General features: G+C 64.9%; 47 protein-coding genes, 1 tRNA gene and 1 pseudogene (1 of these 49 running past the window's edge). 18 read left to right on the top strand and 31 right to left on the bottom strand.

What is annotated here, in order from left to right; translation table 11 throughout:
* From HV773_RS28615 to HV773_RS28590, 6 genes are all read right to left on the bottom strand, one after another.
* Positions 1-898, bottom strand: the start of a protein-coding gene (locus HV773_RS28615) for a hypothetical protein (protein WP_175197526.1). It extends 1,385 nt beyond the left edge of the window; 898 of the gene's 2,283 nt are visible here — the first part of the coding sequence; the start codon lies at positions 896-898; the stop codon falls past the left edge of the window.
* A gap of 21 nt (positions 899-919) precedes the next feature.
* Complete coding sequence (locus HV773_RS28610) at positions 920-1,792, bottom strand: hypothetical protein (protein WP_175197525.1); 873 nt, start codon at positions 1,790-1,792, stop codon at positions 920-922.
* 86 nt (positions 1,793-1,878) lie between these two features.
* Entirely contained in the window at positions 1,879-2,784 is a 906-nt protein-coding gene (locus HV773_RS28605; RefSeq protein WP_175197524.1) for a DUF4123 domain-containing protein, read from the bottom strand.
* A 9-nt stretch (positions 2,785-2,793) separates the two neighbouring features.
* A complete protein-coding gene (locus tag HV773_RS28600; RefSeq protein ID WP_175197523.1) occupies positions 2,794-5,358 on the bottom strand; it encodes a type VI secretion system Vgr family protein in 2,565 nt (854 codons plus the stop codon).
* Positions 5,359-5,620: 262 nt separating this feature from the next.
* Positions 5,621-7,174: an amino acid permease gene (locus HV773_RS28595; protein ID WP_175197522.1), complete on the bottom strand. Its 1,554-nt coding sequence runs from the start codon at positions 7,172-7,174 to the stop codon at positions 5,621-5,623.
* 192 nt (positions 7,175-7,366) lie between these two features.
* Entirely contained in the window at positions 7,367-9,082 is a 1,716-nt protein-coding gene (locus tag HV773_RS28590) for a dihydroxyacetone kinase family protein (protein ID WP_175197521.1), read from the bottom strand.
* A 174-nt stretch (positions 9,083-9,256) separates the two neighbouring features.
* On the opposite strand from HV773_RS28590, the gene HV773_RS28585 reads away from it, so the two are divergent.
* A tRNA-Val gene (locus HV773_RS28585) sits at positions 9,257-9,333 on the top strand.
* Between the two features lie 106 nt (positions 9,334-9,439).
* On the opposite strand, the gene HV773_RS28580 is transcribed toward HV773_RS28585, so the two are convergent.
* The 7 genes and pseudogenes from HV773_RS28580 to HV773_RS28550 all read right to left on the bottom strand — a co-directional run bounded on the left by HV773_RS28580 (position 9,440) and on the right by HV773_RS28550 (position 17,317).
* The gene (locus HV773_RS28580; RefSeq protein WP_377730660.1) at positions 9,440-10,321 is read right to left on the bottom strand and encodes a glutamate/aspartate ABC transporter substrate-binding protein; all 882 of its coding nucleotides are present in this window, start codon (positions 10,319-10,321) and stop codon (positions 9,440-9,442) included.
* 114 nt (positions 10,322-10,435) lie between these two features.
* Positions 10,436-11,701: pseudogene (locus HV773_RS28575) on the bottom strand (D-amino acid dehydrogenase); the annotation flags it as partial.
* 107 nt (positions 11,702-11,808) lie between these two features.
* A complete protein-coding gene (locus tag HV773_RS28570; RefSeq protein WP_175197518.1) occupies positions 11,809-12,390 on the bottom strand; it encodes a BPSL1445 family SYLF domain-containing lipoprotein in 582 nt (193 codons plus the stop codon).
* A 126-nt stretch (positions 12,391-12,516) separates the two neighbouring features.
* On the bottom strand, positions 12,517-13,488 hold the full coding sequence (locus HV773_RS28565; RefSeq protein ID WP_175197517.1) for a DUF2950 domain-containing protein: 972 nt from the start codon (positions 13,486-13,488) through the stop codon (positions 12,517-12,519).
* 20 nt (positions 13,489-13,508) lie between these two features.
* A complete protein-coding gene (locus HV773_RS28560) occupies positions 13,509-14,945 on the bottom strand; it encodes a DUF3300 domain-containing protein (protein ID WP_175197551.1) in 1,437 nt (478 codons plus the stop codon).
* Positions 14,946-15,258: 313 nt separating this feature from the next.
* Positions 15,259-16,617, bottom strand: a complete 1,359-nt coding sequence (locus HV773_RS28555) for a TAXI family TRAP transporter solute-binding subunit (protein WP_175197516.1) — start codon at positions 16,615-16,617, stop codon at positions 15,259-15,261.
* 163 nt (positions 16,618-16,780) lie between these two features.
* Positions 16,781-17,317, bottom strand: coding sequence for a carboxymuconolactone decarboxylase family protein (locus HV773_RS28550; RefSeq protein WP_175197515.1), 537 nt, complete (start codon positions 17,315-17,317; stop codon positions 16,781-16,783).
* 113 nt (positions 17,318-17,430) lie between these two features.
* Here HV773_RS28550 and HV773_RS28545 point away from each other — a divergent pair, with 113 nt between their 5' ends.
* Positions 17,431-18,384, top strand: coding sequence for an AraC family transcriptional regulator (locus HV773_RS28545; RefSeq protein WP_343052396.1), 954 nt, complete (start codon positions 17,431-17,433; stop codon positions 18,382-18,384).
* Positions 18,385-18,450: 66 nt separating this feature from the next.
* Here HV773_RS28545 and HV773_RS28540 read toward each other — a convergent pair whose 3' ends face one another.
* From HV773_RS28540 to HV773_RS28530, 3 genes are all read right to left on the bottom strand, one after another.
* Positions 18,451-19,362: a LysR family transcriptional regulator gene (locus HV773_RS28540; protein WP_175197514.1), complete on the bottom strand. Its 912-nt coding sequence runs from the start codon at positions 19,360-19,362 to the stop codon at positions 18,451-18,453.
* A 64-nt stretch (positions 19,363-19,426) separates the two neighbouring features.
* On the bottom strand, positions 19,427-19,723 hold the full coding sequence (locus tag HV773_RS28535; RefSeq protein ID WP_175197513.1) for a helix-turn-helix domain-containing protein: 297 nt from the start codon (positions 19,721-19,723) through the stop codon (positions 19,427-19,429).
* 9 nt (positions 19,724-19,732) lie between these two features.
* Positions 19,733-21,250, bottom strand: coding sequence for an aminotransferase-like domain-containing protein (locus tag HV773_RS28530; protein WP_175197512.1), 1,518 nt, complete (start codon positions 21,248-21,250; stop codon positions 19,733-19,735).
* 181 nt (positions 21,251-21,431) lie between these two features.
* On the opposite strand from HV773_RS28530, the gene HV773_RS28525 reads away from it, so the two are divergent.
* Positions 21,432-23,747, top strand: a complete 2,316-nt coding sequence (locus tag HV773_RS28525; protein ID WP_175197511.1) for an FdhF/YdeP family oxidoreductase — start codon at positions 21,432-21,434, stop codon at positions 23,745-23,747.
* Between the two features lie 15 nt (positions 23,748-23,762).
* Here HV773_RS28525 and HV773_RS28520 read toward each other — a convergent pair whose 3' ends face one another.
* The 5 genes from HV773_RS28520 to HV773_RS28500 all read right to left on the bottom strand — a co-directional run bounded on the left by HV773_RS28520 (position 23,763) and on the right by HV773_RS28500 (position 28,482).
* A complete protein-coding gene (locus HV773_RS28520) occupies positions 23,763-24,128 on the bottom strand; it encodes a response regulator (RefSeq protein ID WP_175197549.1) in 366 nt (121 codons plus the stop codon).
* Positions 24,129-24,176: 48 nt separating this feature from the next.
* Positions 24,177-24,707 (bottom strand): hypothetical protein, encoded by a 531-nt coding sequence (locus HV773_RS28515; RefSeq protein WP_175197510.1) that lies wholly within the window; start codon positions 24,705-24,707, stop codon positions 24,177-24,179.
* Positions 24,704-25,450 carry a methyl-accepting chemotaxis protein gene (locus HV773_RS28510; RefSeq protein WP_246282456.1) on the bottom strand — a complete coding sequence of 249 codons (747 nt, stop codon included), beginning with the start codon at positions 25,448-25,450 and terminating at the stop codon, positions 24,704-24,706. The genes HV773_RS28515 and HV773_RS28510 overlap by 4 nt, the downstream gene beginning before the upstream one ends.
* 11 nt (positions 25,451-25,461) lie before the next feature.
* Complete coding sequence (locus HV773_RS28505) at positions 25,462-27,810, bottom strand: HAMP domain-containing protein (protein ID WP_175197508.1); 2,349 nt, start codon at positions 27,808-27,810, stop codon at positions 25,462-25,464.
* Between the two features lie 156 nt (positions 27,811-27,966).
* The gene (locus HV773_RS28500) at positions 27,967-28,482 is read right to left on the bottom strand and encodes a GNAT family N-acetyltransferase (RefSeq protein ID WP_175197507.1); all 516 of its coding nucleotides are present in this window, start codon (positions 28,480-28,482) and stop codon (positions 27,967-27,969) included.
* A gap of 141 nt (positions 28,483-28,623) precedes the next feature.
* On the opposite strand from HV773_RS28500, the gene HV773_RS28495 reads away from it, so the two are divergent.
* A complete protein-coding gene (locus tag HV773_RS28495; protein ID WP_175197506.1) occupies positions 28,624-29,451 on the top strand; it encodes a helix-turn-helix transcriptional regulator in 828 nt (275 codons plus the stop codon).
* 12 nt (positions 29,452-29,463) lie between these two features.
* Here the strand turns inward: HV773_RS28495 and HV773_RS28490 are convergent, their stop codons facing one another.
* Positions 29,464-30,051 carry a LysE family translocator gene (locus tag HV773_RS28490; protein WP_175197505.1) on the bottom strand — a complete coding sequence of 196 codons (588 nt, stop codon included), beginning with the start codon at positions 30,049-30,051 and terminating at the stop codon, positions 29,464-29,466.
* A gap of 275 nt (positions 30,052-30,326) precedes the next feature.
* Here HV773_RS28490 and fae point away from each other — a divergent pair, with 275 nt between their 5' ends.
* From fae to HV773_RS28470, 4 genes are all read left to right on the top strand, one after another.
* A complete protein-coding gene (gene fae / locus HV773_RS28485) occupies positions 30,327-30,839 on the top strand; it encodes a formaldehyde-activating enzyme (RefSeq protein WP_175197504.1) in 513 nt (170 codons plus the stop codon).
* 29 nt (positions 30,840-30,868) lie between these two features.
* Positions 30,869-31,900 (top strand): aldo/keto reductase, encoded by a 1,032-nt coding sequence (locus tag HV773_RS28480; protein ID WP_175197503.1) that lies wholly within the window; start codon positions 30,869-30,871, stop codon positions 31,898-31,900.
* Positions 31,897-33,336 (top strand): NAD-dependent succinate-semialdehyde dehydrogenase, encoded by a 1,440-nt coding sequence (locus HV773_RS28475; protein WP_175197502.1) that lies wholly within the window; start codon positions 31,897-31,899, stop codon positions 33,334-33,336. Before HV773_RS28480 ends, HV773_RS28475 begins: the two co-directional genes overlap by 4 nt.
* An 85-nt stretch (positions 33,337-33,421) precedes the next feature.
* Positions 33,422-34,822 (top strand): MFS transporter, encoded by a 1,401-nt coding sequence (locus tag HV773_RS28470; RefSeq protein ID WP_175197501.1) that lies wholly within the window; start codon positions 33,422-33,424, stop codon positions 34,820-34,822.
* Between the two features lie 4 nt (positions 34,823-34,826).
* Here HV773_RS28470 and HV773_RS28465 read toward each other — a convergent pair whose 3' ends face one another.
* Complete coding sequence (locus HV773_RS28465; protein ID WP_175197500.1) at positions 34,827-35,702, bottom strand: LysR family transcriptional regulator; 876 nt, start codon at positions 35,700-35,702, stop codon at positions 34,827-34,829.
* A gap of 301 nt (positions 35,703-36,003) precedes the next feature.
* Here HV773_RS28465 and HV773_RS28460 point away from each other — a divergent pair, with 301 nt between their 5' ends.
* Positions 36,004-37,569, top strand: coding sequence for a methyl-accepting chemotaxis protein (locus HV773_RS28460; protein WP_175197499.1), 1,566 nt, complete (start codon positions 36,004-36,006; stop codon positions 37,567-37,569).
* Positions 37,570-37,584: 15 nt separating this feature from the next.
* Here the strand turns inward: HV773_RS28460 and HV773_RS28455 are convergent, their stop codons facing one another.
* A complete protein-coding gene (locus tag HV773_RS28455; RefSeq protein ID WP_377730657.1) occupies positions 37,585-39,090 on the bottom strand; it encodes an MltF family protein in 1,506 nt (501 codons plus the stop codon).
* A gap of 658 nt (positions 39,091-39,748) precedes the next feature.
* On the opposite strand from HV773_RS28455, the gene HV773_RS28450 reads away from it, so the two are divergent.
* The 4 genes from HV773_RS28450 to HV773_RS28435 all read left to right on the top strand — a co-directional run bounded on the left by HV773_RS28450 (position 39,749) and on the right by HV773_RS28435 (position 44,387).
* Positions 39,749-39,994: a hypothetical protein gene (locus tag HV773_RS28450; protein WP_175197497.1), complete on the top strand. Its 246-nt coding sequence runs from the start codon at positions 39,749-39,751 to the stop codon at positions 39,992-39,994.
* Between the two features lie 318 nt (positions 39,995-40,312).
* The gene (locus HV773_RS28445; RefSeq protein ID WP_175197496.1) at positions 40,313-41,302 is read left to right on the top strand and encodes a DedA family protein/thiosulfate sulfurtransferase GlpE; all 990 of its coding nucleotides are present in this window, start codon (positions 40,313-40,315) and stop codon (positions 41,300-41,302) included.
* Positions 41,303-41,371: 69 nt separating this feature from the next.
* On the top strand, positions 41,372-43,111 hold the full coding sequence (locus HV773_RS28440; protein ID WP_175197495.1) for an FAD-dependent oxidoreductase: 1,740 nt from the start codon (positions 41,372-41,374) through the stop codon (positions 43,109-43,111).
* The gene (locus HV773_RS28435; protein WP_175197494.1) at positions 43,104-44,387 is read left to right on the top strand and encodes a winged helix-turn-helix domain-containing protein; all 1,284 of its coding nucleotides are present in this window, start codon (positions 43,104-43,106) and stop codon (positions 44,385-44,387) included. Before HV773_RS28440 ends, HV773_RS28435 begins: the two co-directional genes overlap by 8 nt.
* Before the next feature lie 102 nt (positions 44,388-44,489).
* Here the strand turns inward: HV773_RS28435 and HV773_RS28430 are convergent, their stop codons facing one another.
* Complete coding sequence (locus HV773_RS28430) at positions 44,490-44,765, bottom strand: hypothetical protein (protein WP_246282455.1); 276 nt, start codon at positions 44,763-44,765, stop codon at positions 44,490-44,492.
* Between the two features lie 53 nt (positions 44,766-44,818).
* The gene (locus HV773_RS28425) at positions 44,819-44,962 is read right to left on the bottom strand and encodes a hypothetical protein (protein ID WP_175197493.1); all 144 of its coding nucleotides are present in this window, start codon (positions 44,960-44,962) and stop codon (positions 44,819-44,821) included.
* 423 nt (positions 44,963-45,385) lie between these two features.
* Here HV773_RS28425 and HV773_RS28420 point away from each other — a divergent pair, with 423 nt between their 5' ends.
* Together HV773_RS28420 and HV773_RS28415 are read left to right on the top strand one after the other, a co-directional pair.
* Positions 45,386-46,186, top strand: a complete 801-nt coding sequence (locus tag HV773_RS28420) for a class I SAM-dependent methyltransferase (protein ID WP_175197492.1) — start codon at positions 45,386-45,388, stop codon at positions 46,184-46,186.
* Positions 46,187-46,281: 95 nt separating this feature from the next.
* A complete protein-coding gene (locus HV773_RS28415) occupies positions 46,282-46,593 on the top strand; it encodes a thioredoxin family protein (RefSeq protein WP_377730637.1) in 312 nt (103 codons plus the stop codon).
* Between the two features lie 53 nt (positions 46,594-46,646).
* Here HV773_RS28415 and hpaR read toward each other — a convergent pair whose 3' ends face one another.
* Positions 46,647-47,042 carry a homoprotocatechuate degradation operon regulator HpaR gene (gene hpaR / locus HV773_RS28410; protein ID WP_175197547.1) on the bottom strand — a complete coding sequence of 132 codons (396 nt, stop codon included), beginning with the start codon at positions 47,040-47,042 and terminating at the stop codon, positions 46,647-46,649.
* Between the two features lie 350 nt (positions 47,043-47,392).
* Here hpaR and HV773_RS28405 point away from each other — a divergent pair, with 350 nt between their 5' ends.
* Complete coding sequence (locus tag HV773_RS28405; RefSeq protein WP_175197490.1) at positions 47,393-48,166, top strand: class II aldolase/adducin family protein; 774 nt, start codon at positions 47,393-47,395, stop codon at positions 48,164-48,166.
* Positions 48,167-48,169: 3 nt separating this feature from the next.
* Positions 48,170-49,186, top strand: a complete 1,017-nt coding sequence (locus HV773_RS28400) for a ketopantoate reductase family protein (RefSeq protein WP_175197489.1) — start codon at positions 48,170-48,172, stop codon at positions 49,184-49,186.
* A gap of 8 nt (positions 49,187-49,194) precedes the next feature.
* On the opposite strand, the gene HV773_RS28395 is transcribed toward HV773_RS28400, so the two are convergent.
* Complete coding sequence (locus HV773_RS28395) at positions 49,195-50,484, bottom strand: MFS transporter (RefSeq protein ID WP_246282453.1); 1,290 nt, start codon at positions 50,482-50,484, stop codon at positions 49,195-49,197.
* 304 nt (positions 50,485-50,788) lie between these two features.
* On the opposite strand from HV773_RS28395, the gene HV773_RS28390 reads away from it, so the two are divergent.
* Positions 50,789-53,512: a mechanosensitive ion channel family protein gene (locus tag HV773_RS28390; RefSeq protein ID WP_246282451.1), complete on the top strand. Its 2,724-nt coding sequence runs from the start codon at positions 50,789-50,791 to the stop codon at positions 53,510-53,512.
* 667 nt (positions 53,513-54,179) lie between these two features.
* Here the strand turns inward: HV773_RS28390 and HV773_RS28385 are convergent.
* The 3 genes from HV773_RS28385 to HV773_RS28375 form a co-directional block, all read right to left on the bottom strand.
* Positions 54,180-54,407: a hypothetical protein gene (locus HV773_RS28385; RefSeq protein ID WP_175197488.1), complete on the bottom strand. Its 228-nt coding sequence runs from the start codon at positions 54,405-54,407 to the stop codon at positions 54,180-54,182.
* Positions 54,408-55,379: 972 nt separating this feature from the next.
* The gene (locus HV773_RS28380) at positions 55,380-56,714 is read right to left on the bottom strand and encodes an ABC transporter ATP-binding protein (protein WP_175197487.1); all 1,335 of its coding nucleotides are present in this window, start codon (positions 56,712-56,714) and stop codon (positions 55,380-55,382) included.
* Between the two features lie 13 nt (positions 56,715-56,727).
* A partial coding sequence (locus HV773_RS28375) for an ABC transporter permease subunit (protein WP_175197486.1) occupies positions 56,728-57,671 on the bottom strand: 944 nt, incomplete at its 5' end.

The following is a 57,671-nucleotide window of genomic DNA, read 5'->3' as shown; positions in this document are numbered from 1 at the left end:
GCGCACCGCCTCGGCCGCCGCCGAACACGGAAACGAAAACTTCCGCGACGGGCCGATTGGCGTCCTGGCGCTTGACCGCATCCTCCACGACGAATTTTAGTTCCTCTTTGGCGGTCTCGAGCCGGATGTCTGGACCGAGATTCAAGAGTTGCGAGAGGTACCCGTTGTCGCGCGTAGCGGGAATGAGGTCGACGCTCACCCCGGCCGCGAGCTTGAGAATCGCCTTCTTCGAGATCAACGATTTGAAGGAGGTTCGCTTGATGTTGGCAAGCGATCTGCGCAAGCCCGCTTTAATTGCATCGGCGCCTGCTGTTGCCGCCTGGTGACGAATCTCGCCGGCCTCGGCCGCGATGCTGCGGGCCACGATCTTCTGCGCGCGCGCATCGCCGCTGCGGGCTGCGGCACGGCGCACCCGGCCCGCCTGTTTGTCGAGCTGGCGCGCACGCGCGCCAAGCAATGCGCGCTTTTGTTCGACCGTGCGGTTCATGCGCTCGTAGTTATCCTTGAAGTCTTTCGCCTTATCTTTCACTTCGTCGTTGACGGCGTCCTTAACGGAGTCCTTCCCATGATCGGTGGCTTTGTCCTCCACTTCGTCGATCATGACGGAAAACGCCGCCTCAGCCGAATCATCGAATGGTGTGCCAAGTCCGGAGTAATAGAATGCGTAGACCCGGTCCAGCGGACTTATGGGGTGCGCGCGGTACAGCTTGCCGACGTTCGACAGCCGGCCTGTCACCTCATCGGCCTCGCGATTGCGGCCGAGATCGTCGAAGAAGAACGAGGCATAAATGCGCTGCCTGCATTGCTTGCAGCTCGGTGGCGTGGGTTGCGCGGCCTTGGCCGCACGGCGCATGATTTCGCGCTCGGCTGGCGTCTCGTCGAACAGACCGTATTCCATGGCGTTCGTTATCCCTTTGTTTTACTCGTCGAAGTTGCAGGGTTTAAATATATTCTTGCATGCGGCGTTGCGGCGCTTCTCTCGCTCGTCTTGCGCTCGGGTTTCGGTTTCGTCGTAGTGCTTCTGCTCGGCCGCAAGGCGCTGCCAGGTTGCTGCGGACACATCGTGCGTCAAGTAGTTCATGATCGCGGGTGGATTGCCTTTGCGTGCATCGAGGCCTGGTGCGATCGACGGATCGTCTGCGAAGCCTGCGTTGATGGTGACGGCGCGCATACTGAAGCCGTAAAGATCGTCTTCCGAGCGCAGACCGAGTAACCAGCCGCGAATGATTGCTTGCGAAAGTCGTTCTCTGAAGAGATCGTGGTTGGTGACATCCGGATAGTTGGGAATCAGATCCGGGTGCTCCTTGCGAATCCGTTCGATAACCCTCGAATACGGAATGGGGCCACGATCGCGCACGGAAACAAGCCGGCTGTCCACGCTGCCATCAGGCAAAAAGTAGATCTCCAGAACACGTGCCTTCGGGTCACTCGCCCTTGGAAACGGAATCGTGCGGGTGACGAACGGCGGTTCGGGGTCGCCTTGTTTCCAGTTTTTCGGCGCAGTCCAGAGTTGGTAGCTGACCTTCAGTGTATCCCCACCGATGCGGTAGCAGCAGGTCGACGTCGCGAATTCGCCGCCGTTATAGGCGAGGCCGGGCATACTGGAGCCATACGCCGTACCCGCTTCGCTTTCGACCTTGAATCGGTCGATAGGCAGCGCATTGTAGTTATACCCCGACACCGAAACGCCCCACGACTTCGCTTGCGCGGCCAGCGGCGCAAGCAGCGCGCAGACGCTCAAGCCAGCTACGAGCCAAAGCCCCACGCGGGACAACGAGTGTTTCAAACGCATAGCGCTCCTTGATATCGAAAAATGTGCATCCCCATCGCCTTGCGCAGGACGAGGTGCGAAACGATTAAAAATAGTTGCGTCCGCAATCATGAGCGAATCACCGCCAGACGCGTCAGCACCTGCTCGAACTCCGCGCCCGACTCGAGCCGCGCGAGTTGCTCGCGCACCGCGGGCAGGTCGGCAAACGCAGGGCCGTTGAGCAGCCCGATCATCATGATCGCCTCCAGATCGTCGATGGCGCCTACGCCGTGCCGTGCCGCCGCGCGCATCGTCTGAGTACTCTCGCCGTAGATCTCGGCACGCGTGCGCTGTGCGGCCTGTTTGGGATGCTCGTCGAAGTAGCGGCGCATCACGCTGCCGGGTAAGCCCGCATAGACCATCATCTGATGCTGGATCTCGGACATGGGCCAGGGCGTGGCGGGCGCGATCGGTGCAGCGGGCGGCGCATCGCCGGACTCGACTGCGAACTGCGCGGGGCGCTGGTGCAGGTCCGCCCATGCGCCATCGGGCTGCATGGCATGCCACCGGCTCGTGTAGCGCATGAAATCATCCCATTGCGCCGGCGACAGCACGCGGACGAAGCGCGGCAGGAGCCATGCATCGTAAAAGCGTAGCAGTGCGCGACGCTGGTCCGGCAGCGCGACTTTCAGATAGCGCGCGAAATGTTGCGCGAGTAGATCCTGTCGCGCAGCGGACGTGAGCCAGCTCGCCTGCGCCGTCGTGTGTCCCGATTCGGCGAGCGAAGCGAAGAGCGCGTGCGAGTCATGTGCCGGATCTTCCGCACCGGTAAGGTCGAGCAGCGCAGGGCCGATGTCGCGCTGGCCTTCGAGAATCGGATCGTGGCTAAACAGCCGTGCGGACGCCGGCAAGCCGTTGGCGGGCAGCAACCGCAGTTGCTCCGGCGTGAGTTGCGCGAGGTCCACGAGCACATAGCGACGTTCGTCTTGCTGCGGCTGTGTCAATTCGATGAGTTCTTGTATGGTTGGCTGCATGTCGCCCACTCAAAGCGGCACAAAGGGGTTGACGTCGGCGGCGGCGTCGAGCACGCACGAGTGGCAGATTCCCTCAGGGAGCTTCGGCAACGGGTAGGGCATCGACGTCGGGCCCGAAAAGTCATGCTGCGCGCCCTTGATGTCGATATTGCCCGGCGCGTGAATCTCGATGTTGCCGTCCTTGATGCGGATATACGCACCGCCCGACGTCAGCAGGATTTCCTGTTTCGCGGCGGCCTCAATGCTTGCAGTTGCCGAGAGAAGTTTGACCGTTTTCTGCGCCGTGACTTCCACGTTGTCTGCCTGCGCCTGAATTTCCACCTTCCCCTTGCCCGCAAACAGCTTCATGCCGGCGCTCTGCACGAACAGGCTCAGCTTCTGCCCGACGCTCGCGACCAGCGACTTGCCCGTCGCCACGTACGTGCTTTGTCCGCTAACCAGATTGATCTGCTGATCGGCGGCTACATGCGCCGACTGCTGCGTCGAGAGCGCGAGACCCGCAGGACTCGCCATCAGCATCACCGGCTCGCTGAACGCATTCGCGCTGCCCGTGCCGCCACCCGCCGTGTTGCCGCCGCTCGCGCTTGCTGCGCCCTGTACGCTCGATTTCGTCGCTCCGGCAAACGTTTTGAGCGCGGCGCTGCCGTCTTTCAGCGATTCCGCCTGGTGCGTCTCGCTCGCCTGCGAGAGTGCATCGAGCGTGTCCTGCGCGCCGTTGAGCTGCGTGCGGGTTTCGCTCACGTCGAGCTGCTGGCTCGCTGCGCTTTTCGGATGCGTGCTGACGTAAAGCCCCTCGCCCGCCCGGATCGCACCATACGCATCGGACTTCAGGTCGAAGCCACTGCCCAGATACGCACCGCGCGCGTTCGCGTTCTGCGCGATCAGGTAACCCAGATGCAACTGCGAATTCGCGCTCGTGCTGTAGAGCTGCATGCGGTTCTGGCCCGTGGCATCGTCCATCACCATCTGGTTGTAGCCGCTGCCGCCGTATTCCTTCGACTTGTAGCCCGAGAGAATGCCGTTCGAATGCCAGTGCGGATTCGTCGAGCCGTTATAGGTGCGTCCGGTTACGATCGGCCGGTCGCAGTCGCCGCCGAGCCAGTTCACGATCACTTCCTCGCCTACGCGCGGCACGTGCACGCCACCATAGCCGCCGCCCGTATCGGACATCACCACACGCACCCAGCACGAGGCCTTTTCGTCGCCCGCGTTCAGGCGGTCCCAGTGAAAGCGCACCTTGATGCGGTTCAGCGAGTCGGTATAGACCTCTTCGTTCGCGGGGCCAACCACGATCGCCGTCTGCATCGGCATTTCCGGTTTGTGATGCTCGAACGGACTGCGATAGGGCACGGCCCGGCGCTGCGCCTCGATCTGCACCAGCAGGAAGCCTTCGCTGCCGTCCGCGCCCTTGATCGTGAGCGCTTCGCTTTCGCCCTGATGGGCGGACTTGATCGCGCCAAGCGCGTTTTGCAGGCTGTGCGGGAACGACGGTGTCTGCGCGGTGGAAACCGGCAGATTGTTCTCGATGTACCACGCCGCCTCGATCACCGCGAACTGGCGATCCTGCACGCTGTCCGTATCGTGCTCAGGGTGGCCGTCGAGTTCGAACCAATAGCCCGCATCGAGGCGGCGCACCGCGCCGGCGCCCTCGAAGCGTTTGGCGCGCGACTCCCATTCCTCCATGCGGATTTCCGAGAGCGCGTCGCCGCGCGACTGCTCGCCATAGGTATAGGCGCCGGTGTACTCGTAGACCTCCATCTGCTGCGGCAGGTCGCCGTGCGTCGCGAGCGCAGGCACCGACGTGCCCTTCGGGTTCACGGCGCTCGACGGTGCCTTGTAGTCGAACGTGCGCGTCGTAAGCAGCACGCTCTGCAGGGTGCGCGTACCGCTCCATTGGACGAGCGCATCGGTTTCGCTATTGACACCTGACCGGTAAAAATTAACCGATCGCGGATTTAAAGCGGGCAATGAATCGATATTATCGGTAATAACGACTGCATGAGATTTGCCGTCTTTGGCCTGCTCGAAATAACTGAATAAGCCCTCGGACTCCATAATCCGCTGGCAGAAATTCCAGTCGTCCTCGTATTGCATGCAGAACGAGCGCGACGGTAATGCATTCTGAATGGCGAATCGAAACGCGCCCCGGGCCTGAGGATGGGCGTTGAAAACGTCGGTGAGAATGGCGTCGGCGGGCTGGTCCTGCCAGATGCGGGCATCCTTGCGGAACTTCAGGAAGTGCAGCCAGGAGGCAAATTCGAGCTGGTAGCCCGTGAGGCCGCCATCGGCGCCCAGGCGCCGTGCTGTATGGACGTAGCCGTGATGCGGTTGATACGACTGGTCGGTCTGCTGAAGCCAGAGCGTAACCGGCTGGGCGATGAGCGCCTTCAACTCGATACGGTCGTTGATCGAAACGACATCGAGCGTAAAGCCATAATCGCGGCCCATCCGCGAGTGGCCGATTACGCGCTGAGGTAACAGGACATTATTACCGAGCGGCGTGTCGAGTCTGAGCAGACGGTCAGTTTGTACGAGGCCCCCGGTAATGGCCGCAATCAGATCCTGCGCCCCCATTTTCGATCCTTTTATCGTCGCGATTCAATTGGCGTCATTATTCTACATAACCTCAGAGAAAATGCGGCACGCAAATGAAATCAATCACCCAAACGATTATTGAATTAGTTGATACGGCACTCGATGGATTCCTCTCCAGTTAGTAACAGGCGCTCATCGCTGAAACAGCGACAGTCCGCTCCGGGTCGAACAGCCCCTCCCCCAGAAATCCGCAACGCCCGCCCCCCCAAAAAAAACGGAGGGCTTCCCCCTCCGTCTCTCCTCAAGCTTCGTGCCCCGTCCTGACAACGCCTTCATCACTAGCCTGCGCCAATGCACGCGCTTGCCCGATATAAGGCTCGATATCCATTTCCTCATAACCCATGAAATGGCTCTTCTTCACAATCCGATAACCAAGCCACATCAAGACAAACAGCGGAATCCCGATATACGTGGCCAGCACGCTCACCCAATCGATTTTATTGGCCATGAACGCCTGGTAGTCCTGCCCCAGCATGACGACCAGACAAACCGCGAACGCAAAGATCGGCCCGATGGGAAACCACTTCGACCGGTACGGCAGTTCATCGAGCGAATAGCCTTGCGCGACGAACCCCTTGCGGAATCGATAGTGACTAATGGCAATGCCCAGCCATGCGATGAACCCCGTCATGCCCGAAGTGTTGAGCAGCCACATGTAGACGGTTTTATCCCCGTACATCGACGAAAGAAAGCACAGCGCGCCCACGGCCGTGGTGAGATACAGCGCATTTCTCGGCACGCCGCTCGCGGAAAGCTTCGCGAAGAGTTTGGGCGCGCGGCCTTCGACCGCGAGGTTATAGAGCATGCGCGTGGACGCATACATGCCCGAATTGCCGGCCGACAACACGGCGGTCAGAATGACCGCGTTCATGACGCCCGCTGCAACCGCGAGACCGGCACGGCGAAACACGAGCGTAAACGGGCTCACGCCAATATCGGTCACGTCGGATTTCAGGAGATTCGGGTCGGTGTGCGGAATCAGCAGGCCGATCACGAAAATGGCGAGCACGTAAAACAGCAGAATGCGCCAGAACACCTGGCGCACCGCGCGCGGAATATTCTTGCCCGGGTTCTCCGATTCGCCGGCGGCCACGCCAATCAGTTCGGTGCCCTGAAACGAGAATCCCGCGATCATGGTGACGCCCAGCAAGGCCGGCAGGCCGCCCGTGAACGGTCCGCCATCGAGCGTGAAGTTGCTCCAGACATGGTCCGCGCCACCCTTCAGGATGCCGATGATCATCAGCAGTCCGATGCCGATAAAGGCGACCACGGTGATCACCTTGATCAGCGAAAACCAGTATTCGGCCTCGCCGAAGCCGCGCACGGAAAGCGCGTTGAGCAGGAACATCACGCAGAGGAACGCGGCGCTCCACCAGACGCCCGGCACGTGCGGGAACCAGTAGCCCATCACCAGTTGCGACGCAACCAGTTCGACGGCGATGGTCACGGCCCAGTTGTACCAATAGTTCCAGCCCAAGGCGAAGCCGAAACCCTCGTCGACGAATTTCGCGCCGTAGGTTGCGAACGAGCCCGAGACCGGCATGAAGGCGGCCATTTCGCCGAGGCTCGTCATCAGGAAATAGACCATCAGGCCGATCACCAGATACGCGGCCATGGCGCCGCCGGGTCCGGCTTGGGAAATAGAGGCCCCTGAAGCGACGAACAGACCAGTGCCGATCGATCCACCGATCGCGATCATGGTCAGGTGGCGGGCTTTGAGACTGCGATGCAGGGAAGGGGTTGGGTCCTCAGAGCTGGAAAGGCGCTCTGAAACGTGATGCGGATCCGAATCCATAATAATTCTGACTTCTTTTTAACGAGTGTGGCTGGGCAATTTGACCGCGATTTTATAGCAGTCGCGGCCTGGAGCGGCGCGAACACTCCGGACACCGAACCGGCATGGCGTTTCGTGAGCCATTTCTTGGGGAAAAGCGCGCGAAATATCCCGCCCGACCCCAAAGGCCTCAAGGCGATCCAGGCAAGCCCCTCAAGCCTTCCCGCCCACGTGCGGGCGCAACGCCGCCAGCCAGCACACCACCGCCACAGCGCCTGCATCGGGCGAGCCGATCGCCCGCTCGCCCAGATAGCTCGCGCGGCCCACGCGCGGATGCATATGCGCCGTGGCCTGCGCGCCATGCTCGGCGGCGGACACAGCGGCTGCCCACGCGCGCTGCGCCGTCTGACCCTGCTTTAGCGATTCTTCGAACGCATCCAGGGCGGGAATCAGTGCGTCCAGCATCGTGCGGTCGCCAGCCTTCGCGCCGCCCAATTCGCTGATCGCCTCGATCGCGCCGCGAAACGCCTGCGCCCACTCGTGCGGCGCGGGCTCCGGCGTATCGGCGAGATGACGCGACGCGCGCAGCAGCGCTGTGGAGTAGAACGGCCCCGAACTGCCCGCAATCGCCCGGCGCATGCTCGCACCGAGCGACGCCAGCGCCTGTGGCGCCGTGCCGAGCGCGTGGACCGGCGTGGCGGCCACTGCGTCGGCGGCGCGCCGCATGCTCGCGCCCAGATCGCCGTCACCCGCGAGCGTATCGAGCTCGGTCAGACGCGCCTCGTTCTCGGTCAACGCCAGCGCGACCGCGTCGAGCGCCGCCTTGAGCCGCGCCGCCCAGGCTGCGCGCGAAGCATCCAGCGACGGTGCTACGGATTCCTCATGATTGACACCGGAGGTGTCGAGACGGATGGTCGGGTTCACGCAGCCCTTGCCGGGCCAGGCGTGCGCATCGGTGTGCGCGTCGAGCAAGGCGAGCTTGCTGTCGTCCACGCGCAGCAGCGAGATCGAGCAGCCGGGCATGTTCAGCGCCGAGAGGAAGGTGCCGGCCCATGCGCGCTCCACGCGCACTTCGCGGCAGCGCAGGTTCGCAATGGCCGCGCGCAGCACGATATCGAGCTCCATCCGCGGCGTGGCCCCAAGACCGTTGACGAGCAGCACGACGCGTTCGCCGCGCGTGACGGCGAGATCGTCGAGGATATTGATGAGCAGCGCTTCGGTGAGTGCGTCGGCCGGCAACGGCACGCTGCGCTCCACGCCTTTTTCGCCATGAATGCCCAGGCCGATTTCGATTTCGTCGTCGCCGAGGCTGAAGCTGGACGCCCCCGCGCCCGGCAGCGTGCAGCCGTCGAGCGCGACGCCCATGGTGCCGAGATTGGCGGCCGCGTCGCGCGCGATCGCCGCCACCACTTCGAGCGGCGCCCCACGCGCGGCGGCCGCGCCCGCGATCTTGTGGATCAGCACGGTGCCGGCAATGCCGCGCCGCTGATGGCGCTCGGCGTGGCCGCGCAACGCGACGTCGTCGGCGACGGTCACCACTTCCACGGGGATGCCTTCGGCGCGCGCGAGTTCGGCGGCAAGGCCGAAGTTGAGCCGGTCGCCGGTGTAGTTCTTGACGATGAGCAGCGCGCCCCGCGCGCCCGCCGTTGCGCGGATCGCCGCGAGCACCGCGTCGGTGGGCGGCGAGGTGAACACCTCGCCACATACAGCCGCGCTCAGCATGCCTGCGCCCACATAGCCGCCGTGCGCGGGTTCGTGGCCGCTGCCGCCGCCCGAGATCAGCGCAACCGGGCGCGCATGGGATTCGGGAATGTCGCGGCGAATCAGCACGTTCTCCTCACCGAGGATAACGACATTCGGTGCCTGCAGCGCGATGCCTTCGAGCATTTCGCGCACGACGTCGGAAGGGTGATTGACGAGTTTCTTCATGACGCCCCTGATGAATGCGGTTGAACATTCCGGCGGGCATTCCCGCTGACGGGCCCGCCCTGGCGCTATTCAGTGTACGCCGCTCGTCATGACGGTGTTCGCAAGCCGTTTTCAACAATTTGCGAAAAGCGCTTGCAAGCCTGCTGGAGTGTCTCTATAATTCGCGCTCTCAACAGGCTCGTAGCTCAGTTGGTTAGAGCACCACCTTGACATGGTGGGGGTCGTTGGTTCGAATCCAATCGAGCCTACCAACGAATATGCAGTACCGCATGCGCCTCTGGTTTGGCCGCATGCAATGACAATGACGCACTCCCTCGCGGGACTGCGTCATTTTCTTTTGGTGCTTTCAATTACGCATCAATCGAGCGCCTTGTCGTTCGGATGCGCGAACAGCTCCTTCATCTGCTGCGAAAGCGGATAGTCGAGATTCATGCCGTTGGGCGGGATCGGCTGCGTGAACCACTTCGCGTAGAGCTTCGCCATTTCTCCCGAGGTCTGCATCTTCGCGACCGTGTCGTCCACCAGCGCCTTGAATTGCGGATCGTCGCGGCGGAGCATACACGCATAGTTCTCCGAAACGGGCGGCGTGCCCACGACCACATAATCATTCGGGTTCTTCGCCTTCGCGCGCTCGCCGTAAAGCAGCGGCTCGTCCATCACGAACGCCACCGCACGCCCCGTCGTCACGTTGAGGAACGATTCGGCGTGGTCCTTCGCGCTGATGATCGTCATGTTCATGTGCTTCTCTTCGTTCATCTTGCGCAGCATGCGCTCGTCAGACGTGCCCGCCGTGGTCGCTACCGTCTTGCCCGCGAGATCGGGGAAGTCCTTCACACCCGAATCCTTGCGCGTGATGAAGCGAATGCCGTACAGGAAAATGCTATTGGAAAACGCGGCCTGATTCTGGCGCTCGAACGTATTCGTGGTCGAGCCGCATTCAATGTCGATGGTGCCGTTCTGCACGAGCGGAATGCGGTTTTGCGAAGTAATCGGAATCGTCTTCACCCGCAGGTTCGGCATATTGATCTTTTGCTTGACCGCATCGACGATCTTCAGCGCGATTTCCTGCGAATAGCCGATCACGTTCTGGTTCTGGTCATAGTAAGAAAACGGAATCGACGACTCGCGCGTGCCGAGCACGATCACGCCGCTGTCGTGCACCTTCTTGAGCGTGCCCGCGAGTTCATCGGCGTGGGCTGTGCCCGCGAGCGTCGTGAACGTCGTGAATACCAGCGCCATCGATGCAATCAGTCTGATTTTGTTCATCGTGCTCGTCTCCCAACCCGTCAAAGTGAAGATGTGGCCTCGCAGTGAATGCGCGGTTCGTGATGCTCCGTTGTGATCCTTTGTGACTCAGCGGCCCGGCGCGAATGCGTCGCCATCGAGCGCCAGTTCGCGCTCCGCGAGCAAATCGGCCATCAATTGCGCGCTCCCGCAGGCGAGCGTGAAGCCCAGCGCGCCATGCCCGGTGTTCATCCACAGATTGCGGAAATGCGTGGCGCCAATCAGCGGCTTGCTGTCCGGCGTGGCGGGACGCATGCCGGTCCACGTCTGGAGCGCGCCGTAGTCGCCGGCCTCGGGAAAGGTCTCGCGTGCCTGGCGCGCGAGCAGCGCGATGCGCTCGTGGTCCGCGTGCGCGCTCATGCCCGTGAGATCGACCATGCCGGCAATGCGCAAGCGCTCGCCCAGCGGCGCGTACACCACCTTGTGATGCGCATCCGTGACCGAAACGCGCGGCGCGCCCCACGCGCTCGCATTGGGCAGCGTGAGGCTGTAACCCTTGAGCGGATATACGGGCACGCTCACGCCGAGCGAGGCCAGCATCGGCTGGCTCTGAAACCCCAGGCACACCACGAACGCATCCGCTTCGATGTCTCCCGCCGAAGTCACGGCCACCTGCACGCGCAGGCCCTTGGTACGGAGTCCGGAGAATTCTGTGGCAAGACGAAGCTCCACGCCGTTGCGTTCGGCCGCGCGCGCAAGACCGCGCGTGAAGCTGTCGCAATCGCCGGCTTCTTCGCCTGGTGTATGAATGCCGCCCGCAATCTCGCCGCCGATATGCGCGAGCGCGGGCTCGAGCGCAACGCACGCCGCGCCGTCGAGCGCGTGCTGCTCGCAGCCGAGTTGCGCCTGATAGCGGGCCTGGCCGCGCGCGCCCTCGAAGGCGTCGCGGTCGCGATACACCACGAGCTTACCGTTGCGCACGTAGTCGAACGCCAACGCCTCGCGCGCGACAATCTCGTGCAGGAGCCGCTGGCTCAGAAAGCCCAGCCCGAGCAGTTCCGCCGTGGTGGCGCGGCTGCGCGCACGCGTGCAGGCGCGCAGGAACGCGAGACACCAGCGCCATTGGTGCGGGTCCAGGCGCGGCACGAAACGCAGCGCGGCCTCGCGCGAAAACAGCCATTGCGGCAGCTTCGGCAGCACCGAGGGGTCCGCGAGCGGCGCGACATAGCTATAGCTCAGTTGGCCGCCATTGGCGTGGCTGGTCTCCTGCGCCACGTCCGCGTGACGCTCCACCAGCGTCACCTGATGTCCGTCACGGGCGAGAAAATAGGCGGTCGTCACGCCAATCACGCCGCCGCCCAGCACACAGATTCGCATGTCCCGAAGTTCTCGTTCGTTCTCGTTCCTGCAGTTTCTCCGGCCAAAAACAGGAGCTCAATGGCGAATTGCGCGAACAACGTGACTCGGGACAAGCTAGCGCCTGCTCACCCTGATAACAGGCCCTAGATGTTCAGGCGCGTGACCTTGGTGCCCTCGAGCGAGACGTCGGCCATCAGGCCCGCGTTGGTCAGGACGAACACTTCGACAGGATGGGTGGCCGTGTTGGTGTCGACCGCGCCGTTCGCCCCCACCGTGACGAGCGCAACCGAGGCGTCGGCGCCCGCCGCCCAACCGTCCGTGGCGCGGAATTTGGCGAGCGCATCCTGGGTCATGAAGCAGAAAATGATCGCCTTCGACTGCGCGCCGGCCTGGAGGCCGAACGACCCAGAGACCGTGTTGTAGTAGCCCGCGGTGGCCCCGCCTACGCGCAGCGCGCCCTCGCCGTACTGTGCGCCGACGAAGAAACCGGCTTGCAGCACCGACGGGAACACGAGCACGCCACGCGACTTCGCGACGAGCTCACGAGAACCGTGCACGGTGGAATAGAGCTTGGCCATGGTGTTGTCGACGCTCGCGTCGATCGACTGGCGCTTCGACATATTGGTCGCGGCGTTCGAGGTGTCACCCGGCGTGGTGGTACAGCCCGCAAGCGCGAACCCGCCGAGCGCGGCGGCGGTTGAAAGCATGAAGGTGCGTCGTTGCATGTCGTTTCCCCTACACGAATGAGAGCGTGTGAAGGTTTGCAGCATGCCGCGTGCCCGCTCCGGAGCTGGCACGCGGCATGTGCTCGTACGACTGGCCGGGCAGCGCCGGCCCCAGACAACGTCAGATCAAGGCGTGGTGGACTGCCAGGACGAATCGGGATCGAAGCTCTTGAGCGCGGCGGCGGTGCGCGCGCCGTTGGGCCCAAGGTCCTTTTGATAAAGCTTGCCGTCCTGATTGACGATGAAGCTCATCACGCCCGTCTTGCCATATTGCGCCGGCCACGCCACGAGCGCGAAGCCGTTGGCCAGCTGGCCGTTCGCCATATAGCTGCGCGCGCCGCCCTCCGCATGGGCGCCCTGCGCCGTGAGAATGCGGAAGTGGTAGCCGTGATAGCCCTCCTGCGGCGTGACTTTCGAGTCGCGCATCATGACTTCGGCCAGCGGGCCGAGCGGGCTTTCTTCCTCGCCCTGCTCGACCGGCCAGTAGAGGCCGTCATGCGTGCCGGGCGTGCTCACGAGGCGCTGTGCATAGTGCTGCGTGAGCTTGCGGTAGTCGTTCTGCGCGTCGACATAGGCGAGCGAACTGAGCATGGCCGCGCGCTCGTTGCTGCCGATGCGCCGCGTGAGCATTTCGCTTGCGCCCTCGCGCGGGTCGAAGCTCCAGCCCTTGGCGTTCTGCACGAGCGGGATGGGCAGCGTCCAGCCGCTGTCGCCCACGGCCAGGTGAGCGCTTGCCTTGCCGGCCACGGGAGTGGCGTCGGGCACGATCTGATGGCCCTTCGACCACGCGCCGAGGAAATCGTAGATGTCTTCCTCGCCGATGTCCTTGGTGGGGATGAACTGCTCGAAATTGTTGCCGAGCACGTGCTTCATCGCGTCATGGTCATTGGTGGCCAGCGCGTTGCCGAATGCCTCTGCCGCCGCGTCGGGCGTAGCGTAGACGGCTTGCGCCGAAGCCACGCCTGCGCCGGGCAGGGCCAGCAGAGCGGGCGCGGCGAACAGCGCGAACGCCACTGCCGCGGTGAGCCGGGCGAGCCCGGCAGGCCTTGCGTCGCGCGATGCTTGTTGCGACGGAAGGCGTGCGTGTTTGCGGATCATCGCAAGACTCCTATAGAGATTCAACGACGGAAGTGTCCGCCACCACCGCCAGCCCGGCCGCCGCCGCCGCCAAAGTTGTGCGCGCCACCACCGCCGCCGCCGAAGTTGTGTGCGCCGCCACCACCGTTGAAGCCACCGCCGCCGCCCCGGTTCTGGAACGACTGCCGGCTTTGCTGGCCGCGCTGCATGTCGGCGCGAGCCGCATTGCCGTCGCCGGCGCCGCGCAGCGCATTGCTGCGGTTCGCGCTCTGCGAACGGTTGGCGAGATCGGCGCGATTGGCGTTCTGCGTGGCACCCGAGAGATTGCCGTGGCTGCCGTTGCGCGTAGCGCCCGAAAGGTTGCCGTTGCCATTGCGCGTGGCGCCCGAGAGGTTGCCGTTGCCATTGCGTGTAGCGCCCGAGAGGTTGCCGTGGCTGCCGTTGCCATTGGGGCGGCCGCCTTGCTGGATGCCTTGCAGGCGCTGGCTCGCATTGCCGCTCATGTTCTGGCCGGTGCGGTTCTGCAGCGTTTGCATGGCCTGCGAACGCGACTGGTCATAACCGCGGAACTGGTTGTTGCGCTGGCCGCCGTTGAGGTTATTGCCACGCTGGCCATTGAAGTTGTTGCGCTGGCCGTTGAAGCTCTGGTTGCGGCGCTCGACGTTGTTGTTGCGATTCCAGTTCGCCGTGCTGTGGTTCGAGTTGATGCGGTTGTTGACGTTGATGTTGTTGTAGCGGTTCACGTTGATGTTGACATCGTGCGAACCCCAGCCAAAGCCGCCCCACAACGAGTTCGCCACCGCGATGCCCGCGCCGAACGCCAGCCCCGTCATGAAGCCCGTGGCGATCGCGTAGCCCGGAGGCGGCGGCATGTACACCGGCGGATAAGCCGGATACATCCACGTGCCGTAAACCACGGTCGGGTTATACGTGGGCACGTACACCACCTGCGGATTGGCCGGCTCGATCACGATGGTTTGCGTGGTCGAGGGGCTCGCGGCGGGCTGCACGATGACCTTCTGCTGCTCGTTGGAGTTCAGGTTGCCCGCCCGTTGCGCCTGCAAGCGCAGACGCTGCACGGAGTCCATGACGTCGTTGGGCTGCGCGAGAAAGGCGCTGCCGATCTGCTCGACCCAGTCAGGCTTGGAATCCATGGTGGCGAGCACCTGCGGGAAGGCCACGAGCGACTGCACGCTCGGGTCCCACGGCTGCGAGGAGACGGCCTTCACGGCGTCGTCGCCCTTTGCATTCGGGTTGGCTTTGGACCACGCGGCGGCGGCCTGCACGTCTGCCGGGAACGTGGCAGCCATGAGCACCTGTGCGAGCAGCGCGTCGGGATAGAGCGCGATGGGCGCCGTGAGCGAGTCGAGTTGTTCGTTCGACAGATGCGGCGCCTGCTGAGTCGCGCTTTGCGCGATGGCGGCGGTAGGCCCGGTCGGGCCAATGTAAAGCGGTGCGGCCGCGAGTGCGGCGCACATGAGCCAGACGGCGCGCTGGCGTACACCGGACGATTTCACGAATCGTTCCTCCTCGTTGCGGATAATTCTTTCAGGTCCCCGAAATGGAGAGCCCGCCTGCGGTGCGGACTGAGAGTTTAATCGAGGCACCGCGATTCTGATTCGACGTGTGACAACACACTAGCATCGAAAAATATAGGGGTATGACTTACCGTGTCAACCGCGAGTTCGTCAAGGAACTGTCAGTTTCCGGAATTGCATTAATTACATTTAATGACATGGATTCGGAAATAATTCCAGCAATCATTCCAGTAATCTGAAATTCCCTTTTCTTTCAATGCCCTGCGCCTTCAGACTGTTTAGGTCCGGGCGCCAGATGCATGCGCACGAAGCCTACGTGCTCGCGCAGCACATAGAAAGCATCGGCATAGGCGAGCGGCATGCGCAGCGTATTGAGCGCGCGCTCGATTTCGTCGAGCTCCGCAATGAGCGCGCGCCGCTCGTCCTCGCTCGAATGCTTGAGCGCGTCGCGTTCGATCGCGATGAGCGTGCCGTAATAGCGGTAAATGCGCGAGCGCACGCGCCATCTATACAGCGCGGGTATCGCCCGCAGCGCCGGAATGACCAGCACGGCAAGCGGCAGCAGCAACACGAGCAAACGGTCGGCCACGCTGGCGAGCCAGAACGGCAGCGTGCGATAGAGAAAGCTCTTGCCCGATTTGTAATAGCGCGTGGCGTCTTCGCTGATGCGGAAGTCATGCGCGACGGGGCTCGGAAATTCGCCCGCGCGCTGCAGCAGCCCGGGCACACCATTGACCTCGCCCGCGGCTTCGACGATGAGGTCCGAAATCGCCGGATGCAAGGTGTTGCGCGCCACGATCTCCACGGTCGGCCCGATCAGATGCACGGTTTGCGGCGGCATGCGGCGGCGCAGGTCGAGCACGCCGGGCGGCAGGTCGATGCTCTCCAGATACGGAAAGAGCCGCGCATAAGCCGACGATTCGTCGAAGCTCATCACCGAAATACCGGGTATGCCGAGCAGGCGCTGCATGAGTTCGCGCGTGGCGGAGTCGCCGCTCAGCATGGCGACGTCCACACGGTCCGAGACCAGCGCGGTGGCGGCTTCCATGCCGTCGAGCGGCAGGAAGGTCGAGTCGCCGCCCGGCTCCATGCCGTTCGCGGCCAGCAGCTTCAGCGAGAGCTCGCGCGTGCCGCTGCCCACGCGGCCGATGGCGATGCGCTTGCCGTCGAGCTGGGAAAGCCGCGTGAGCCCCGAGCCGCGATAAAACACCACGATGGGCAGATACGCCACGCTGCCGAGCGACACGAGCGAGCGCGTGTCGAGCCCGTCGGCCACGCCGCCCTGGACGAATGCGAGGTCGACCTTCGACTTGGGATCGAGCAGGCGCTGCAGGTTCTGCACCGAGCCGTCCGACTCCACCACCTTGAGCTTGATGCCGTTGCGCGCGAGGATATTGCTGTACGCCTGCGCCATCTGCATGAACGAACTGTCGCGCGGCCCCGCGCTGATGGTGATGGTGCGCGGCGGCGATGGGTCGACGAGCCACACGAACACCGCAACCACCGCGGCACAGAACAGCGCAATCGGCAGTGACGTGAGCGCGAGATCGCGCCACGCCGGATGCGACGGGTCGCGCATGAAATGCGGCAAAGGCTGTCGATGTCGTTTCATGAAGACCGGCGGCGATGCGTCGAATCAAGAGAGCTTCATCATGCCATCTTCGCGCCGAATCGAAACGCTGGTGTTTGCGAGAGTTTGCCGATGTGCAGATAAGAGCGATGAGGCAGCGCCTGCCCATTGAAAGCAACGTAAGCGCCGCCTCGCCGCTCAATCGTCACGCCACAGCCGGAAAATCGAGCGTCGTGTCGTTCACGCGGTTCACGAGATTCGTGAACGTGATCGACGTGATGGCCAGCGCGATCTCCACGATCTGCCGCTCCGTGTAGCCCGCCTCGCGAATCGCGTTGACTTCGGCTTCGGCGACCGTGCCGTGCGTGCGCACCAGCACGCGCACGAAACGCACGAGCGCGTCGCGCCTCGCATCGCCGGTGGCATCGCCTGCGCGAATCTGCTTCATCGCTTCGGGCGAGAGGCCCGCGAACTTGCCCGCCAGCGTGTGCGCGGCCACACAGTAATCACAGCCCGCCACTTCGCTCACCGCGAGCTTGATGGTTTCGGTGTCAGGCTTGGCGAGCGTGCCGCCGGCCAGCACGGCGTCGACGGCGAGCATCGCGCCGAGCGCCTCGGGGCTGTGCGTGCCGATGGTGGCGTAAGCGTTCGGCACCTTGCCGACGGCCTTGCGGATCTTCGCGAAGATTTCGGCGGCGGCGCCGGTGGCGGCTTCGGGGCGGATGGCGGAAAGACGGGACATGATCGACTCCTCGGGTGGGATGTGACTGACTGTGTTGCGTAGCCATCGTCGATGGCATGAAGCCAGTCTAGTCGCGCGGCCCGGCGCTTTTAATGCCAGAATGGCGCGACTTCATGCCCGTTCGTCTCATCCATGCGCCCATGGACATCCTCAGCCGCCTTCTGATGCTCATGCCCGTTGCGGGCCGCCTCGACGCGCGCTGCCACTTCGGCGCGCCGTGGCGCATCGACCAGCCCGCCGCCGGCACGCGCGAGATTCACTATCACGTGCTGCTGAGCGGCACCGCCATCGTCGAGGATACGCACGGCGCGCCCACGGCCCTGCATGCGGGCGACATCGTGCTATTCCCCTCGGGTGCGCCCCACCTGCTGCACGATGGCAGCGGCGCGTCGCCGGCCGCCGTGGAACAGCGCGTCGAGCAAGGCCATGTAGTCGAAACGAACCTCGCCGGGCAGCACGCCGTGGATGTGCTCTGTGGCCGCTTCCTGCTGCCCGCCGTGCCGCAACGCCTGTTGCGCGAGCATCTGCCCGCGCGGCTCGTGGTGCACAGCGCGAGCGCAAGCGGCGACCCGCCCGAGCGTCTCGTGCGCCTGATCGCGCTGCTGCGCGACGAGGCGCTCGACGCGCAGCCCGGCAGCGAATCGCTCGTCAACCATCTTTCGGGTGCGCTGTTCGCCCTCACGCTGCGCTACGCGAGCCACGCCGATGCACCGCCGCGCGGCCTGCTCGCGCTCGCGCGGCAACCGCGCCTGCAGCCCGCCATCGATGCCATGTTCGACACGCCTGGCAAGCCCTGGACGCTGCCTGAGCTCGCCGCGCTATGCCACATGTCGCGCGCGACGTTCGCGCGTCATTTCGACGACGCGATCGGGCGCAGCGCCGCCGACGTGCTCACCGACATCCGCATGACGCTCGCGGGCCGCATGCTCGCGCAAAGCGCTCAGCCGGTGGCCGAGATCGGCGAATTCGTGGGCTATCAGTCCGACGCCGCGTTTCAGCGCGGCTTCAAGCGCCATGTGGGGATGACGCCCGCGCAATGGCGCGCGGCGGCGCGCGCCGAAATATGAGCCGACGCGCCATCGATCCGCCCTGTCACCGGACGCAAGACCGCCTGCCGCAGGATCGCCTGCCGCTCAATCGAACCGCTGCACCGAGTCGCCGAAGAACTCGGTGGCGTGGTCGATGAACGCGCGCACTTTCGCGGGCAGCAGCGTGCGCGATGCATAGGCGAGACGAAGCTCGATCTGCGAGTCGATGATGGGATAGTCGTCGAGCAGCGTGACGACCTGCCCCGCCGCCACTTCGCGCTGCACGAGCCCGCGCGGCAGCGCGCCGATGCCGAAGCCCTCCAGCACCATCGCGAGATTGAAGTCGGGATTGTTCGAGGCGACTTCGTACTTCATGCGCACGGTCACGTCCTTCTCGCCATCGCGGAACGTCAGCGACGGCTTGCGCAGCGAAGGCGGCATCGGCACGAACACGTGCGCTTCGAGATCCGAGGGATGGCGCGGCATCGAGTGAGCCGCGAGGTACCCGGGCGTGGTGACGAGCGCGAGCGGAATGCGCTCGAGCAGCTTCGTCACCGTGCCTTCGTTGTTGAGCATGAACGGCAGCACGAGCCCGAGATCGTAGCCGTCCGCAACGAGATCGACGGGGCGCTCGGTCAGCATTATGTCGAGCGTCACGTTGGGATGCGCGCGCTTGAAGCCGGAAATCAGCGGCACGAGCCGGTGCACCGTGGCCGAGGTGTGCGCGACGAGGCGCAGCACACCGTTGGCCTCGCGGGTCTGCTCGGTCGCGCCGGCCTCCAGCGCGTCGAGGTCGTCGAGCACGCGGCAGCAGCCGTCGTAGAAGCGCTCGGCGGCTTCGGTGAGCGAGACCGCGCGCGTGGTGCGATGAAAGAGCCGGCTGCCCAGACGCTTTTCCAGCCGCGCGATCGCGCGCGAGACGGCGGGCGTGGCGATCCCGTGCATGTCCGCGGCGCGCGTGAAGTTGCGTGCCTCGACCACAGAACGAAAGATCCGCAGGGTGTCGATATAGTCCATGGCCTTCGCGCCAATGATGGCGAATAGGGTAAAAAAGTTCAGTGCGGCAGCATGAAGCCGCGCGTTATGGCGTTGCCTCGCCGAAAACTTCCGCGCAGAACGCGCGGCCGTCCTCGGAAAGGCTCGCGCTGCCGGTGCCGTCCTCGGCAAGCGTCGTCACGACCAGGCCGCCGTCCACGAGGCCCGTGAGATGGCGACGCAAAGCGCTCATCGGCACGCCCGACTGTTTCGATAGCTTCGCGAGCGACCATGCGCGCCCCGGCGTTTCGCATTGCGCGCGCCACAGTTGCTCGAGTATGGCCACCAGCGCCGGATCGATTTCGTCGCCGCTTTCCTTATCTTCGTCGCTTGCGTCGTTCATCGTGTCTCCTCATGCCATGCGCGCGACTAGCTCGCCGAGCGTCTTCAACGCCGCCTCGGTCTGCGCGGTCCACGGATAGCTGTAGTTCAGGCGAATGTAATGGTGAAAGTCGTTGCGCATCGAAAACATATAACCCGGCCCGATCGTGATGCCCTGCGCGAGCGCGGCGCGATACAGCCGCATCGAGTCCACGCGCGGCGGCAGCTCGACCCACAGCACATAGCCGCCCTGCGGGTCGGTGGTGCGCGTGCCGGCGGGAAAGAACCGCTCGATCATCGCACGCATGAGCCGCGCCTGCTCGCGATAGAAGCGGCGCAGCCGGCGCAGGTGGCGGTCGTAGCCATCGTGGCGCAGATAGTCGGCCAGCGCGACTTGCGGCACCGAAGGCGTCGTGAGCGTGTTGAGGAACTTGAGCTTCTCGACCTGCGCGCGATAGCGCCCCGGCAGCGCCCAGCCAATCCGGTAGGATGCCGAAAGACTTTTCGAAAACGACGCGCAATGAAGCACGAGCCCGCGCGTGTCGAACTGCTTGAGCGACGATGGCCGCGTGGGACCGAAATAGAGCTCCTGATAAACGTCGTTCTCGATCACAGGCAAGTCGTGCGCCTCGGCCAGCGCCACGAGCCGCCGCAGGTTCGCCTCGGGCATGCGAAAGCCCAGTGGATTCTGGAAATTCGGCATCACCATGCACGCGGCCACCTTCTTGCGCGCGAGCACGCGCTCTAGCGCGTCGAGGTCGATGCCGGTGTCGGGATGCGTGCTCACTTCGATGGCACGCATGCCGAGACGCTCGATCGCGTGCAGCATCGCGTAGTACGTGGGCGACTCGACCACCACGGTGTCGCCCGGCTTTGCCACCGCCTGCAGGCTCAGGTTGATGGCCTCGGTCGCGCCCACCGTGATGACGATTTCCTCGGGATCCACGTCCGCGCCGTTCTCCGCGTAGCGGCGCGCGATCTGGCGGATCAGTTCGGGATTACCGGGCGGCAGGTCGTCGATCAGGTTCCAGCCCGCGTGGCGGCGCGCGATCGCATTTGCGTACTGGTTGATGCGCCGCCACGGAAACAGCGCCGGATCCGGATACGGCGAGCCGAGCGGCACCGCGTCCTGCGCGACGATGCTGCGCAGCGTGGACAACACGAGGCGGCTCACGTCCACCGGCGCGGGCGCGGCGTTGGGCGCGGGTTCCATCGGCACCTTCTCCGCGCCCGCGCGGCGCCCCTTCTCGCCCTGAGATGAGCCCTGAGCCGTCCCACGAGCGGCCCCCTCGGCGCGCGCAGGCGACCCATTGCGCGCCACCGGCCGCGCCTTCACGAAAAACCCCGACTGCGGCCGCGACTCGATCACGCCCCGGCTCTCCAGCAACGCATAGGCGTGCACCACGGTCTTGATGCTCACGCCGTGCTGAACACTCGCCCGCCGCACCGAAGGAATGCGCTCGCCCGCGGCGAACACGCCGCGACGCACGGCGGCTTCGATGTCGTCGGCGAGTTGTTCGTAGCGGGGAGCGGCGGATGGAGCGGTCACGGGCGGCAGTTATCTCAACGCGAGCAAGGCGGGCGATTCCCAGAGTCTATGACAAATCGCCGCAACTGTACCCCTTGCCTTTTCGTTTTTCTGTGATCACCGCGCATACAGGAACACAGTACGCTTCGTACATCGGGCTGTGCACCCGCACCGCCCCAGCCAGATCCGATCCAGACGCACCATGAAAAAGCCGCAAGCCCGCATCGAGCCCTACCACCATCCCGCCGCCGGCTGGGGTGCGCTCAAGCAAGTCGCCATCAACCTCATCAAGGAGAAGGTGACAGGCGGCAACTACCGGACCCTGCTCAAGCAGAACCAGCCCAACGGCTTCGACTGCCCGGGCTGCGCGTGGCCCGACCGCGAGCACGCCTCCACCTTCGAGTTCTGCGAGAACGGCGTGAAAGCCGTGGCCGCCGAGGCCACCAGCAAGCGCGCGACGCCGCAACTGTTCGCGGAGCACACCGTGACGGAGCTGATGGCGCAATCCGACTACGAACTCGAGCAGCACGGCCGCCTGACCGATCCGCTCGTCTACGACGCGAACCAGGACCGCTACGTGCCGATCGCCTGGGACGATGCGTTCAGGCTCGTCGCGAAGCACCTCAACGCGCTCGACGACCCGAACCGCGCCGCCTTCTACACCTCGGGCCGCGCAAGCAACGAAGCCGCGTTCCTCTATCAGTTGTTCGTGCGCATGTACGGCACCAACAACTTCCCCGACTGCTCGAACATGTGCCACGAAGCCACCAGCCGCGGCCTGCCGGGCACGGTGGGCATCGGCAAGGGCACGGTCACGCTCGACGACTTCGAGCACGCCGACACGCTGCTGATCTTCGGCCAGAATCCCGCCACCAACCACCCGCGCATGCTGGGCGAGCTGCGCGACTGCGCCAAGCGCGGCGCCACCATCGTCTCGATCAACCCGCTCAAGGAGCGCGGCCTCGAACGCTTCGCGAGCCCGCAGCACACGCTCGACATGCTCTCGCCGTCGGGCGTGCAGATCAGCTCGGTGTTCATCCGTCCGCGCGTGGGCGGCGACTTCGCGCTCATCAAGGGCGTGGCCAAGCGCACGCTCGAACTCGACGACGCCGCGCGCGCGATGGGTGCAGAACGCGTGCTCGACGTGGATTTCCTCGCCGAACATACCGTGGGCTTCGAAGCCTTCGCGGCCGACCTGCGCGCCGAGTCGTGGGACACCATCGTCGCCGAATCGGGCGTGCCGCTCGACGAGGTGTTCCAGCTCGCGGACATCTACGCGAAGGGCCGTGCCACCATCGCGACCTGGGGCATGGGCATCACGCAGCACAAGAACTCGCTCGCCACCGTGCAACTGCTTTCGAACCTCATGATGATGCGCGGGAACATCGGGCGGCGCGGCGCGGGCCTGTGCCCGGTGCGCGGCCATTCGAACGTGCAAGGCGACCGCACGGTAGGCATCGAGGAGAAGCCCACCCAGGCGTTTCTCGACCGCCTCGGCACGGCCTACGATTTCGAGCCGCCGCGCGAGCACGGCTACGACGTGGTCGAAACGATCCACGCGATGCTCGAAGGCCGCGTGAAGGTGTTCATCGGCCTGGGCGGCAATTTTTCGATCGCCACGCCCGACACGCCGCGCACGTGGGAAGCGATGCGTTCGTGCGCGCTCACGGTGCACGTGACCACCAAGCTCAACCGCAGCCACCTCGTGCACGGCAAGGACGCGCTGATTCTGCCCACGCTCGGCCGTACCGAGATCGACATGCAGAACGGCGTGCCGCAAGGCGTAAGCGTGGAAGACTCGATGAGCATGGTGCACATCTCGTACGGCATGAACCGGCCTGCTTCGCAGAATCTGCTTTCGGAGATCGCCATCGTTGCGCGCATGGCGCACGCCACGCTCGGCAGCGAGAAAGTGGACTGGCTCGGCCTGGCCGCCGATTATTCGAAGATCCGCGACGGCATCGAGAAAGTCCTGGATGGCTTCGAGAATTACAACGAGCGCCTGAAGCAGCCCGGCGGCTTCCATCTGGGCGTAGCCTCGCGCGACCGCGTCTGGATGACCGAAAGCGGCAAGGCGCAGTTCGTGGTGCACGCGATTGCACTCGACACGCCCATCCATCGCGCCCGCGCCGCGCACGGCCAGCAATTGATGACGCTGATGACCACGCGTTCGCACGACCAGTACAACACCACGATCTATGGTCTCGACGACCGCTATCGCGGCGTCTACGGCCAGCGCCGCGTGCTGTTCGCAAACCGTGAAGACATCGCGATGCTCGGCTACGAGCCGGGCCAGCGCGTGGACATCACGAGCGTGTGGGACGACGGCGTGGAACGCCATGTCGAGGACTTCCTGCTCGTGGAGTACGACATTCCGCGCGGCTGCCTCGGCGCGTACTATCCGGAGACCAATCCGCTCGTGCCGCTTTCATCCGTTGCCGATGGCGCGGGCACGCCCACTTCGAAGTCGATTCCGGTGTTGCTGAGCCCGGCGAAGGCGAGCGCACTCGCGGCGTGATTGCCGGACGCGGCTTCAGCCCGCCAGCTTGCGGAACGTTTCCAGCACCGCATCACCCTTGAACGGCTTCACGATCCAGCCGCGCACGCCCGCAGCCTTGCCGCGCTCCTTCATGGCAGGGCTGCTTTCGGTCGTGAGCATCACGACATTCACCGCGGCGTTCCCCAGTTCGCCGCGAATCTTCTCGACCATCGTAAGGCCGTCCATGTTCGGCATGTTCACGTCGCTCACCACGAGCTTCACGGCCGGGTTCGCGCGCAGCTTGGCGAGACCGTCCTTGCCGTCCACGGCCGTATCCACGTCCAGGCCATTCTTGCGCAGAAAGCCTGCCACTTCGTCGCGCACCGCGCCTGAATCGTCCACCACCAGAATCTTCGCCATCTTGTTGGGTTCCTTTGCGCCCGAGTGGCGCATTTTCATGAGGGTTCGTCAAAACAATTCGAGTTCGCCCGCGCTTTCGTGCGCCGCGCTCAACGGAGCGGCCGCGAAATCGAACGGCGCACCTGCGCAGACGCACAGCGTCGCCCCTAGCTGCACGGCGCCGTCGATCGTTAGCGCATAGGACTGCACGTAATCAGGCTTCAGTTCGCGCAGATACTGCAAGCATTGGCTGTCGAGCGCGTACGGCGTGGACATCCCGAGATCCGGGAAATGTTCGAGCAGATGCTGGTTCATCGCCCCGCAGCAGAGATTGCCGAACTCCATGAACGCGTCCACCAGCGCGCCTTCCGCTGCACCCAGGTAGTACGTTCGAATTGCTTCGTCATCCTTTATATTAAGAATCAACAGCAGGCGAAACTGCATCGACGAGATCGTGAGCAGCACCGCATGCTCGCCCCGCGCACTATCGTTAGACGCCGCCACGATCTCGCACGCATGCTGCGGATCGGTCACGAGGCGCGTGCGCGCCGCCATGAAGAAAATCTGCTCGAAGCTTTCCTGCGCCTGCGGGCCAATCATGCGCGCCCCCCATCCGGCGCTTCCTGGAGTTGCGCGTGCAATTGCTGCGTGAGCGACTCCACACTCGCAAGTGAGGCTGCAATCAGCTTGCCGCCCGCCTGAATGTCCTGGAACGTCGCAGTCGTGACGAGGTCGTTACGGTGCAGGCTCTCACGGTAGCTCTTCGAGAGCTCCTGCGAACGCGTGGCGAGCGCGCGCACCTCGCCCGCGACGATCGAGAAGCCCCGGCCCGCCGAACCCGCGCGCGCCGCCTCGATCGACGCATTGAGCGACACGATCAGCACATGGCTCACGATCGACGAGAGCACCTGATTCTTCTGGTGCATGTCGCGGTTCTGCGCCATCAACGAGATCATTTGCTCGTGCCAGCGCTCGAAGAGCGTCGACATCTGCTTCAGACGCATTGTCTCCGCCGCGATGCGTTCGGCGCGCTGCCGCGCTTCGGCGCTACGTGCGCGTTCGCTCCCAAGCGCCGCTTCCATCGCTTCGTTCACCCACTTGCGTTGCGCGAGGTCCGCGCGCAGCGACTCGATCTGCGCCGCCAGCGCCTCATGCGCCTGCGCGGCGCTTTCTTGTGCCGCATGCATGCGCGCCTCGGCTTGCGCAAGCGCGTCGTCATGCAGGGTACGCAGCAGCCTTTCGGCATCGCGCCGCTGCACGCGCGAACGCCAATGGAATCCCGCCGCGCACGACGCCGCCAACGCGAGGCCTGCGACCGCGCCGATCAGATACGGTATAAGCACGATGCCCCCTATTACGCCAGCGCGGTTTCGTGTACGCCCGCGCACGCGACAGCGCATGCTCGCGGCAAATACACGATCGTTTCGAAATGCCGATAATCCGCGCCTTGCCGGTTGTCGGTAAAGCGCAGTTCGATGTTGCCGCCCTTGCGTTCGAGGAAGTCGCGCACCGCATCCATGCCCACGCCGCGCCCAGACACCTCGGTCACGCTTTGCGCCGTGGAAAAACCCGCATGGAAGATGAACGCGGCAATTGCCTCGTCGCTTGCCTGTTCCTGAGCGCCTAACCAGCCGCGCTCTACCGCAATGGCGCGAATGCGCGCAAGCGCGAGACCGCGGCCATCGTCGGCGAGCGCAATGCGCAGCGCGTCGTCGTCCACGCAGACCTTGATGCCAATGTGCCCTGCCTCGTCCTTGCCCTGCGCGCGGCGCTGCGCCGGCATCTCGATACCGTGATCGAGGGAATTGCGCAGCAGATGTGTGAAAACGTCGCTCACGGTGCCGGCCGCCTCGCTACGCAGCCGGTAGCCGCCATCATCGATGCGCACGTGCGGCGCGACCTTATCCAGTTCTTGTGCCAACGAAGGCAGCGAATCGAGCACGCCCGCGAGCGCTTCTTTCACGCTCTCGGTGCCGATGCCGCTCAACATGCGGCGCAACTCCGTGCGCATCGCACGCAACGAAACGAGATCATGCTCGTTCGCGTCGTCCAGCAGGCGCAGGCTCGCGTCGATCTGCTCGCGACCGATGCCGCCATCCGCGACGCTCCCGTTGTGCGCGCGCGCACCGCGCCCGAGACTCACTTCGTTGAGCGTCGCGTAGTGATCGACGGCTTCGCGCACGCGCTGCAAATCGTCGATGAGCGCCTGCTGATCCCACGTGTGGCTCGCGTCCTCGCGGCGCAGCGCATCGTAGCGCTGCTCCACTTCGTGCACAACGCCCGTGAGATGCTGAAGGCTGTACGTGCGCGCGTTGCCCTTCACCGTATGCATGTTGCGAAACAGTGCAGCGACGGCGTCCGTGTTCGCGCAGTCGTGCTGGCGAATGATGTGCTCGTTCTCGTGTATGAAACCCTTCGAGCTTTCCACGAACTGATGGAACTTTTCTTCGCTCACCGCGAGAATCTCGCCGATCATCTGCAAGCGGCGTTTCTGCTCGCCCGCTTCCGCCGCGAGTTCGCGAAGCTCGGTCACGTCGCGCACGCACAGCATGAGACGCACGACCACGTCGTTTTCATCGGTAATCGCGGACCAGCTCAGGTCGAGCACCTTCTTGCGGCCATCGGGCATGGTGCGCGTGATCTCGTTCACGAGCAGGTGCTGGTTGAACGCGAAATTCACGCCGTCCTCGCCGAGGCACGCGTGCACGGCGGCGTCGATCTGCGCTAGCGTGTCGGCATCGAGTTCCGTGTGCGAGAACACCAGTTCCATGAGCGCGCGCCCCGCGATCTCGCGCGTTTCGAAAATCGCTTCGAGGTAGGCCGAATATTCTCCGTGCACGCTTGCGCCTTCCACCACGGTGAGAATGCCCTGCTGCATGTTTTGGAGCATCGCCTGAATGTCGGCGGTCTTGCGCTTGAGCTGGGCGGAGCTGTGCTGGATCTTCTCGATCATGCCGTTGAACGCCACGATCGAGCGGCCGATCTCGTCCATCCGGCCCACCGGCACGCGGCGCGTGAAGTCCTGGCTCGACGCAATCTCGCTCATCATTTCCTGCATGCGTGAAAGCGGCCGCGTAATCTGCCGATACAACAGCGCGCCGATCAGTGTGAGCAGCAACACCGCGCCGCCCGTCACGCCCGCAATGGCGCTCGTGGTGGTGTCGAGCATGCCGTTGAGCGCCCGGATGGCCTCATCTTTCTGGCGGTTTTTCTCCACGCGCAGCGTGGCGACGATGCCTTCGAGCTCATCGCGATACTGCGCGACGTTCGCGAAGAGATACGCCTGCGCGAGTTCGTTCTTGCCCGCGGCCTTCATGTTCGCCGTTTCTTCGATGGCGTTGAAATAGTTCGCGAGGCTTTCGCGCGCCTGCGCGACAAGCCCCTCCTGCGCGTGGCTCGCGGCGGCCCGGCGCTGCACGTCGAGCGCGGCGCTCAGCGCGGCCTTCTTTTTCTTGAGTTCGTCCTGCGCCAGTTGGGCAGTGGTCGCGTCGGGCGCATAGACGAGCGTCATTGTCGCGAGCTGCGCGTCTTTCACGAGCGATACGAGATCGGAAGACGCCAGCGCGCTAGGCACGACGCCTTGTGTGACCTGATGGACGTCGGTGGCGCTGTGGCGCGTCTGATAGACCGCGTAGCCGCCAATGGCGGACAACGCGACAAACATCAGCGCGATGAGTAGCGTGATGCGGTGGCGAATGGTCATGTCGAAATCCCCGGGCCTTTCGCCATGCCGGACGCGCTATGGCTGCGCGACTCGTGGCACGTGAGGCCAATTTATTCGGAGGGGATTATCGGTGCTTATGTATGACGAAATGATGAAACATCGTGCGCCGCCGCTTCACGTGCGATGTGTGCAGGTTCAGTCGAGCATCAGCAGCATGTGCTCTTCGTCGAAATATTCGCCGTCGATGCACATGGCGCGCGGCTCGGTGCCGTATATCGCGAAGCCGAGTGAGCGGTACAACGATTGCGCGCGCGGATTGCTTGCTCCCACGGTCAGTTGAACCTGCTCGACGCCGCTCGCGCGCGCATGCTCGATGGCGCGCTCCATCAGGCGCCGCGCGATACCCGCGCGCCGATATGCTGGCTGGACGAATACGCCCCAGATGTGCGACTTGTGCGCCAGCTTCTGACGCGCCTCGCGCCGCCAGCCCACGATGCCCACCAGCGCCGCGCCATCGAACGCGCCGAACACGGCCTGCCGGTCGGTCTCGCACACGCGCGCGATGTTTTCCTCGCGCGTCCAGCGCGCTTCCTCCTCGAGAGTGGGCACGATGCCGAACGGAGTATCGATGGTCGCCTGCAAACGCAGGGCGTGAAACGTGTCGATGTCGTTTTCGGTGAGCGTGCGGATGGTGAGCGGTGCGGGGTTCATGAATCGAGCGCGAAACGATGAAAATGGATCGAACCCCCAACGCTAGCACGATTGCGGCGCGCGCTTCCCCATAGGGGTATCGCCCGTCTGCGTTAATATGGCCTCTCGATTCTTCGCACCGCATCGCCACCGAGGTCCGCCGTGCCACAACCGACCGACACCACGCCCACTTTCTGGCGCGACCCGGCGCTCCCGTTCATCGAAGTCCGCGCCATTGCCGACGGCCGCAAGCTGCGCTACGGCCGCCATGCGCACGACACCTTCTCGATTGGCGCGGTAACGGGCGGGCGCAGCACCTATCTGAACGGCAACACGCTGGAGCGCGTGCATGCGGGCGCCGTGGTTATCGTCAATCCGAACGTTGTGCACGCATGCAATCCCGCCGCCGACGAAGCGTGGTCCTATCGCATGTTCCATCTCGACGCGGATTGGCTCGCAGCGCTCCAGCACGCGCAGGGCTTCGGCGCACAGGCGGCATTCGTTCCGTTCGCGCAAACGCTCACGTGGCGCGCCGATCTGTTCGCAGGGCTCAATGTGCTCTACGACGTGCTCGTGAATCCGCACGAAGACGCGCTGCACAAGGAATGCGCCGTCACGCAGTACTTCACCGCGCTCCAGCAGGCGCTCAATCCCGCGCCGCCTGAGAACACGCCGAGCGGGCCCAATCCGCGCCTCGCACGCGCCGCCGAGTTCATCGACGACAATTACACGCGCACGCTCAAGCTCGAAGAGATCTGCACGGCGGCGAACTTGTCGCCTTCGTATTTGATCCGCGCGTTTCGCGAGCAATATGGCATGACACCCCATGCGTACGTGGTGAACCGGCGCATCGAGTTCAGCCGCGCGCAATTGCGGCGCGGCCATGCCATCGCCGACGTCGCCGCCGAAGCCGGTTTCGCCGACCAGGCCCATCTTCAGCGCGCCTTTCGCCAGTTCGTGGCGGCCACGCCGGGGCAATATCGCGGCTAAGGTCGGCGCCGTTCATTCGAGCAGCAACCATAGCGCGCTCGCCGCGAGCAGCAGCGCCATCGTGCGGTTCACCAAACGCACGCGCGCCGGTTCGCGCAACGCCTGGCGCAGCGACGCGCCGGCCCACGCCCAGCACGCAATCGACGCGTAGCACACCACGAAATAGATCGCTGCGAACTGCCACACGATTGCGTTCTCGCCCGAGACCGCAAACGCGCCCATGCCGGCAACGCAGGCGAGCCACGCCTTGGGGTTGAGCCATTGCATCGCCGCGCCGGTCATGAGCGATGGGCCGCGCGCGGCGCCCGCAGCGTCGATGCGCCCATCGTCCATGACGAGCTTGTACGCGACGTACAGCAGAAACGCCACGCCCGCCCATTCGATCGCGCGCGCGAGGAATGGCCACTGCGCAAGCAGCTCGCGCAGGCCGAGCCCGATCAGCAGCAACAGCAGCGCGAAGCCCACCGTCGCGCCGGTCACGTGGCGCAGGCTCGCGCGCAGTCCGTAGCGCGCGCCCGCGCCCAGCGCGACGACATTGACGGGCCCAGGGGTAATCGACGTGGCTAGCGCGAAGGCAGCCATGGAAAGTGCGGTGCTCACGGTTCTCCTCGTTACGCTCAATGGCGATGATTCACCGTCGAGCGTACGAGGCGCGCGCGTGCCTGTATTGAAGAAAATTGCCTTGGTTGCGCAACGAAACGCTCGTCACCAACGCCATAGCCTCCCCGCGACCCGAGTGCCCCCTGGCAAAAACCCGGATATGAGTTTGCCTCGCACCCCGCCGAGAAATCATCGATTCATGCGCTGTCCAGCCCCGCCGCACAATCGCTCCACCGTTGCATTCCGTAATCGGGTATCGGCACTGGAGCAGACACATGGACAAGCAGCTTTATATCGGTGAAGGGTTCGAAGGACCGGGCGTCAATCTCGCCCACATCAACGTGCTGGTCGGGCCGCGCAGCGGCCCCGCCGGCCAGGCGTTCTCCACGGCGCTCGCCACGCCCTCCGCGGGCCACGCGCCCTTCGTCGTGATCGCGCAGCCGGGCATTCCCGCCAAGCCGCTCACGCTCTACGTGAACAAGGCGCAAATCGAAAGCGACTTCCACGGCAACGCCACTTGGGGCGCCTCGCAGGCCGGCATCGCAAAAGCGGTGGCCGAATCGCTCGAAAACGGCACGCTGCCGCCCGAAGCGGAAAACGACTGGGTGGTCGTGTCGGCGAACTGGGTCAATCCGAAAACCGACAACCTCGACGCCGTGTTCGAGAACAACTATCGCGCCTGCAAGAACGCGATTCTCGCGGCCATGAAGGGCCTGCCCCGCAAGGAAGACGTATTCGCCGCCGCGCGCGACGTGTCCAATCCGTTCTACACGCCGAAGAAAGTCTGAGCGCACACGTTAAAAAGGATATCTAAGCAATGGAATACGTGCGTCTTGGCCAATCCGGCCTCAAGGTTTCGCGTCTGTGCCTCGGCACGATGAACATGGGCACGCCGCAATGGAAGCCCTGGATTTTCGATGAAGCGCAAAGCGAGCCGATCGTGCGTCACGCGCTGGACGCGGGCGTCAACTTCATCGACCTCGCCGATTTCTATTCGACCGGCGTGGGCGAGGAAGTCGTCGGCCGCATACTCAAGCGTCTCGCGCGCCGCGAGGAAATTGTCGTAACCACCAAGGTCGGCTACGACATGGGCGCGTATCAGAACGCGGGCGGCCATTCGCGCAAGCACGTGATGGACGGCATCGACGGGTCGCTCAGGCGTCTCGGCATGGATTACGTCGATGTCTACATGCTGCATTATTTCGACGTGAACACGCCCGTGGAGGAAACCATGGGCGCGCTCGACGACATCGTGCGCGCGGGCAAGGCGCGCTATATCGGCGTCTCGACGATGTACACATGGCAGTTCGCCAAGATCATGCAGGCCTGCGAGCGCAACGGCTGGCACAAGCCCATCAACATGCAGCTCCAGCTCAACGCCGCGTACCGCGAGGAAGAGCGCGAGATGATTCCCTACTGCATCGATCAGGGCGTGGGCGTCTCCGTGTTCAGCCCGCTCGCGCGCGGCCTGCTCTCGTGCGCCCCGGACTCCACGCGCAACCAGACCGACTTCTTTACGTCACAGATGTACGGCGACCACGCCTCGCGCGAAATCGCGGCGTCGATTGCCCGCGTGGCGCACGCACGCGGCGTGAGTCCCGCGCAGATCGCCCAGGCGTGGGTGCTCGCGCGCGAGGGCGTGTCGAGCATGCTGGTGGGCGCCGATTCGTCCGCGCAGTTCGACAGCGCGCTCGCGGCGCTCGAAACCCGGCTCAGCGCCGAGGAGCTTTACGAGATCGATAGAAACTACACGCCATGCGATCTCATCAACGACTACACGGCAGGCCGGCGCGTGCCGCGCGAGGCGCGCCCGCAGCAAGGATTCTCCGCGGGGAGGCAAGCGGCATGAGCGACTTTTTGCGCACCGGCCACTACATCGACGGCACCTGGCGCACGAGCGCCGAGACCTACGCGGTCCTCGACCCGGCCTCGGGCGAGGTCATCGCGCAAGTGGCGAGAGGCGGCGGCGGCGAAACGCGCGAAGCCATCGACGCCGCCGCGCGGGCCTTCCCGGCCTGGCGCGCGCTCACGGCCAAGGAGCGCAGCGCGCGCGTGAAGCGCTGGGGCGAGCTGATGCTCGAACACCGTGACGCGCTCGCCGAACTGCTCTCGCACGAGCAAGGCAAGCCGCTTGCCGAAGCACGCGGAGAAGTGGCCTACGCGGCGAGCTTTCTCGAGTGGTTCGCCGAAGAAGGCAAGCGCTGCTACGGCGACGTCATTCCAGGCGCGAAGCCGCATTCGCGCATTGTCGTGACGCGCGAGCCCGTAGGCGTGGTCGCGGCGATCACGCCGTGGAACTTCCCGCTCGCGATGATCACGCGCAAGGCCGGCCCCGCGCTCGCCGCCGGCTGCACGATGGTGCTCAAACCGTCCGAGGAAACGCCGCTCAGCGCGTTCGCGCTCGCCGTGCTGGCCGAGCAGGCCGGTGTGCCGGCGGGCGTGTTCAACGTCGTCTCCGGCGACGCGGTAGCGATCGGCAACGCCCTCACGGAGTCGTCCATCGTGCGCAAGCTCTCGTTCACGGGCTCCACGCGCGTGGGCAAGCTGCTCGCACGCCAGTCGGCGGACACGCTCAAGAAGCTTTCGCTCGAACTGGGCGGCAATGCGCCGTTCATCGTGTTCGACGACGCCGATCTCGAAACCGCCGTGCAAGGCGCGATCGCCTCGAAGTTCCGCAACACGGGCCAGACCTGCGTCTGCGTGAATCGCTTCTACGTGCAAAGCGACATCTACGACGCGTTCACGCAGGCGCTCACGAAGGCCGTGCAGCAGTTGCGCGTGGGCCACGCGCTCAAGGGCGATTTCGATCAGGGGCCGCTCATCAACGAGGCGGCGCTAACGAAGGTTCAAGCGCACATCGCCGACGCGCAGCGCCACGGCGCGCGCGTGCTGACGGGCGGCCAGCGTCACCCGCTGGGCGGCACCTTCTACGAGCCCACGGTGCTCGCCGAAGCGAGCGAGAACATGCTGATCGCCGCCGAAGAAACCTTCGGGCCGGTTGCCGCGTGCTTCCGCTTCGACACCGAAAGCGAAGGGATCGCCCGCGCCAACGACACGCCGTATGGCCTGTCCGCGTATTGCTATACGCGCGATCTCGGACGCGCCTGGCGGATCTCGGAAGCCCTGGAGTCCGGCATGGTCGCCATCAACGACGGCATCCTCTCCACCGAAGTCGCGCCGTTCGGCGGCGTGAAGCAGTCCGGCCTCGGCCGCGAAGGCTCGAAGTACGGGCTTGACGAGTATGTCGAACTCAAGTACGTGCTGATGGCCGGCCTCGACCGCTAAAGCGCCCTGCCCGCGCGCCGCGCCATCCATGTAGGGCGGCGCACGCATCGCCCGCATCATTCATCAAAAATAGAAAGGAGACCAAATGAACCAGCCTCCCTCGTGGCCATCCGCGCTCGAAGAAGAAGCGCGCACGCAAGCCGGCGCACCGGCCCACGCCACAGCCGCCGCAGGCGCGCCGCGCGTGACCCTCGACGACGTTCCCGTCAACGCATTCCATATCCGCATCGCCGGCTTGACGTTCGGCGCCCATTTCACCGAGGGTTACGCACTCGGCACCATCGGCTATTCGCTCGCCTCGCTCAACCGGCAGATGCCGCTCGATACGTTCTGGACCGGCATGGTGGGCAGCTCCGCGCTGATCGGCATCTTCGCGGGCAGCCTCGTGTTCGGCCGGCTCTCCGACCGGATGGGCCGCCAGCGCATCTTTCTCCTGAGTTTTCTGATCATCACGCTCGCCGCATTCGCGCAGTTCTACGTGAGCTCGCCGCTCATGCTGTGCGTGCTGCGGATCCTGATCGGCGTCGGCATGGGCGGCGACTTCGCCGTGGGCCATACGTTCCTCGCGGAATTCTCGCCGCGCAAGCACCGCGGCACGCTGCTCGGCTCGTTCAGCGTGATCTGGACCATCGGCTACGTGGCGGCCAGCGTGCTCGGCATCCATTACGCCGATGCGTCGCCCGATGCGTGGCGCTGGCTCCTCGCCTCGGCCGGCGTACCCGCGCTCGCCGTGCTGGTCGCGCGCATCGGCACGCCCGAATCGCCGCGCTGGCTGCAAAGCAAGGGCCGCAACGCCGAAGCCAACGCGATCGTGCACAAGTACTTCGGGCCGCACGTCGTGCTCGATACGCCGGCCGATCTGCCGAAGAGCGCCAACGACGGCTTCGCGCGCCTCTTCAAGCCCGACCTGATTCGCCGCACGCTGTTTAACTGCACGTTCTTCGTGTGTCTCGTGATTCCCTACTTCGCGATCTACACATTCCTGCCGACGGTTTTGAAGGCCGTGCACCTGGACCAGGGCACCGGCGCGGACTTCATTCTCAACGGACTCCTGATCTTCGGCGCGCTGCTGGGCATCTGGCTGATGATCCGGTTGCCGCGGCGCACCTTCCTGATCAGCTCGTTCGCCATCACCTGCGCCTCGCTCGCGACCTTGAGCGTGCTGCCCGACGCCGCGCGCACGCCGATGATCGTCGCGTTCGCGCTGTTCACGGTCACGATGTCGGCCTTTTCGAATCTCGTGGGCGTGTATCCGCCCGAGTGCTTCCCGACCTCGGTACGCGCTTGCGGCGTGGGCGTGGCGATTGCGTGCAGCCGGCTGGGCTCGGCGATAGGCACGTTCCTGCTGCCGCTCGGCATCGCCGGATTCGGCATTCATCCGACCATGCTGGCGCTCGCGGCCGTGCTGCTGGTCGGCATGATCGTGTCGATCGCGTGGGCGCCCGAAACAAAGCACCTGACGCTCAATCAGGCGAGCCATCATTGACCGGCTACTCGCCGATCATGATCTGCTGGCGCAGCCAGTCCGCGAACGCCCGCACCTGCGCGAGCTGTGCGTGCTCGCGCGCGATGTCGAGCCAATAACCGTAGGGGCCGCTCACCTGCACCTCGGAGAGCGGGACGAGGCTGCCGTTCGCGAGCTCCTCGGTAATCATGTTGCGGTCGACGATGGCGAGGCCCGCGCCCTTGCGGGCCGCATGAATGGCCTGCTCGAGCGTGGAAAATTCGATGCCGCTGTCGTTGTCGTCGTGGCCGCCGGACAGGCCCGCGCTGGCGAGCCAGTCGGGCCAGAGACTGAGCCGCTCGCCCTCGTGCAGCACATGCAGGCGCGGCCATTTGCGCAGCAGCGTTTCGAGCGGCTCGCCGCCGAGCCAGGGCGCCCCGACCAGCGTGTGCCGCTCCACCGCGATCAGTTCCGAGCAGACGCCCGGCAAGGCGCCGCGCCCGAAGCGGATCGTACAGTGGCAATCGGCCACCGCACTCGTGCGTACGGAGAGCTCGACGTCGGGCAGCGTGGCCGAGAGCAGCGGCAGACGCGCCGAGAACCATTGAGTCGCGAAGGTCGGGGGCAAGGCAATCACGAGCCGGCGCCGCGCATTCGCCGACGAGAACGCGCGCGTGCCCTGCTCGAGCATGTCGAACGCGGCGGAAACGCACGGCAGGAGCCCCGCGCCCGCTTCAGTCAGCCGGATGCCGCGATGATCGCGCTCGAAAAGCTTTTCGCCCAGCGACTCCTCGAGAATCCGGATTTGCCGGCTGACCGCGCCTTGCGTCACGCACAGGGACTTGGCCGCGCGATTGAAGCTCAGGTGTTGCGCGGCTTCTTCAAAAAAGCGCAGCGCGATCAGCGATGGAAGACGGCGCATGGGACTCGTGCAATAGGCGGCGGGCGTCGCGCACCGTACGCTGAGGGCATGCGCCGGTCAATTGATCGGCGTCCCGGATCGATGACGACGGGCGGGCATTGCGCGGCGGCGCTGGGAAAGGCGTGAGAAAAGCCGACGAATGTGGCGGACGAAACGTTAAAGATACTGTCGCAGCGCGTGCGTCCGGATTCGATGCCGATCAAACACGCCTAATCCCCTAAAGACTGTGGGGGAAATGCCGTTATTCCTTGCAAGTCGTCGGGTCGTGAGCGACCCCATTGCAAGGAACGCAAGGAACCCCATGCGCAACAACCAGCCCATCACGCAGCAGGAATTCGACTATCCCGCTTCGCAGATGCTCGTCTCGGCCACCGATCTCAAAGGCCGAATTCAGTATTGCAATCCCGCGTTCATCTCGGTTGCCGGGTTCGCGAAGGAAGAATTGATCGGCAAGGCGCACAACGTCATCCGCCATCCCGACATGCCGCCCGAAGCGTTCGCCGACATGTGGCAGACCATCGGCTCCGGCCATCCCTGGACTGCGCTCGTGAAGAACCGCCGCAAGGACGGCGACCACTACTGGGTGCGCGCGAACGTGACGCCGGTTTCGGAGCAGGGCACCGTGGTGGGCTATCTGAGCGTGCGCGTAAAGCCCAGCCGCGATGAGATCCGCGAGGCCGAAGCGCTCTACGCGAAAATGCGCGAAGGGCGTTTGCGCGGCGTGCGCCTGCGTCGCGGCTCGCTCGTGCGCACCGGCGTCTTCGGCGCGGCGCAGTCGTTCATGCGCCTGCCGGTGGCCACGCGCGTCGCCGCCGGCTATGCGCTCGTGCCCGCTGTGCTCGCCGCTGCGGGCTTCGGCGCGTGGCGCGGGCTACCGCCCACGCCATTCTGGTGCGCGTTCGGTGCGGCGGCGGTGTGCAGCGTCGCGGCGTGGCAGCTCGCCACGCGCCAGCTCGGCGGCCCGCTCGCGCAGATGTCGATGGCGTCCACGCGCATGGCGGCGGGCGACCTCACCGCCACGCTCGCGATTGCGTCGAAGGACGATCTCGGCAGCGTGCTCCAGGCGCTCAATCAACTGCAGGCCAATCTCACCGCCATCGTGTTCGACGTGCGTGCGCAGATCGCGGGCATGCTCGACGCCGCGCACGAAATCTCCTCCGGCAACCTCGATCTCTCGCGCCGCACCGAGCTACAGGCCGCCTCGGTCGAAGAAACCGCCGCGACCATGGACCAGCTCACCACCACCGTGCAGGCCAACGCCGATGCGAGCGCGCGCGCACTCGAGCTCGCGCGCGAGGCGCAGTCCGCCGCCGCCCAGGGCGGCTCGATCGCGAGCCGCATGGAGCACACGATGGCCGGCATCACCAGCGCCTCACAGCGCATCGCCGACATCACCGGCGTGATCGACGGCATCGCGTTCCAAACCAACATCCTCGCGCTCAATGCGGCGGTGGAAGCCGCGCGAGCGGGTGAGGCGGGCCGCTCGTTCGCCGTGGTCGCGGGCGAGGTGCGCATGCTCGCGCAGCGCTGCGCGGCCTCCGCGAAGGAGATCAAGCAGGTCGTGGACGCGAGCGTGAGCGAGATCGCCCAGGGCACCGAACTGGTCGGCCACACGACCGCGCAGATGCGCGCCATCGATGAGGCCGTGAGCCGCGTCTCGGCCATCATCGTCGAGGTCGCCAACGCGAGCGGCGAGCAGGCCGAGGGCATTCACCAGGTCAACCAGGCGGTCGCGCATCTGGACAGCGCCACGCAGCAGAACGCCGCGCTCGTCGAGCAGGCGACCGCCACGGCGCAGCGGCTCGCCGAGCAAGCCGACGTGCTCGACGAAGCCGTGCGTCTGTTCACGGTCGCGGGCGCGCGATGAAAAATCAGGCGCCCGTCAGGAGCCCTTCTGCATGCTCTCGACGGCCTTGTTGCGAGCATGCTGGGCATCGGTGATCAGCTTGTACGCGGCGTAGTACTTATAGATGTTGCGCACATAGGTCGTCGTTTCGATGCCGATCTTGTCCGCCACGACGATCTCCACGTTGTTGAACCACTTGTTCGGGTCGAGGCCGCGTTCCACGGCAAGCTTGCGCATCTTCGCGATGTTCCCCGGTCCCGCGTTGTAGCTCGCGAACGCGAACAGCGTGCGGTCGCTGCTGCTGAAATGCGCGTCCGGGAAATACTTCTCCATCAGCTCGTCCATGTATTTCGCGCCGGCGTGAATATTCGCGTCGGCGACGGAGATGCTGCCGACGCCCATCTGCTTGCCGGTCGCGGGCATCAGCTGCATGATGCCGATCGCACCCACATGGCTGCGCGCTTTCTGATTCAGTTGCGACTCCTGGAACCCTTGCGCCGCGAGCATCAACGGATCGAAGCCATATTGCGCGCCGTACTTCTCGAACAACGCGAGCGTTTGCTGGAATCGCTGCTGCTCGGCGTCGCCGCCGTTGTTGCGGATCTGCTTGATGCGTTTCATGTACTGCGCAAGGCGATATTCGACCACGCTTTGCTTCTTCACGTAGCCCAAATAGAAGTCGTTCAGGACGGCCTGCAGTTGCGGGCTGTTCTTGCGGATTGCCCAGCCCGTGTAGCCTTCGCCGCTCACGGCAAGGTCGTCGCGCACCTTGATCTTCGGTAGCACCTGAGCCCACATACGCGCCTTCCAGTCGTCGACCACGATGATGGGCAGCAAGCCCGCGTTCACCATTTCCATCGCGTCTTCGTCTTCTAGCGCGTCGGGCAGCAGCGTAATGCGGATCGGCGGCTTGCCCGCCTTGCGCAAGCGCTCGCTCAATTGGGTCAGGCTTCCGAAGTAGCTCGACGACTTGCGTACATAGACCTCCTTGCCGGAGAGGTCGTCCACCGAAGCCAGCGCCGGTGCCTTGGGTCCCGTCACGACGAGTTCGCGCACGGGTTTGCGATCGCGGGGAGCGATGAAATCGACGATCTTGAGGCGCTCGTCGGTGGCAGTCAGATTACCCGCCGCAATATCGCCCAAACCCGAGTTCAGCTGCGTGAGCAGCTGGTCGCGCGTGGTCGGAATCAGGTACACGGTCACGGGACGCTTCGCGAGCTGGGCCGCGTACTTGCGGTTGATGTAGCGTTCGAAGTCGCGCGCGAGCTCGGCGGCGAGCCCACGCTCGTGGCCCTTGTCGACGAAATAGAGCGTGCGGCTGTACGGCACGAGGAAACGGATCGTCCGCCGGTTCAGCATCGCGTCGAAGTCGCCGGTCCAGGGCTTGTTGGCGAGACTCAGCTTGCGCAGATCGCCCGAGGCCCCCGACGCTGCTGAAGGCGCTGAAGCCGTCGGTGCTGCGGCGCTGGACGCGGGCGGTGGCGCGACGGTGGCGGGCGTGGCGGGTTGCGCAGCCCGCGCGCCACCTGGCAGCGCACACACAAGCCACGCGAGTGTCGAAGCGATCAGAACGCGCTTGAAGATCTTCACGGCGACCTCCCCATGACAACACGGCGGCGCGCCCGGCGCTGCCCCGTGACGTGTGGTACGCATTACAACGCGGGTGTACGGCACCCGTAATAGTTTATGCCTAAACAGGGGCACGAGTTGCAAGCCTTGCGAGGCCATCGCAAGCATTCCGTAATTTAATTGCTTGCTGCGATTAAGCTGATAGATCGGCATAAATCCCATCTCGACGGCGCACGCGCGAAGCCGCAATATAGGACCCGTCAGCGCCCAGGACCTGGGTGTCTGATCCGAGTAACAACGGCGTTTCAACGGCTCACCCGGCCTCTACCGGGTGAGCCGTTTTTTCTTGGTCGAACGATGAGGAAATACAGGAACCGATAGTTGGCCGGGAAGCCGCTAAAGCCGCTTTGCGTCATGCCCATGACAACGAACCATGCGCAGACACACGGCGCATGCACCGTTGCATGGCGCGCAAAATTCCTCATGCGGGCACGCGTGCGGGCCGGGTCTCGCGTTACACTGACTGGCCGGGGGGTACTGGCGGTTCGCTGTGTGCGCCCGCGCTCACTATGATGAGACGCGGCGCAGCCGACCCCGTACAATGGCTCGACCACACACGAGGACAACATCAATGCGCATGACTGGGTCTTCCGGAAACATGACCCTGCTCACCGAGCATGACGAAGCGACCGGGCGCGAAACCCGCTCGCTGCGTCTAGAATCGGCGGCCGACGGCAAGAGTCTCTTGCTGATCGAAGTCGACGAGCGCAAGCCAGGCATCCACCGCGAAGTGCGTTATGAAATCACGCCAGCGGAACTGATCGCGGCTATCCGCGCGCAGGGCGCCGAGCTGCCAGGGGAATCGCACAGCCGGTAATACGCGGCCACCAGCCGGCCTCTCTGCCGGTGGCCCTTGAGCGAAGACGCCATCGCGGCGCCTTCGCTTGCGCACGCGCGTTCGCGCTGCGCCTCTTCCGCCGCGCATGTTCCTGTGCGCGTCATTCGCTCGGCCGCTTCGCGCGGCAAGCCCGCCCTCCTGCGATCCCGCCGCGCCCACGACCACGGGCAGCAAGTCCGCATTGGGCGTATGCTTTGGAGCTTGCTTGCACGCTGTCGAAATGCGTCCATAATCGAAACGTTATTCTTCCAGTTCGCGCCGTCCGTCCGGCGCTTCCCGGGGCAAGGAAGTAAGTCGATGCTACATGACCTCATCGCGCAGTACGGGCCTGCGCTCGTGTTCCTGAACGTACTGGCCGGATCGCTTGGCCTGCCCGTGCCCGCGATGCCGGCGCTCGTGCTGTTCGGCGCCATGGCCGCCATGCATCCCGGCTCGATCGGCCAGCAGGTCGCGCCGGTGCTCGGGCTGTCGATCGTCGCCACGCTCATCGGCGACAGTGTCTGGTTTCTCGCCGGCCGGCTCTACGGCGGCAATACGCTCAAGACGCTTTGCAAGCTCTCGCTCTCGCGCGACACCTGCGTGAAGAAGACCGAGCGCTTCTTCGGCCGCTGGGGCGTGCGCGTGCTCGCCATCGCCAAGTTCGTGCCGGGCCTGTCGATCGTCTCCGTGCCGATGGCCGGCGCGATGGGCACGCCATACCGCCAGTTCGTGGGCTTCGACGGCATTGGCGCGGCGCTCTGGTCGGGCACGGGCCTGTTGATCGGCGTGCTGTTCGCGCCGCAGATCGACATGCTGTTCGCGGGCGCGAGCCGCCTTGGGCGTCTCACCGCGGTCGTGATCCTCGCGCTGTTGCTGCTGTACGCGGCGTATCGCTGGCAGCGCCGCCGCCAGCTCATCAAGAAGCTCGCGAACGCGCGCATTACCGTGGACGACCTCTATAACGCAATGGCCGGCCTGCCGCCGCCCGTGATCTTCGACATCCGTTCGGAGGAAAAGCGCAAGCTCGATCCGTACATCATCCCGGGCTCGCTGTTCGCCGACGAACGCCAGCTCGACGAGATCGTCCAGAAGTATCCGCGCGAGCAGAAGCTCGTGATTTACTGCTCGTGTCCCAACGAGATCTCGGCGGCCTGGATGGCCAAGCAGCTTGCCGAGGCCGGTTTCGTCGACGTGCTGCCGCTGCTTGGCGGCCTCGACGCCTGGCGCGATTCGGGCCGCACGCTCGAACCGCTGCAGGTCATGAAACATCCCGAGGTGCCGGTCAACATCACGCCGAAACCTGTTTGATCCGCACAGCTCCACGCTGATCCCGCGCGGCGTCTCTCGCGCCGCCACGCGCATGAGGAGAACCGCCTGATGGGCGCTATTCCAACCGACGCAACCGACGCAAGCAACGCCGCCGAAGCGCCCTTCTCGACGCTCTCCACGCGGCGCCACCAGATGTTCCCCATCCTCTCCGACGAGGAGATCGTGCGGCTCTCGCGCTTCGGCGAACGGCGCCGCTGGGCGGCGGGCGAGTTGCTGTTCCAGACCGGCATGAACGGCCCTGGCATGTTCGTGCTGCTGTCCGGCCGGGTGAAGGTGGTTCAGCGCGACGGGCTCGGCCACGAGCGCGTCATCAACGAGCATGGCGCCGGCAGCTTCCTCGCCGAAGTGGCCCAGCTTTCCGGCCGGCCGTCACTCGTGGACGGCCTCGCGCTCGAACCCGTCGAGGCGCTGCTGATTGCGCCCGAGCGCTTGCGCGCGGCCATCGTCGCCGAAGCCGAGCTCGGCGAGCGCATCGTGCGCGCGCTGATCCTGCGGCGCGTCGCGCTAATCGAGAAAGGCGCGGGCGGCCCGATTCTGGTCGGCAAGCACGACGACCCCTGCATGCTTTCGCTGCAAGGCTTTCTCTCACGCAACGGCCATCCGTACACGGTGTTCGACGAGCGCGACGAGAGCGTCATGCTCAACGTAATCGAGCGCTACGCGGCGCGCAACGAGGACCTGCCGCTCGTGATCTGCCCCGACGGCACGGTGCTGCGCCACCCCACTTCGCCCGAACTCGCCACCTGCCTCGGCCTGCTGCCCGACCTCGACGGCGAGCGCGTCTACGACGTGGCCGTGGTGGGCGCCGGCCCGGCGGGCCTCGCGACCGCGGTGTACGCGGCCTCCGAGGGCCTTTCGGTGATCGTGCTCGACGCGCGCGCCCCGGGCGGCCAGGCGGGCGCGAGCTCACGCATCGAAAACTATCTGGGCTTTCCCACCGGCATCTCGGGCCAGGCGCTCGCGGGCCGCGCATTCGTGCAGGCGCAGAAGTTCGGCGCGCACGTGGCCATTCCCGTCATGGTGCGCAAGCTCTATTGCAACGAATCTCCGCGCCGCCTCGAAACCTGCAGCGGCAGCGTGCGCGCGCGCACCGTGGTGATCGCGAGCGGCGCGAACTACCGGCGGCCCGCCATCGCCGGACTCGACCGCTTCGCAGGGCGCGGCGTCTACTATTGGGCCTCGCCGGTCGAGGCGAAGCTCTGCAAGCACGAGAACGTCGTGCTGGTCGGCGGCGGCAACTCGGCGGGCCAGGCGATCGTCTATCTCTCCTCGCACGCGCGCCATATCGACGTGCTGATCCGCAAGTCCGGTTTCGAATCGACGATGTCGCGCTATCTGATCGACCGCATTGCTTCGCTGCCCAACGTCACGGTGCATCCATCGTGCGAAATCGGCGCGCTGGAGGAAGACGAGGCAGGGCTCGCGGCCATCCATCTGAAAGCGCCGTGCCCTTCGTCGGGCGCGCAACGCATCGACGCACGGCATCTGTTCCTCTTCACGGGCGCTGACCCCAACACCGGCTGGTTGCACGAATGCGGCGTGGCGCTCGACATGAACGGCTTCGTGCTCACCGGGGCGAACGACGCCTCGTGCAGCCTCGCCACCTCGATCGACGGCATCTACGCGATCGGCGATGCGCGCGCGGGCTCGACCAAGCGCGTCGCGGCGGCGGTGGGCGAAGGCGCGGCCGTGGTCGCGCAGATCCACCAGTGGCTGAGCGAGGCCAGCGTGCCGCGCGCGACGGTGACGCCCGCCGCAATGGCCACGATGGCGGGCCTGCATGCGTGACGAAGCGGCGCCCGACACCGAAGCCGAGCCCGGCACGCAACCTTCGCGCACCACTGTGACGCTGCCGCTCGCGGCGGCGCGCACGCTGCACCTCGCGGCGCAAGGGCTGCTCGCGCCGCCGCGCCGCAAGGCAACCCAGGACGACGTCCTCGCCGCGATCCGCCGCATGGCGCAACTGCAAATCGACACGATTCACGTGGTCTCGCGCAGTCCTTATTTTGTGCTGTTCAGCCGCATCGGCGCTTACGACACGCGCTGGCTCGACGCCCATCTCGCCGAAGGCCGACTCTTCGAATACTGGTCGCACGAGGCCTGCTTCGTGCCGATCGAGGACTATGGCCTGCTGCGCCATCGCATGCTCGACCCGTCGGGCATGGGCTGGAAATACGCCGCCGAGTGGCATGCGAAGCATCGCCGCGAGATCGACGCGCTGCTCGAGCGCATCCGCGCGAACGGGCCCGTGCGCTCCGCCGATTTCGCGCGCGAGAAAGATGAAAGCGGAGAAAAAGGCAGCGGCTGGTGGAACTGGAAGCCCGAGAAGCGTCATCTGGAAGTGCTGTTCGCGACCGGCGCGCTGATGGTGGCCGAGCGCCAGAACTTCCAGCGCGTCTACGACGTGACCGAGCGCGTGCTGCCCAACTGGAACGACGCGCGCGACCTGCCCGCGCGCGCGGACGCCGAACGCGCGCTACTGCTGCGCACCTGCCAGGCGCTCGGGGTGATCCGCACCGACTGGGCCGCCGACTACTACCGCCTGCCGCGCCGCCCGTACACCGAGGCGCTGCACGCGCTCGCCGACGCGGGCGAACTCGTGCCCGTGCGCGTGGAAGACTGGAAGCACGATGCGTTCGTGCATTGCGACTTCGCGCCGCTCATCGACGACGCCGCGAGCGGTGCGCTGGCCTCGACCGCCACCACGCTGCTCTCGCCTTTCGATCCGGTCGTATGGGAGCGCAAGCGCGCAACGGCGCTATTCGGTTTCGACTACGCGATCGAATGCTATCTGCCCGCGCACAAGCGCAAATACGGTTACTTCGTACTGCCGATATTGAGCCGCGGAAAACTGATCGGCCGCGCCGACGCGAAAGCGCATCGCGCCCAGGCGGTATTCGAGTTGAGGTCGCTGCATCTGGAGCCGGGCGTGCGCGTGAGCGGCCGTCTCGTGAGCGATCTGCGGCGCGCGCTGCAACGTTGCGCCAACTGGCACGGCACGCCGGAATTGCGGATTGGCGAGGCGCCGCCCGGGCTGGCCGATGCGTTGCTCGCCGAATCTTGAAGCCTGAAGCCCGAAGCCTGAATCGCGAACCCCAAAGCGAAGCGCGGGCGGCGTGCACATTGCACACGCCGCCCGCGCGGTTTTGAGTAGCGCCTGGGTTGCTCAGCGCTCCAGCTTCACGCGCAGTTCGCGCGCCGCTTCGAGCAGGCCTTCATAGCCTGAACGCGCATGTTCGGGCAGGTCCGGGTCGCCCACCAGCGCGCCCAGCGTCTCGATCAGGCTGAAGACCAGACCCTTGGCCGCGCCCCGCGCGATACTGCCGCTCTTCACCCCTTCGTCGACGTGCGACAACGCCGCGTTGAGATTCTCCAGATCCTGCTTCTGCCCGCCACCGCCTGCCGCTTGAGCGTCATCCTTTTGCGTGTCGTCGCTCGTCATGATGAACCGTTTCCCCTTGCTGGTACTTCGTGGAAAAAAATCCCGCACTGCTGTTATATACCCATCACAGGCGGTCGTCCATTGGCCGCCGCCGGGTACGCCAGGCCGCCCGGCAGCGCCTCGGGCGGCTCCTGAATCTTCTCACCTTTGAGCACATCCTGCCGATAAGTGCGCTGCTCATGCTTACCGAGGCTCATGGCGTGCGCAAAGAAAAGCCCTGAAAACAAGCGTCGATTCGATCGCTACCCCGCAAGTCGGTGGCGTGGCAGGGCGCTGCGGAAGGCGCTCGAGCCTTCGCCAGCGAAACTCCCGGAAACGCTCACCTTTACACAAAGAAAGCGCATTTGCGCGCGGGTTTCCACACTCAGCTACGCTGCGAGAGGAACGCGCCTACCGGCTATTCGGTGCACATTTCCCCTTGTTTCAGGGCACTTTCTCTGTGGAGACGTGATCGAAACATGACGCGCGCGAAACCTGGACGGTGCGCTCGCACGCTGCGTTTCGCTCACTCCCGAAAAGACTCACCTTTGCGGCAAACACGCGGCAATCCCGCTTGACGCGGCCAACGCACGCCCCCCAGACTGGGCGAGTCTGCCGCGAACCCGATCCTCCGAGAGCCCATGAACCAAGTCACGCCCTTCATTCCCGAACGCTTTCACAACGCCGCTCCGCATTACCTGAGCGGCCGCCCTGCGTACTCTCCCGCCCTGATTCGCCGCGTCGCGCAGCGCGCCGGCCTGGACGGCACGCAGCGCCTGCTCGACCTTGGCTGCGGCCCCGGCCAGCTCTCGCTCGCGTTCGCAAGCTGGGTAGGCAGCGCCGTGGCAATCGACCCCGAGCCCGCCATGCTCGAAGTCGCCGCGCAACTGGGCGCGGGTATCGCGCCGAATATCGAGTACCGCCGCGGCAGTTCGTATGAGCTCTCGCCCGCACTCGGCACGTTCGATCTCGCCGTGATCGGTCGCGCGTTTCACTGGATGGATCGGGTGGATACGCTCGCGCGCCTCGACGCGATCCTCGGCGAACGCGGCACCGTCGCGCTCTTCAACACCACGCATCTCGACGACCCGCAGCGCCCCTGGGCCGCGCAATATCGCGACCTGCTCGACCGTTACGCCAACACCGATCCCGCACGCGAAATGCGCCGCTCGCCGAACTGGGAGAGCCACACCGACGTGCTCGCGCGCTCGGCGTTCGCCGCCATCGAGCGCATTTCAGTGATCGAGTACCGACGCGTGAGCGCGGAGCAATTGAAGGCGCGCCCGCTCTCGATGTCGAGCCTCTCGCGCGAGCGCCTGGGCAGCCAGCTCGACGCGCTGCTCGCCGAAATCGACGCCATCGCCGCCGCCCATGGCGAAGATGGCTGGCTCATCGAGCGCATCGAGTCGACCGCCACGATTGCCGCGCGCGCGCTCGCCTGAAGTGCGCCTGAAGTGCGCCTGAACGGCGCGCGGCAGCGCCAACGCGCCGGAGCCGCTTGCGGTATCGTACTGGGACGATGTCTACAGGAGATGCAATGAGTTACGCCACGAAAGCCCCGGCCCGCCAGGAAATCGATGCGCTGAATGGTCTTGCCGTGCTCGAATTCGGCACCGACTGGTGCGGGTATTGCCAGGGCGCGCAGCCTTTGATTGGCGATGCGTTCGCGAAGCACCCCGGCGTGCGCCGCATCAAGGTAGAAGACGGCCCGGGCCGCGCGCTCGGCCGCTCGTTCCGCGTGAAGCTCTGGCCCACGCTCGTCTTCCTGCGCGACGGCGCGGAAGTCGCGCGCGTGGTGCGCCCGGGCGCGGCGGCGGATCTCGATGTGGCGTTCGCGGCGCTGGGTTGAGCGCACACGCTTTCAAAGCGGCGCTAAAGCACGGCTAAGCGCCGCTCACTCCTTCACTCGAGCCCGGCCAGCAAATCGTCGATGGCCTGATACACGCGCTCCACGACCTCTGGCCCCACCTCGGCTTCCAGCGCCTTGTAGCGCGCTTCCAGTTCCTTCGAAATCGCCTTCACTAGCTGGTGGCTCTTCTTCGTGAGCGTCACGAGCACGCGCCGCTGGTCGTCGGCGAAACGCTCCTTGGTCACGAGGCCCAGCGCCTCCATGCGCGCGAGCACGCCCGCCATGCTCGGGCTCGAAATCGTGCATAAATCGGAAATCTGGCGCGGCTCCAGCGGCCCACTCTCGTTGAGCGCGCGAATCACGCGCCATTGCTGCTCCGTGAGCCCATGCGCCGTGATCAGCGGACGAAAGCGCTCCATCATCTTTTCGCGCGCGCGCAGCAGCAGCATGGGCAGGTTGCGGTGCGCGACGCGCGTAGGCGTGCGGGAGGAATCGGTCATGGTGGCTTGGTTCACTTCATTCCAGGGGAAACCCGCGAAATCTTCCTCGGTGGTTGACGCTCGATCATAGCAAGCGCAGACTCACTTACATATTAGTGTTTTCGGGAAAACGAGTCACGAGATGTTTTCACTGGCCGACCATCTGCTGCATCTCGAAGGCGAGGCCCTGCCGCGCGACGTGAGCGCAAGCGCGGCGCGCGGGCGACACGTTCCATGCCGACTACGGGCCGCTTGGCGGCATCGGCTTTAATTTCGTCTGATATCGTTGCCATCGCGCCAACTCAAAACGGAGACGCCCCATGAGCGCAATACCCGACGAAGCCGCTCGCCCCCACTGGTGCGAGCCGCAGGAGTGGGCCGCACGCGTAAAGCTCGCGGCCACTTACCGCGTATTTCATCTGATGGGCTGGACCGAGTTGATCTTCAATCACATCACGCTGCGCGTGCCCGGTCCTGAGAAGCATTTCCTGATCAACCCGTTCGGCCTCGCGTATGACGAAATCAAGGCGTCGAACCTCGTGAAAGTCGATCTGGACGGCCAGATCCTGAGCCCTAGCGACTATCCGATCAATCCGGCCGGCTTCGTGATCCACAGCGCGATTCACGCCCACATGGAAGACGCGCATTGCGTGATGCACACGCACACCACGGCGGGTCTTGCGGTTGCGTGCATGGAAAGCGGCCTCGCGTACACGAATTTTTATTCGGCGCAGTTGCACGGCATGGTGGCTTACCACGACTTCGAAGGCATCACCGTGCACGACGAAGAAAAGCCGCGGCTGTTGAAGTCGATGGGCGACCACCGCCTGCTGATCCTGCGCAATCACGGCCTGCTCGCGCACGGCACGAGCCTCGCGCACGCGTTCGTGCTGCTCTGGACGCTCAACCGCGCGTGCGAGATCCAGTGCGTCACCGACTCGATGCGCGGCCAGACCATACCTATCGACCCAGCCATCACCGCGCGCTCCACGCGCGATGCCCTGCAGTTCTCGCCCGCGCATGGCGCCGGCGAGAACGTGCTCGCAGCGCTGATCCGGCGCGTGGAACGCATCGACCCTTCATACAAGGAGTAAGCCGTGAATGTCCCGCAACGCACTATTACGGTGGTCGGCGCCGGCGCGATTGGCGGCCTCATTGCGGCGCGGCTCGCGCGCGCGGACAACGGCGCAAGCATCAACGTGCTCGCGCGCGGCGCGCATCTCGAAGCCATTCGCCGCGATGGCCTCACGGTACTCGAAGAAGATTCGCGCCACACGGTCCGCGTGAACGCCACCGACAACGCCGCCGCGCTCGGCGCGCAGGACATCGTGTTCGTCTGCCTCAAAGGCCAGGCGCTGGTGCAGGCCGCCGCTTCGCTTGCGCCGCTCGTCGGGCCGCACACGCATATCGTCTCCGCGATGAACGGCGTGCCGTGGTGGTTCCTCGCCGAGTTCGGCGGCGCGCACGGTGCGGGCAACGACCGTCACCTCGAATCCGTCGATCCAGGTGGCGTGGTGTCGGCGGCGCTGCCGCCCGCGCAGACGTCGGGCTGCGTCGTGCATCTCTCGTCGTCGATTGCGGAGCCTGGCGTGATCCGCAAGGGCCGGGGCAACCTGCTTATCGTAGGCGGCGCTTCGCAGCGCACGCCGGCGCGCGCCAAGGAAGCGTGCGCGCTGCTCGCGCAGGCGGGCTTCGAGGTGCAGGCCACCGGACAGATCCAGCATGAAATATGGGCCAAGCTCTGGGGCAACATGACGATGAACCCCATCAGCGCACTCACGCGTTCGAGCGCCGATGTGATTCTCGACGACCCGCTTACCGCGAGTCTCGTGAAAGCGGTCATGGCTGAAGCGCGCGCGATAGGCGAGGCGTTCGGCATCGGCCTTGCCATGACCATCGAAGAGCGCAACGCCATCACGCGCAAGCTGGGCGCATTCAAGACCTCCATGCTGCAAGACGTGGAGGCGGGTCGCACGCTCGAAGTGGAAGCGCTGCTGGGCGCGCCCTATGAACTCGCGCAGCGCGCGGGCTTGGCCGCGCCGGCGCTCGGCATGCTTTACGGTCTCGCGCGCCAACTCGACGCGAATCTGGAAGCCGCGCGCAGAGCCGGGTAGAGCCGCCTTCAGTCCTCCAGCGGCTTGCCGGTGAGGTCGCGAATGAATGGCAGCGTGAGGCACGAAAGCGCCACGCACACCATCACGTACCAGGCAGGTGCGTGCAGGTCGCCCGTGATCCTGATGAGCCAGGTGGCGATGGCCTGTGCGAAGCCGCCGAAGATCGCCACGCCCACGCTATAGACAATAGCCATGCCCGTTGCGCGCACCGCGCGCGGGAACATCTCGGGCAGCATCGTGATGGCGGGCGCGGCCTGCAGCGCGAGCAGCACGCTCAGGCCGCCAACGGTGATGAGCAGGCGCGCGGCATCCGGTCCGCTGGAAAGCCACTGGAACGCCGGCCAGATCAGCACCACCACGGCCAGCCGCGGCCAGAACACCAGTGCGCGCCGGCTGATGCGGTCGGAGAGCAACCCCGCGATCGGCCCGACCACGAAGGTCACCACGCCGGACACCAGGCCCGCCAGCAGCGCCGTGGTCGCGGGCACCTTGAGTTCGTGAATCGCGTAGGTGGGCATGTAGAACGTAACGACATAGGCAATCACGGTCGATCCCATCGTGAGCAGCGTGCCCAGCAGCGCGTTGCGCCAGTGGTCGCGCAGCACCGTGACCACTGGCATGCGCACGGCGCGCGCAGCGGGGCTCCCCTGCTCCTCCAGACGGCGGCGGATCCACATGCCGAGCGGCGCGATCGCCACGCCCATCAGGAACGGCACGCGCCAGCCCCATGCGAGCAGGGTGTCGGGATGCAGGAACATCGTCAGGAGTCCTGCCATCAACGCACCGAGCGACACGCCAAGGCCCTGGCTCGCGAACTGATAGCTGCCGAGCAGGCCGCGATTGGCCGGGGTGCCCGCTTCGATCAAGAGCGTGGTGGAAGCGCCCACCTCCCCACCCGCCGAGAAGCCCTGCAGCAGCCGCGCGAGCACGATGATCATGGGCGCCGCCACGCCGATTTGCGCATAGGTGGGCGCAAGGCCAATCAGCGCGCAGCCCAGCGCCATCATGAAGATAGTGAGCGTCATGGCGGGCTTGCGGCCCGCGCGGTCCGCGTAAGCGCCGATCACCACGCCGCCGAGCGGGCGCATCACGAAGCCCACGCCGAAGGTCGCAACCGAGGCGAGCAATTGCCCGTAGCTCGACATGGTGGGAAAGAACAGCTTGCCAATCGTGAGCGCGAAGAAGCTGTAAACCGTGAAGTCGAAGAACTCGAGCGCATTGCCGATGGTGGCCGCGAAGATCAACTGTTTGCGGCTCAGCTTGCCCTTGCTCGCTGCGCTCATGCTCGCGCTGTTCATCGGCGGTCTCCGGTGGCCGCTGCGCGGCCTGGTTGGGGTGTCGTGCAACGGTAGCACTGGGGGCATATTCCGCGCCACTGATCAAAACCCGCGCCGCCGCCCAATTCGAGGTGAGCTTGCGGGATTGGCTGTTAGTTGCGATATCTCAATCCAACGCGACCGCATCGAGCCTGAAACGCCGCCGCGCAGCGCATACTCCGGGCCCTCACTCTCCGCGTGCCGCCGCGTCCTCGACCTGCCCACGAATCCGGGGCACAAGACTTGCGAACGCACAGCGATCCGGATTCGATATCGCTTTCTTCCCATGCCCAGCACGTCTCTTTCTTCCCGCTTACAGTCGGGTGCCGCGCAGTGCTTCAACACGCTGATTGCCGCCGTCGCTTGCACATTGCTGCTTGCCCTGCCCGCCGCCGCGCCGTGCAGCGCGGCGGCGCCCGCTGCCGCATCGGCGGTGAACCCCGCCGCGCCCGTCGTGCTGACGCCCGCCCAGGCGAACGCGGCATTGCAGGTGCTCAACGATCCGGTCCAGCGCGCGCGCATGACGGACACGCTGCGCGCGATCGCCGCTGCGGGCGCGCTCGCCACGCCGGCCTCGGCAACCACGGCGGCTTCAGCCGGCACAAGCGCCAACGCACCCGCATCGGCGGCCAGCAGCGCTTCGGCCTCCGCGCCGCTCGCCAACGCGCTGCGCTCGAATGGCCTCGTGCTGCAAATCGCCGACGGTGCCGCGCGTGGCGCGCAGGCCGTTGGCCAACAACTGCTGCGCACGCGCGCGGCGCTCTTCAACGTTGCGTCCGCACGCGACTGGTGGAGCACCCGCATCGGCACGCCACAAGGCCACGCGATGCTGCTCTCGCTGCTACGCGTGCTGCTGCTCACGCTCGTGCCGGCGCTCGCGATCGAAGCGCTTCTGCGCCGTGCCATCGGCAAACCGCGCCGCGCACTCGTCGAGCATGCGGCGGCCACGCAGGACGCGGACGAAGCGCGAGGCACCGGCGGAGCGTCCAGCGCCGCAGACTCGCCACATGAAAAGGATTCCTCATCTTCATCACCTGATGCGACTGGCGTGCAGCCGGCAGAATCCGATCAGGCGACCCTGCGTGCCGCTGCGGGCATGATGCCCGCCGCGACGAACACCAACCTCGACGAGCACGCCGGCGCAAGAGCCAGCGCCCTCGCCACAGAGGCCACCGACGCCTCCGTGCAGCGCATCGCCTCGCTCGCGCGCGAAGCGCGCCACCGCATCCGTGGCGCGCAGCACTGGCGCCTGCTCAAGCGGCTGCCCTGGGCGCTGCTCGTTGCCCTGCTCGAGCTCGTGCCCGTGATCGCATTCGGACTGTGCGCCGCCGGCGTGCTCTCGCTCCTGAGCCCCGCGGACGCCGCGCCTGCCGCCGCCGTCGGCCACCTCGTCGACACGTGGGTAGTCTGCCGCGTCATCGTCGTCATCGGCACCATGCTGTTCGCGCCCGACGCCGACGCCTTGCGGCTCATGCCGCTCTCCGCCACCTGGGCCGCATTCGCGCAGCGCTGGCTCGTGCGCATCGTCGTGATCGGCGGCGTGGGCGGCGCGCTCGGCGGCGCGGTGCCGCTCGGTATGACCGAGGACACGCACCTCGCGCTGCTCAAGCTCATCATCCTGTTCGCGCACGTCGCACTCGCCGTGGCCATTCTGCAATGCCGCCAGCCGGTGGCCGCGGCCATCCGCAAGTCGGCCGCCGAACGCAGCTCGTTCGCGTATCTCGTGCACTGGTTCGCCGACATCTGGGCCGCCGCCGCCGTGTTCGCCGTGATGGCGCTGTGGTTCGTGTGGGCGCTCGACCTGCGCGGCGGCTACCGCGAACTCGTGCGCGCCGGCGGCGTCTCGCTCGCCGTGCTGCTCGCCGCGCGCATGGTGGCCATCGTCACGCTCGGCGCGCTCGGCCGCGTGTTCGACCCGAACGGCAACGGCGAGAACATGACCATCGCGCAGCGCCGCGCGTATCGCTACTACCCGGCGCTGCGGCGCATCGTGGTTGCCGCGCTGTGGATCGCCACGCTCGACATCCTGGTGCGCGTATGGGGCCTGCATCCGGGCCGTCTCATCGCGAACGCGCCCGTCGGGCACCTGATCGGCTCCGCGCTGCTGACGGTCGCGATCGCCATTGCCGTCGCCATCGTGATCTGGGAGGCCGCGAACGGCGCGGCCGAGCGGCGCCTGAACGCGTGGACCGACGCGGGCGACTTCGTGCGCGCCGCGCGCCTGCGCACGCTGCTGCCGATGTTCCGCACCACGCTGTTCGTCGCGATCCTCGTGGTGGTCGGGCTCACGGCGCTCTCGCAGCTCGGCGTGAACACCGCGCCGTTGATTGCGGGCGCAAGCATCTTTGGCGTCGCGCTGGGCTTCGGCTCGCAAAAGCTCGTGCAGGACTTCATCACCGGCATCTTTCTGCTCACCGAGAATGCGATGCAGGTGGGCGACTGGGTCACCGTCGCGGGCGTTTCGGGCACGGTCGAGTTTCTTTCGATCCGCACGGTGCGTTTGCGCGGCGGCGATGGCTCGCTCTACACCGTGCCGTTCAGCTCGGTGACGACGGTGAACAACACGAATCGCGGCATCGGCAATGCGGCGGTGAAGGTGCTGATCGCGCATGGCGCGGATTTGCAGCGCGCCATCGACACGCTCAAGGAAATCGGCGCGGAAATTCGCAACGACGAAGCGTACAAGAAGGGCATTCTCGGCGACTTCGCGTACTGGGGCGTGGATCAGGTGGATGGGTCGAGCGTGACGCTGGTGGGGCAGATGCAGTGCAAGGATTCGGCGCGCTGGGGCGTGCAGCGCGAGTTTAATCGGCGTGTGCTGGCGCGGTTTACGGAGCGCGGGATTGAGCTTGCCAATCCGCAGCGGAGTTTTTTGATTGGGCGCGCGAGTGGGGGTGATGTTGAAGGGCGGATGTATGGCGATGGCCGGCGTGATTCGGGTGATGAGGATGGCGATGGCGATCGTGCTACGGGGCGATCGCGCGGTGAGGAGCGTGGGAAGCCGAATTGATGCTTGCTCGGGGCGGTGCGTGCATCGCGGGTGCTGGGCTCACCTTTGCGTTGCCTGGCGAGGGATCCCGGAAATGCTCACCTTTAAGGGCTTGGGGCGCTCGCCGCGCGTCCCGCGTGCGGCGGAGTTTTCTGTGTAATCAATGACCTGGGTGTGGGGCGAGGGAGTGAGGCCGGTGCTTCGTCACGGGTCCCGGAGAAGCTCACCTTTGTGTGCTCCCGGCACAAAGGGAAAGCAGCCGCTTAAGTTCCGGGAACAGCACATCTGCTTAAACAGATCAGAGCCGATATCCGGGTAATGAGGCCGCTCGCGACCCATTTGAGCCGGTCGCGAACGGTCGCTTTGGGGGAATCCAATTTTCCCGGAAGTGGCGAGAAATGCTGGCCGTGCGAGCAGACCCGATGCGAGAACTGCGCTTCTCGGGGCCTGCCGGCGCGAGCCCTTGGCGTGGCGTCTACTGCTCCAGTTGGACAGCGCCAGCCATTCATCGCGATCCAATGGGCTCATAACACCGCTGACGTTGCGATTGAGGACGCGGGTATTATCGACAATTCCGACTCCGGGAACATCAGTGTCCAGTTCCCAGATAGACAACCCTGAGCCAGCGTCGCAAGCTGGCTAACAATTCGTTCAAGGCGGACGGCTACGCCGCCGCTTAACTCCAACGTTAGATGTTGCCTTCAATGCCTACTACGGTCGCCACGAAACTCAAAGCCGAGCTTTGTCTGATCGTCTTTCTCTGCGTATCGGCAATCGTTGTCGGCCCCCTTTCGCTCTGTTCAGTACTGCGGCCGGGTTCGGAGTCACTCGCATCTTGGTTCCAACGCAGCGGTGCAATCACTTCGATTTTTGCCGTGTTTGCGCAGTACCGAATCAGCGGCTTCTTGGTGTCCATTCGCGGCGGAACCTTTGCGGAGTCATGGTCGCTCTACCACCTGTTCGAAACTCATCATCACGTTCTGTCGTGGGTCATTGCCGTAATCACAATTTGGGGCGCGCTCGTTTGGGGCTACGGTGACCTATTTCTCAAATACGCCTAAAATCTTGTTCAAGGCGGACGGCTGTGCCGCCGTTTAACTCCGACGTTAACTCTCACGGGAATGGCTGCTTTCGGCGTGAATTAGTAGCAGGCGACTGGCCGCTCCTGGCCGAATCCGGCACCTCATTGCGACGTACTCTCTACCATCACCTGCTGAAGCACCACGCCGAATGGTCCGCTTGTCTCGGTAATGTGAAGTACACCCGAATTGGAGTTTGCAGGAACATCCCAGCGTGGCCCACAGAAATGGATGTCTCCATGCAGCACAGAATCCATAAACACAATCCCATAGGAACAGCTTCTTGATCCCGATGTATGTGAGTAAGTTGCTGTTTCTGTATGTGGTTGATCTGACGTAAAGCGCACCAACGTATCCAGCGCCACTGTTACCAACATACCCACAGCCATAGCGCCAGTCACGAAAGACGCAACGATATGCTTCAAAGGATTTTCTAAAGGCGGACGTAGTCCACGCGACAGCCAGATGCTAATAACTCCGGCAATCACGCCACTGGCTATTGGCAGCCAGCGTCCAAGGACTGGCGTTGGGTAGGCATCCCGTGACAGGCATGCGAGCCAAAATAACAATGCCCCAAAAGCTATGACGGCGCTTACCCAAATAGTCTTACGTCGATTAGCCATATCAAGGAGATTGTGAAAATTAAGCGCCTGTTGGATTCTCTGCTATCTAGCCCGCTCTGTCGAACGGCTGCTTTTGGCCGACTACAGCCGATACTACACATCCCTCACAAAATTCCGCCCCACCCCACAAAACAAAACCGGGGCCCAAGGCCCCGGTCCAATATCGCCACGTAGCGCGACTTCGCATCAAGCCTCAACATCTTCGAGACTAAAAATCTCCGACTGATCGTTATACGAAAAGATCTCGCCATACCGTCCCCAGTCGATCACGGTATCGAGCGTCTCTTCCGCCGCCACATCAGAGAGAAAGTCCTCAAGCTCCTGCTCAAAGCGCACGCGCGGCGCGCGATGCCCCGGGCGCTCGTTGAGCACCTTCTTGATCCGCGCCGCGAGCGGCACGTTACGCAGCAAATGATCGGCGAACATCAGCTTGCGCGCCTGCGTGCCCATCTCCGCGAACACGCGAGCGGGTGGCGTGAGCAGCAGATCGCCGTCGCGCACGTCGGCGAAACCCAGCTGTTGCAGCACTTCCGCAATCGGAAACAAATCGTCCACTTCGAGATGCAGCGAACGCGCGATCTCGGGCATGTCGGCGCGGCCGTGATACGGCGCGGCCGCCAGCGTCTCGATCAAGCCCGCCATCAAGTTCGTGGAAACATCGGGCAAACGGCTGCCCACTTCAAGACGCCGTTGCGAAGCTTCAGCCGCTTCGCGCGCGGTCATCTTCGCGTAGATCTCGTCCACGAGTTTGCGGAACGCCGGGTCCAGGCGATTGCGCGGATGCTTGAACGGCACCTTGATCTCGGCCACCACGCGCCCCGGATTCGACGACAAAACCAGAATGCGGTCGCACATGAACACCGCTTCCTCGATGTTGTGCGTGACGATCAGCATCGACTTGATCGGCATGCGGCCTTGCGTCCACAGGTCGAGCAAATCGGTGCGCAGCGTTTCGGCGGTCAGCACGTCGAGCGCCGAGAACGGCTCGTCCATCAGCAGCAGCGCCGGGTCCACCACGAGCGCGCGCGCAAAGCCCACACGCTGGCGCATGCCGCCCGAGAGTTCGCGCGGGTAGGCGTTTTCGAAGCCGTCCAGACCGATCAGGTCGATGGCGGCCAGCGCGCGCTCGCGGCGCTCGCGCGCGCCCACGCCTTGCGCTTCGAGGCCCGCTTCCACGTTCTGCAACACCGTGAGCCATGGGAACAGCGCGAAAGTCTGGAACACCATCGAGACGCCTTCGGCCGGCCCTTCGAGCGGCTTGCCGAGCCAGTTCACTTCGCCCGACGTGGCCTCGATCAGGCCGGAGATGATGCGCAAAAGCGTGGACTTGCCCGAGCCGGAACGGCCGAGCAGTCCGACGATTTCGCCTTCGCGCAGCGAGAGGTTGACGTCGTCGAGCACGAGGCGCTCGTCGTCCTTCTTCGCGAAGCCGCGCGAGACGTGCTTCACGGCGAGGACTTCCTGGCCCGGCACGGGGCGCATCGGCAGCAGGTCGGATGAGACGATCTTGGGATTCAGCATGATTTACTCCATCTCAATCGAGCCGCAGCCGGGACTCGGCGAACGTGTACATCGGACGCCAGAGCAAGCGGTTGAACAGCGTAACGAACAGGGACATCATCGCGATGCCCAAAATGATTTTCGGGAAGTCGCCGGCGGCGGTCGTCTGCGCGATATACGCGCCCAAGCCGTGCGCCTGGAGCTTGGTGTCGCCCCACTGCACGAACTCGGACACGATGCTCGCATTCCACGCGCCGCCAGAAGCGGTAATCGCCCCCGTCACGTAGTACGGGAAGATGCCCGGCAGCATCGCCTGGCGCCACCATTGCCAGCCGCGAATGCGGAAGTTCTTTGCCGCTTCCTTGTAATCGTTGGGATAAGCCGTTGCGCCCGCAATCACATTGAAGAGGATGTACCACTGCGTGCCGAGCACGATCAGCGGCGAGAGCCAGATGTCCGGATTCAGATGGAATCGCACGATCACGATCACGAACACCGGGAACAGCAGGTTCGCCGGGAACGCCGCAAGAAACTGCGCAAGCGGCTGCACCTTCTCCGCAAGCGCGGGGCGCAGACCGATCAGCACGCCGAGCGGCACCCAGATCACCGACGCAATCGCAATCAGCAGCAGCACGCGCAGCAGCGTGATGAGGCCGAGCACGAACACGTGGCCAACTTCGTCGAGCGTGACGCCGGTGCGCACGTACGCGACCACGCGCCAAACCACGTACGCCGTGAGCGCGATCACGAACACCGCCCAGAGGATGTCACCCGCGCGCGAGCGCTTCGTGAGCACCGCACTTGCCGCAGGCATGGCCTTCGGCAGCCGCACGCGGATCGGCACGCGTGCGAGCGTGGCAAGCAAAAAGCCCATCGGCACGAGCAGCCGATGAATCAGATGCGTGCGGCGGATCAGGTCGAGCAGCCACGACTCGGGCGCGTCGCCCGAAGCCGTGTTCTCCATGCGGAACTTGTCGG

It is taken from the genome of Paraburkholderia caffeinitolerans, from assembly GCF_902859945.1.
GTDB lineage: Bacteria > Pseudomonadota > Gammaproteobacteria > Burkholderiales > Burkholderiaceae > Paraburkholderia > Paraburkholderia caffeinitolerans.
The sequence above is the reverse complement of the archived record's forward strand: the minus strand, read 5'-3'. Positions and strand labels throughout refer to the sequence as shown.

What these genes read in the sequence shown, in the direction of transcription:
- HV773_RS28610 (WP_175197525.1), bottom strand. Translation starts at nt 1,792, where the DNA reads ATGCGTTTGAAACACTCGTTGTCCCGCGTGGGGCTTTGGCTCGTAGCT.
- HV773_RS28605 (WP_175197524.1), bottom strand. Translation starts at nt 2,784, where the DNA reads ATGCAGCCAACCATACAAGAACTCATCGAATTGACACAGCCGCAGCAA.
- HV773_RS28600 (WP_175197523.1), bottom strand. Translation starts at nt 5,358, where the DNA reads ATGGGGGCGCAGGATCTGATTGCGGCCATTACCGGGGGCCTCGTACAA.
- HV773_RS28595 (WP_175197522.1), bottom strand. Translation starts at nt 7,174, where the DNA reads ATGGATTCGGATCCGCATCACGTTTCAGAGCGCCTTTCCAGCTCTGAG.
- HV773_RS28590 (WP_175197521.1), bottom strand. Translation starts at nt 9,082, where the DNA reads ATGAAGAAACTCGTCAATCACCCTTCCGACGTCGTGCGCGAAATGCTC.
- HV773_RS28580 (WP_377730660.1), bottom strand. Translation starts at nt 10,321, where the DNA reads ATGGCGCTGGTATTCACGACGTTCACGACGCTCGCGGGCACAGCCCAC.
- HV773_RS28570 (WP_175197518.1), bottom strand. Translation starts at nt 12,390, where the DNA reads ATGCAACGACGCACCTTCATGCTTTCAACCGCCGCCGCGCTCGGCGGG.
- HV773_RS28565 (WP_175197517.1), bottom strand. Translation starts at nt 13,488, where the DNA reads ATGATCCGCAAACACGCACGCCTTCCGTCGCAACAAGCATCGCGCGAC.
- HV773_RS28560 (WP_175197551.1), bottom strand. Translation starts at nt 14,945, where the DNA reads ATGTGCGCCGCACTCGCGGCCGCACCGCTTTACATTGGCCCGACCGGG.
- HV773_RS28555 (WP_175197516.1), bottom strand. Translation starts at nt 16,617, where the DNA reads ATGAAACGACATCGACAGCCTTTGCCGCATTTCATGCGCGACCCGTCG.
- HV773_RS28550 (WP_175197515.1), bottom strand. Translation starts at nt 17,317, where the DNA reads ATGTCCCGTCTTTCCGCCATCCGCCCCGAAGCCGCCACCGGCGCCGCC.
- HV773_RS28545 (WP_343052396.1), top strand. Translation starts at nt 17,431, where the DNA reads ATGCCCGTTCGTCTCATCCATGCGCCCATGGACATCCTCAGCCGCCTT.
- HV773_RS28540 (WP_175197514.1), bottom strand. Translation starts at nt 19,362, where the DNA reads ATGGACTATATCGACACCCTGCGGATCTTTCGTTCTGTGGTCGAGGCA.
- HV773_RS28535 (WP_175197513.1), bottom strand. Translation starts at nt 19,723, where the DNA reads ATGAACGACGCAAGCGACGAAGATAAGGAAAGCGGCGACGAAATCGAT.
- HV773_RS28525 (WP_175197511.1), top strand. Translation starts at nt 21,432, where the DNA reads ATGAAAAAGCCGCAAGCCCGCATCGAGCCCTACCACCATCCCGCCGCC.
- HV773_RS28520 (WP_175197549.1), bottom strand. Translation starts at nt 24,128, where the DNA reads ATGGCGAAGATTCTGGTGGTGGACGATTCAGGCGCGGTGCGCGACGAA.
- HV773_RS28515 (WP_175197510.1), bottom strand. Translation starts at nt 24,707, where the DNA reads ATGATTGGCCCGCAGGCGCAGGAAAGCTTCGAGCAGATTTTCTTCATG.
- HV773_RS28505 (WP_175197508.1), bottom strand. Translation starts at nt 27,810, where the DNA reads ATGACCATTCGCCACCGCATCACGCTACTCATCGCGCTGATGTTTGTC.
- HV773_RS28500 (WP_175197507.1), bottom strand. Translation starts at nt 28,482, where the DNA reads ATGAACCCCGCACCGCTCACCATCCGCACGCTCACCGAAAACGACATC.
- fae (WP_175197504.1), top strand. Translation starts at nt 30,327, where the DNA reads ATGGACAAGCAGCTTTATATCGGTGAAGGGTTCGAAGGACCGGGCGTC.
- HV773_RS28480 (WP_175197503.1), top strand. Translation starts at nt 30,869, where the DNA reads ATGGAATACGTGCGTCTTGGCCAATCCGGCCTCAAGGTTTCGCGTCTG.
- HV773_RS28475 (WP_175197502.1), top strand. Translation starts at nt 31,897, where the DNA reads ATGAGCGACTTTTTGCGCACCGGCCACTACATCGACGGCACCTGGCGC.
- HV773_RS28470 (WP_175197501.1), top strand. Translation starts at nt 33,422, where the DNA reads ATGAACCAGCCTCCCTCGTGGCCATCCGCGCTCGAAGAAGAAGCGCGC.
- HV773_RS28465 (WP_175197500.1), bottom strand. Translation starts at nt 35,702, where the DNA reads ATGCGCCGTCTTCCATCGCTGATCGCGCTGCGCTTTTTTGAAGAAGCC.
- HV773_RS28460 (WP_175197499.1), top strand. Translation starts at nt 36,004, where the DNA reads ATGCGCAACAACCAGCCCATCACGCAGCAGGAATTCGACTATCCCGCT.
- HV773_RS28450 (WP_175197497.1), top strand. Translation starts at nt 39,749, where the DNA reads ATGCGCATGACTGGGTCTTCCGGAAACATGACCCTGCTCACCGAGCAT.
- HV773_RS28445 (WP_175197496.1), top strand. Translation starts at nt 40,313, where the DNA reads ATGCTACATGACCTCATCGCGCAGTACGGGCCTGCGCTCGTGTTCCTG.
- HV773_RS28440 (WP_175197495.1), top strand. Translation starts at nt 41,372, where the DNA reads ATGGGCGCTATTCCAACCGACGCAACCGACGCAAGCAACGCCGCCGAA.
- HV773_RS28435 (WP_175197494.1), top strand. Translation starts at nt 43,104, where the DNA reads ATGCGTGACGAAGCGGCGCCCGACACCGAAGCCGAGCCCGGCACGCAA.
- HV773_RS28430 (WP_246282455.1), bottom strand. Translation starts at nt 44,765, where the DNA reads ATGACGAGCGACGACACGCAAAAGGATGACGCTCAAGCGGCAGGCGGT.
- HV773_RS28425 (WP_175197493.1), bottom strand. Translation starts at nt 44,962, where the DNA reads ATGAGCCTCGGTAAGCATGAGCAGCGCACTTATCGGCAGGATGTGCTC.
- HV773_RS28420 (WP_175197492.1), top strand. Translation starts at nt 45,386, where the DNA reads ATGAACCAAGTCACGCCCTTCATTCCCGAACGCTTTCACAACGCCGCT.
- HV773_RS28415 (WP_377730637.1), top strand. Translation starts at nt 46,282, where the DNA reads ATGAGTTACGCCACGAAAGCCCCGGCCCGCCAGGAAATCGATGCGCTG.
- hpaR (WP_175197547.1), bottom strand. Translation starts at nt 47,042, where the DNA reads ATGCTGCTGCTGCGCGCGCGCGAAAAGATGATGGAGCGCTTTCGTCCG.
- HV773_RS28405 (WP_175197490.1), top strand. Translation starts at nt 47,393, where the DNA reads ATGAGCGCAATACCCGACGAAGCCGCTCGCCCCCACTGGTGCGAGCCG.
- HV773_RS28395 (WP_246282453.1), bottom strand. Translation starts at nt 50,484, where the DNA reads ATGAACAGCGCGAGCATGAGCGCAGCGAGCAAGGGCAAGCTGAGCCGC.
- HV773_RS28390 (WP_246282451.1), top strand. Translation starts at nt 50,789, where the DNA reads ATGCCCAGCACGTCTCTTTCTTCCCGCTTACAGTCGGGTGCCGCGCAG.
- HV773_RS28385 (WP_175197488.1), bottom strand. Translation starts at nt 54,407, where the DNA reads ATGGACACCAAGAAGCCGCTGATTCGGTACTGCGCAAACACGGCAAAA.
- HV773_RS28380 (WP_175197487.1), bottom strand. Translation starts at nt 56,714, where the DNA reads ATGCTGAATCCCAAGATCGTCTCATCCGACCTGCTGCCGATGCGCCCC.